The organism is Agrobacterium cavarae (genome assembly GCF_004310285.1).
Lineage (GTDB): Bacteria > Pseudomonadota > Alphaproteobacteria > Rhizobiales > Rhizobiaceae > Agrobacterium > Agrobacterium cavarae.
On the sequence record NZ_SISF01000031.1, the window covers coordinates 125,576 to 182,269 of the forward strand.

A 56,694-nucleotide genomic window follows, 5' to 3' on the forward strand; every position below is an offset into this window, starting at 1 on the left:
CGTTCAAGGCAGCCGAAAGCGGAACGACCGGCTTCGGGGAGCCCGCAGGCTCGGCGCCCCGCCGCACCGGCATGGGCAGCGGCCTGCGCTTCCAGGGTCAGCCGGTCTTTGCCGATCATGCCCAAAGCGGCAGCGGCGATCTCTGCGATGCCTGCGGCAAGGCGCATGCGCCCGACCCCCTGCTCTTCCAGTCCCGCACCTTCAGCCTCACCGAAGCCTGGTCGGCCATTGTGGCGGTCGGTCTTCGCCCCTGCTCCGGGGCCATCATCGTCATGAGCTTTTCCATGCTGAACGGCCTGCTGTTCGGCGGCATGCTCTCGGTGCTCGCCATGTCCATCGGCACCGCCATCACCGTCTCGCTGCTTGCCATCCTCGCCGTCACCGCCAAGGACGCCGCCATCCGCTACGCCGGAACCGGCAGCCGCCGCGCCTCAAGGATCGCCAACGGCATCGAGATTGCCGGGGCGCTGGTGGTGCTGTTGATGGGGCTGGCATTGTTGGGAGCGTCGTTGCAGGCTTGAGACTTTCCGGGGCATTCGTCCGCTGTAATGTCCCGCAAGTATGGAAAAGAGCCGCCCATGTCAGTCACCAGGAAGAATCACTACGTCCCTCAATGGCATCAGGAAAGGTTTTTCGCTCCGGGCAGCGAAACCCTTTTTATGCTTGATACACAACCGCCCAAATACACGAACCGAGAAGGCATAGTGTCAACTGGCCGCAGCCTTTTCAAATCACCTTCTTCACGTGCATTCGTCGAGCACGATCTGTACTCAACATTCTTTGGTACAAAGGTTGATGACGAGATTGAGCGCAAGCTTTTCGGTGATATCGACCGTCGAGGTGCAGACGCTATCAGAGCATTCTGCAGCGATGATAAGCGAGCATGGCATGAGCATTTCCAAACCCTTTTTGAATTTCTCGATATACAGAAATTGCGCACACCAAAGGGCCTCGCGTGGCTAGGCCAACAATACCCAGAGATCGGTCTGCTCGGCCAAAAGTTACCCGACTTGGCCCAGAACCAATTGATGTTGGAAATGCAGAGCATACGTATGCTCAACGTCACAACTTGGACAACCGGAACTCGGGAAATTGTCTCCGCCGAGCGATCCAGCGTTAAGTTTATTGTCAGTGACCATCCGGTTACGGTCTACAACTATGCTATCCCACCCTCGGCCACCCAAAATCGATACCCGGGAGATCCATCGATCGCTCTGAAAGGCTCGCAGACACTTTTCCCACTGGGTCCTGATCATCTCCTCATTCTAACCAACCTCGAATATGCCAAAGATCCTTATGTACGCCCCAATATAAAGAGGACATTTGCACGGAATTACCAATCGACGATGGTATCGACCATCGACTTCATTAAGGCGAGATATCTGTCCGACGCTCAGGTCGCCGAAGCGAACTTGGTAATCAAGTCCCGCGCAAATCGCTATATCGCGGCGTCCCGCCGAGAAGATCTCTACCCCGAAAAAATGGTATCAAAGCCTTGGGCTGAACTGAAGAACACGTTTCTGCCACCATCTGAAGAGCTTTACCGGTTTGGTGGCGAGATGTTTGCGAAATTTGATAATGGCGATGTTCACTATCAAGACGAGTTTGGACGGACTGAAGAACCCCGGAAATGGCTAATGAAGGCCGAGCCAAAGGACCAACCTAAGCCACGTGATTATTGTCCCTGCGGATCCGGATACCCGTTTGGAAAATGCTGTCGAAACAAGCCGATACAACTGCGAACGTCGTGGACCGAAAAGAGTATTCGCGAGCGGAACATGATGTTCTTTAATGCCCTGATCCGTCTCTTTGACTTGGGGCGCCAAGATTGGAACACGGTCCGTCGTGAGATGACCGACGACAAGATTGCTCAGATGTATGATCTGTATCAAGACTTGTGGCCACTTGAAACCGACCTGCTGTCCCTGATGCCAAAACCGGACGGCAAAATGCGATCAGTCTTTACAGGCCTTCTACATCCAAAATTGATCATCGAATTCGCGCTTGGTACACCGCTATTTTTCGGCGAGGTCATTATCCAGAACCCGTTCCTAATTTCGAGAACCATACGGAAGGAAAAGCGACCAACTGAGAATCCGCACCAGTACCGCGGTGAAGCTGTAAAGAGTCTTATGACTTTCCTAAATATAATGCCGCTTGTTGAAGCTGGGCTAGTCACGTTGGTTCCGAATCCATGCGACTTTGACTTTCATCTCCGCGACCAAGTAATGGCAATGGCCAAGGCGCGCGCTCGGGCTATTGCGTTCAAGCCGTCGGACGATCCAAGGTATTATGCCATAATGCAAGAAGACATGCGCCGCATGCTTTTGAACATGCCCATGGATACTCTTATCAAGAAAATGTTGGAGATCGACGGAAATGAGGCAGTCGATAGGGATACCGTCGCTGCAGCAATCCAGCAGATGAAGATCGAGGATCGCTTGGCCATTCTCGATGAAAGCACACTGAGCGACGGTGGCGAGTTCCAAATCATGAAGATGGAACCCAACTTCGAAGTCGCGATGTACTTGGCGCAAGCAACTGGCGCGCAGATCCTGACCGATAGTCCGTACAGATGGAAAGAACTCCAAGCCGCACTTTCTAGGCGGCATCTAGAAAGCCGTCCAACTCTAATTCAACTTCAACGCGAGATCGCGTCTACCACAGTAAATTTTCCGGTGGGGCACGATGCCGTACTCGGAGTGTTAGATCATCGATCGTTTCGCGAAATGGCACCTCTCTTTCGTGCTGCGTTCAGCTACACCGCCTCGACTTCCATCAACAACTTGAAACCGAACTTTGAGGCACAGCTTGCCGCACGGTTTCGGCGGCAACGGAATTCGGCAAACTCTCTAATCACCAGTATAAAGTGCCCAGTTGCCCCAGCGAGACTTACCACCGAATTTCACCTCGGTGGATTTCAGGACAACACGATCAATCGGCTCTTACTAATGTCGGGTTCCGAACATCACATGCATTCCGTTCCCATGGCCACGCTGATCGAGCGCGTAGACGTAAGGCCAAGGGCGGACGGCGCGAAGGCTTGATGTTTGGTTAATAGCTGCGCTTATGGCAGCTCCAATGGTTGCGATTTAGGAAGTTACAGGTTTGCTGCCACCAATACAGTTCACCCGCTTCTTTTTCGGCGATACGTAAGCCTACTGCATACATTAGCACTGCAAAACGCGATAGCGATAGCCTATAGTAATGCCACTGCACGGGTATGAACTCTTTACCGGGCAGCAGCCTAACCTCTTCAAGATGTGGTGTCGCATTGCACCAATTCCTAAAGCCGCCTCGACCTATCACCGACGCAGAGTTCCGCACCTGCGACATAGCTCGCCTTATCGCTCAACAAGAATAGCACTGCCGCCTCCATTTCCGAGGGTTTCGCCATGCGGCCCACGGGAACCGGCGCAACGATGCCCCCGCGCGCTGCGTCTGCAACCGTCGTCCATATCTCTGCCGTAAACGACAACCGCAATATTAGCAGACACGCAACAACCCCGCCAAAGTGACCTTGACAGTCAAGCTGACGCATCTAGACGTCCCGCTAGCATTTCTTTGGAGGGACAGATCATGAAGGCATTGGCGCAGATATCGTCGTTCGTTGGCAAGACATTCGCGGCCTGGGTGGTGCTGTTTGCGGTCCTCGGCTTCTTCTTTCCCGATACGTTCAAGCAGATCGGTCCATGGATCGTGACATTGCTGTCCATCATCATGTTCGGCATGGGTCTTACCCTTTCGCTTGATGACTTCCGCGAGGTGGTGAAGCGGCCCTTCGATGTGACGATCGGCGTTCTTGGCCAATTCCTGATCATGCCGCTTCTGGCTGTTCTCTTGACCAAGTTCATTCCAATGCCGCCGGAAGTGGCGGCAGGCGTGATCCTGGTGGGCTGCTGCCCTGGTGGGACATCCTCCAACGTCATGACCTATCTGTCCAAGGGAGACGTGGCGCTCTCTGTTGCCTGCACGTCGGTCACCACGCTTGTGGCTCCCATCGTCACGCCCTTCCTCGTCTGGCTGTTTGCCAGCCAGTACCTGCCCGTCGACGGCTGGGCGATGTTCATGAGCATCATCAAGGTGGTGCTGATACCGCTGGCACTCGGCGCACTCCTGCAGAAGCTTCTGCCCGCTTTCGTCAAGGCCGCCGTCCCCGCTCTGCCGCTCCTCAGCGTCATCGGCATCGTGCTGATCGTGTCGGCGGTTGTCGGCGCGTCCAAAACATCCATCGTCCAATCCGGCCTGATGATCTTCGCCGTCGTTATCCTGCACAACGGCCTTGGTTACCTGCTGGGCTTCTTTGCGGCGAAGGCCTGTGGTCTAACGCTTGCCAAGCGCAAAGCCATTGCCATCGAGGTCGGCATGCAGAATTCCGGGCTTGGTGCCGCCCTTGCAACGGCCTATTTCTCGCCACTTGCCGCCGTGCCCAGCGCCATTTTCAGCGTGTGGCACAACATATCCGGCGCACTGCTCGCCAACTGGTTTGCCGGCCGGGTGGAGGACGAACAAGCGCGGCGCTGAAACGTCGGCCTCCCCGGCAAACAAGCCTTAAACCGGACGCGCAAGATGCCGGTTTTGGTGGAAAAACGCGCCAAACTGCGCTATGATTGAACCTGACAGCGCGTGCTGCGTGCGCTGCGGGTTCCCCCGAAATCGACGGAGACTAAGATCAACTTCCAACTAAGGGAGGGTGAGCCTGTGTCTTCGACATCAAATCCAGGTCGCATCAATTCCACACTTCGCAAGTTCCTCGACAACGGGGCCTCGGGTGGCCTCGTGCTCATGGCCGTCGCACTTCTTGCCATCATCACGGCCAACTCGCCTCTGGCTGAAGATTATTTCCATATCCTCCACGTCTATATCGGACCGCTGAGCATCCAGCACTGGATCAACGACGCCCTGATGGCGGTGTTCTTCCTGATGGTGGGTTTGGAAATCAAACGCGAAATGCTTGACGGTCAACTCTCCAGCTGGAGCCGCAGGGTTCTGCCGGGTGCTGCCGCAGCGGGCGGTATGATATGTCCGGCACTCTTCTACGTCCTGCTGAACCGCGACAATCCAGCAGCCTTGCAGGGATGGGCCATACCGACAGCGACGGACATCGCTTTTGCCCTTGGCGTGCTCTCCCTGTTCGGATCGCGCGTCCCGACGTCGCTGAAGATCTTTCTTGCAGCGCTGGCCATCATCGATGATCTCGGTGCGGTCATCGTCATCGCTCTGTTCTATACGGCAGACCTGAACCTGGTCGCTCTTATCGGCGCTGGTCTCGTCTGGGGCAGTCTCTTCATCTTCAACAAGATGAAGGTAAAGGTGCTGTGGCCCTATCTCGTCCTTGGCGCTGTTCTCTGGGTGCTCGTCTTTGCGTCCGGCGTTCACGCAACACTGGCTGGCGTGATGCTGGCGCTGATGATCCCGCTCAAGTTGACGCCCGGCACACCGGAAGCGACGCCGGAGGAGTCGCCGCTTCATCGCCTCGAGCATGCGCTGCACAAGCCTGTTGCCTTCATCATCGTGCCAATCTTCGGCTTCGCCAATGCCGGCGTCTCCCTTTCGGGTCTGAGCCTGTCGGTCTTTACCGAGCCACTGACAATGGGTGTTGCCGGTGGCCTTTTCTTCGGCAAGCTCATCGGCGTGTTTGGCGTCGTCGCCGTGCTTGTGAAGCTCGGTGTGGCGCAACTTCCCGCGCAGGCAAGCTGGGGACAGGTGGCAGGCACGGCACTTCTGTGTGGCATCGGGTTTACGATGTCGCTGTTCATCGGCTTGCTGGCATTCAACGATCCGGCAGTGCAGGATCACGTCAAGATCGGGATTTTGATGGGATCGCTCGTGTCCGGTTTGAGCGGAGCCCTGATCCTGACATTGACCAGCCGGCGGCAGACAACGTCGCAGCGTCCAGTCCACACGACAGCCTGACGGCTCAACATCGCCACCATCGTCAGCCGCAGGCTTGGGATGGTGATCGTGGCTGCCCGACCCCTTCTCGGTCGGGCACCATCTTCAGTCCCTCGTCATGCCTGCCGCAACCCGCCATCGACGCAGAGCTCGGCGCCGGCGATATAGCTCGCCTCATCGCTCAGCAGAAACAGCGTCGCCGCGGCCACTTCCGCGGGCCGTCCCATGCGGCCCATCGGGATCGGCGCGACGATCGCCGCGCGCACGTCATCTGCGACTGAGGCCATCATGTCCGTATCCGTCGGTCCGGGTGCCACAACATTGACGCGGATGCCTTTAGGAGCGAGTTCAGCCGTCCAGGTTCGTGCATAGGAGCGGACGGCCGCTTTGGTTGCGCAATAGGTTCCGTAACCTGCGTAGCCCGCGCTACCGGCAATCGACCCGATAAGGACAGCTGAGCTTCCTTCTCTCATGGCAGGGAGAGCGGCCTGAAAGCCGAAGACCATTCCTCGGACGTTGACGTCGAAGTGGCGGTCGAAATGCTCCGGCGTGATCTCGGCAATCTGTGCATATTCGGAAAGACCGGCATTCAAGACCAGCGCGTCGATATGGCCATGGGCCTGGCGGACGGTTTCGACAGCCGCGAGCATGTCTTCGGGAGAGCTTGCATCGGCGGCAATGCCGATCACGCCATTGCCGATGCTCTGGGCCGCCTTTTCAGCCTCCTCCCCCTTGCGGCTGGTGAGAAAGACCTTTGCGCCTTCGGCAGAAAGCCGCTCCGCTATGGCGAGGCCGATGCCCTTCGCGCCGCCTACGACCAGAGCCACCTTGTTGTTCATGCGAGCCATTTTAGTTCCTTTCAGGAAAGCATTTCCAGCAAAAGTGTGCTCGGTTTTGCGTCCGGAAATGCGTCAAACAAACACCAGAGCACTTCAGGGTGAACGGATGTTCACCTGAATTGCTCTGAATGGTCCCGCCATGATATACGGTGGATATCTGATATCAATTACGCACCTTGGATAGCCTAGATATGGACGAGTATACCGACCTGGAAACCCTCTCTCAGCAGGCGCTCTGCGATATGCCGAAAGTCCGCCCGGTGCTGGACAAGATCGCCGACAAATGGACGATCCTGATCCTGACGGTGATCTGCCCCAAGCCATCGCGCTTCAACGAAATCAAGCGGCGTCTGGCTGGCATCACGCACAAGGCGCTGGCCGATGCGTTGAAGAGGCTGGAGCGCAACGGGCTGGTCACGCGCACGGTTCTGCCGACGCAGCCGATCGGCGTGGAATATGCCATCACGCCGCTCGGCCACTCCCTGCGGCAGCCGTTCGAAGCCCTGTGCGCCTGGGCAGCTGAAAATGGCGACAGGATCGACGCGGCAGCGAAAACCTATGACGAGGCAAAAGATGGTCGTTGAGGGCGTGGCTTTGTCCGGAGGCTGCGCTCATTCCTCAAGATCACGCTTATCGGCGGCGAGCTTTCCACACAAAACCATTGAAGCTTGTGGCCTGACCCCATAAAGCCTGCTCCCAAAAGATCTCATGCTGGCAATAGTCGATCCCGGATCGGGAAGCGCGTGACAGCACGCATGGCAGCGAACAAAGGAACGCAGATGTCGATCACGGTACAGAAGACAATCCCCGCGCAGCGCATGCGCCAGTTCGATGAGATGGTCGATCGCTGGCTGGCCGAAGGCCCGATCAAGCTGGCGACGAATGCGACGATCACCGCCATGGACAATGCCGACATCCCGAAGGAAGAACAGGCCGCGATCATCGAGGACCGCGATATCATCATGCGCTACAACATGCGCCTCGGTGTCATCAGCGAACTCTTCGCCCCCGCCATCGAGAAGGCGGTCGGATCATCGAGGTCGGGAAGCGAAGCGCAGGACGAGATCGCCCGGCTGATCGTGACAGCCATCGGCATCCGCCAGAGCGACGACAGCGAACTGGTGACATTTACCTTCGCGACCCAGGAAGAGGCGGATATCTTCGACCTATCCGTCTGAGGCAAGGCTTCGGCAGGCTGAGAGGTCCGCAATCGCGTCCAGCCGGACGCCGCCGATGCGTATATTCAAAAAGACAAAGCGTCCCTTGCGCGTCCCATAAGACGCACGGCGCTTTAAGACTAGCGCCCTCGCCCGAAGGACTGCCGTGATCCCCTGGCGGAATCCGCAAAGCCCGGAGGCTTGTTTTTGATCCAGGCGACGAATGTCTGCACCGCTGGCTCCTCCAGAATGGCCTCGATCGTGGAGAACTTCTTGGCGAGCTGGGCGTCGGTGAAGATCGAATGGATCTGGTCGTGGCAGATCCGGTGCAGGGACACGGTCTGCTTTCCGCCCTTGCTCTTGGGAACGAGATGATGCTGGTCCATCTGATCGTCGGGTATGACGCGCTGGCACAGCGCACAGATCACCGGCTCCGGCTTCGGCTCGTCCCACGACTCCTGCTCATCCCTGTTCTTTCGGGCCATGGGGTAATCTCTCCTGGTATGGACTTGGATGCTCTCTGCTGAGGCAAAGGCAGCTATGACGGCGTGCCTGTGACGAGCACGATAAGGCCGAGCCTACATGGCTCGATCTGGCCATGTTCAGCAGCCACGTCAACGAAATTGAAAACCAGATTACTCCCGCAGCGTATCCGCAACAAGAGCGTTGGCGTGACCGTGGCCTACAGCATCAGCCCGAAAATCGCTTTCGATTTTCGGAAAGCACGATGCGTCGATCAAAAACGATAGAGCGCCGCATTCCTGCTTCAGCCAGGTTTGTCATCACGGCGCCTTCCCAATCGCGACTGGCCCAACCATCAAGATAGCATGGTATTGCCGCCAGCAATCCGCGCCCGCCCTGTTTTAGAATGTCCGCACACACAAATGTGATCGGTGCAATACCGGCAATCGGCCCCGGAATGCCTGCGCAACCCGTTGGTGAAAACAATCGCATGGTTTTTAATCGTGTCAGGGTAATGGGGAATCGCCGTGGAGACAATGCAGAGAGGCTTGATCAAGGATTTACTGGAAGGCGCGGGCTTCTATTCGTGGTCCTTGTCCACGAACCTGCTGACAGGCGATGTCGCCTTCGCACAGATATACGAGATCGATCAGGACGAGCTCGCGAGGGGTCTTCCGGTTGAATCCATCCTCGAAAGGATCGTCGAGGAAGACCGGCCGCGCCTTGCCGAACGTATTCATGACGTGATCCTCGGCGGCACACCGCTCCTGTCGCCCTATCGTATTCATTGCGCGGGTGGAAAGATAAAGTCCCTTCTAAGCATGGGCTCCTGTGCCAGGGACGCCGATGGCCTGCCTTCGGTCTATTCGGGGGTCGTGCTTGTTGAACGGGCAATCGGGGCCGGTTCGGGTGGCGTCGGGCTCGAATCGCACATTGGCGCTGCGATCGATCTGGCGAAGGCGCAGAAACGGGAGTTGACAGAACGCTACCTGTCCTCGGCGCTGAGATCGCTCTCGGCCAGTGGCTCGTAACACACTCCACGACGTCTTATCCAATTGATCGACCTCGATTGGATCGTCCCGAAGGGCGCGATCCCTCTCTGCGAGATGTTGCCCACCAGAACATGGTCTAGGATTCTCATGTTTATGCCACTAAATGAGGCAGCGTTAATATAAGCCGCAGCCTGAGGTGCTCGTGACCAAGATCAAATCGTCCTTCGTCGCGAAAACCTTTCTCGTCTGCTTCGTCAGCGTCCACGTGCCGCTGATTGCGCTAGTCGCCTATCTGTCGATGGGTTTTCAGCTCAGCACGTTGTCGGTCTTTCTTCTCATCCTCGTCGCCACCCTGGTCGGCACGTCCCTCTGCCTTTTTGCGATCTGGCGGCTGATCAGGCCTCTCAACCTGCTGGCGGATGCCATGAAGCGGTATCCAGAGGACAAGGGGATCTTGAAGATGTATCCGGCATCGCCCGACGAGATCGGCACCGTGACCGATATTGCGCGATCGATGCTGTTGCAGGTCGAGACCTTGACCAAGCAACTGAAGCATCAGGCAACCACGGATTTTCTGACAGGGCTGGGAAACCGCCGCGCGCTGATGGAGCAGATGCCGATCATTCGCGCCAAGGCCGCACGACCGGAAGAAGCGGTGTCGCTCATCCTCTTCGATCTCGATCACTTCAAGCGCATCAATGATGAATACGGCCACGATGCCGGCGACAACGTTCTGATGGCCATCGGCGAAGCCGTGAAGGATCACCTGCGCCCTTATGACTACGCCGCGAGAATGGGCGGCGAAGAGTTCTGCATCGTCTTGCCCGGCGCCGACCTCGCAGCGGCGGAAACGGTGGCAGAACGTCTGCGCCACGCTGTCGAAAGTCGCGTGGTCGAGCCATTACCGAAAGGGCGCATCACCGGCAGCTTCGGCGTTGCGCAGGCCCGCCCGACCGAGCGACTGCAAGAGCTTCTCCTGCGCGCAGACGCAGCATTGTACTCGGCAAAGGACCAGGGCAGAAATGTCGTGGTTCGGGCGCAGCCTTAACAGGGTTTCGCGCTGGTCCGGTGACTATCGCCAACCGGAATCGGGCAGTCCGGCAACCGCCTGCACGGTCCCTGCCTCCGCCCGCACGCACACATGCGTTTCCCCTTCCCTTGAAACAACCCGCAACCCGGCACCGAAAACCACCGTCTCCATCTCGGCTGCATCGATGCGCGATGCGACGCCGAGGCACTTGGCGTGCGCTTCTTTTGCCGTCCAGCGGGTGATGAGCGTTGTGTCCGTGGCCCCTTGAAGGGCCAGTCGTTCGGTTGGGGTAAAGCTGTCTTCGGGTGGCGGTTCGGCATCAAGCGGTTCGATATCCACGCCGATGGGGGGCCGGCTGAGGCCGATCAGGCAGTGGGGAAATCGCCCGGCGAGGCTGATGTGCCAGCCCTCTGGGTGAAGAACCTGCGGCGCGCCGAGCGCGCTTCTGCCGATGATGATCTCGTCCGGGTGCAGGCCAGAGAGCCGCGCCAGAAGGATCTTCGCCAGGCGTCGGCGCAGAGCTCGCATGCCGGCATCCGGCTTGGATGCCAGATCCTGCAGATCGGCGGCGGAGAGCGTTGCGCCTCCCGCCAGTCGTTCCGTCTCGGGCCTGTCGAGGCGCAGGTGCCACACCACCGGCGCCTCGCCGGTGGCTGTCGTCAGATCGTCCGCGCCGGAAAGCCAGACGATCTCACTCATGCGCTGCGCACGGGTTGCGCCGGAGAGCCTTCCCAAGAGGTGCCCGCCGGCAGCGTTTCGCCCTTCATCACGACGGAAAGGTCGCCGAGTTGGGCATCTTCGCCGATTTCGGCGTCGTAGAGAACGATGGCGTAGGAGCCGATCACTGCGCGGTCGCCTACCGTCACGCTGCTGACCTTCATCACCCGGTCTTCAAAGAGATGGGTCTGCAGACCGGAGAACTCGTTCAGCGCCACCTCGTCGCCGATGCGCACCAGATCATGCTCCGTGACATCGGTCGTGTCGATGAAGCAATCGCGGCCGATCTTGCAGCCGAGCAGGCGCAGATAGGCCGAAATCCAAGGCGTGCCACGCAAAGGCTGCAGAAGGTTCGGCACCGCCAGGTTCTCGTAAGTTGCCGTCACCAGTTCGGTGCGCCAAACGAAGGTGCTCCACAGCGGCTTGGTCGTCGGCTTGTAGCGGCCCATCACCAGCCACTTCAGCGCCACGACGGAGAGACCAGAGGCCAACGCGAAACCGATATAGAGGAAGGGGAAGACGGCCGCGATCAGCGTCTGGCTGTCATCGTAATCCTGAATATCGCCGACGATGGAGAACAGGATGCTGAAGAAGGCGAGAAACAGAGTGAGCGGCAGGATCACGCGGATCGCCTCGATCGCAAGGCGCATGGCGACCAGCCGCGGCCGCGGGTTGAAGCGCGCGCCCTCGTCGAACAGGCCGACGGCCTGGCGCACGGGCAGCGAAATCGGCGGAGAACCAAACCATGTGCCATCCGGCTTCTCGGCCCCGCCATCCGATGGCGGCTTGGAGAGCACGCCGATCAGCGTACCATCGGCGATCTTGGCCCCGGTCGGCAGCACGGCGGAATTGCCGATGAAGGAACGCCGGCCAATTCTGGTATGCGCAAGCTCGATGATGCCGGGCTCATGGCGCGCCGCACCAAAGACCACGCCATCTGCAATGAAGCTCTCCGGCCCGATATCGACGAGATCGGGCACGATCTTTGCGGCGGTGGAAATCTCGGCACGCTTGCCGATTCGCACACCCAGTGCGCGATACCAGGGCAGCACGTAAAGGGTGGCATAGATCGGGTGAAGCAGTGCCAGCGCCAGATCCGTCACCTGCTGGACGAACCAGAAGCGCAGATAGAACCAACTATGGATCGAGTAGCGTCCCGGACGCACCGGCCCGAGGATCAGTCGCTTGGCAAAGACGGTCAGAACGCACATCAAAACGATATAGGTGAGCGCCAGGAATGGCGAAATCAGCAGGTAGGAATAGCCATCGGTGTTCCAGTCGATTTCGATCATCGCGATCAGACCGGGCGCAATCGGCAGGATGGCGACCACGGGAAGAAGGGCAGCGGCGATGAACAGCCCCACACCAACCAGGAAGCGACGCAGGAAGCCCGCCTCGTCATCGCGCCGGGCAACGCGGCCCGTGGCGGCGCATTTGGCCGGAGAGCCGTTCCAGCTTTCGCCAGCCGGGATCGACTGGTTCATCGGCAGCGAAGACAGATCCTCGAGCGCTGCAGCATCGCCCACCACGCAGTTGCGCCCGATCACCGCCATGGTGCCGACGGACGCGCTGCGGCCGATCTTGACCGAGCCGAGGCGCAAGAGGCCGCGCTCGACGGAGCTGGTGGCGAGCATGGCATAATCGCTGACGATCGCATCGTCGCCGATGCTGACGAGGTCGGCGGTGTCGATGGCAACGGTACCGATAAAGGCACGACGACCGATCTTTGCACCCAGCAGCCGGTAATAGAAGCGGATCATCGGCGTGCCGCTGAGATAGGGGGTGGCGATGATATCGGAGAGGCGGCGCACGAACCACCAGCGCAGATAATAGCTGCCCCACAGCGGATAATCACCCGCCTTGTAGCGGCCGATCACCAGCCATTTGACCAGGATGGCAAAGACCATGCCGAGCGGCGGAATGAGAATGAAGCTTAGGCCGCTCAACAGCAGCGCCGAAACGCGGCCGAAATCTTCGACCAGATAGGTGTAGGCGAGATAGGGGAAGAACCATTGCAGCCCGGCCACCGCATAGATCGGCACCAGCGCGATGGTCTGCAGCGTCCAGCAAAGACGCTTCTGAAAATTGCTAACACGGTGGAAGGGTTCGAGCGCTGCGCTCTCGGCCATCACGTGCTCACCCAGGCGCGCGGCAAGCCGGCGGATGGTCGGCGCGGCGTAGAGATCCTGGATAGACACACCGGAGAGTCCTGGCGCCTTGCGCATGGCCGACGCCAGACGCGCGGCTTTCAGCGAATGGCCGCCGAGATCCTCGAAGAGATCGTCCTCGACCGACACCTTCTGGGGCGCGAAAGCCTCCGACCAGATGGCATGCAGCTGGATTTCGAGCGGCGTCTGCGGCGCGACAGCTTCGCGATCCGAGGACGCCACCACCACCGGGCGCTGAAGCGCCTTGCGGTCCACCTTGCCGGAGGCGGGCAGCGTCGGCAGCGCATCGAGTATCTGGTAGGCGGCAGGCCGCATATAGTTCGGCAACCGGTCGGCCACGCGCTTGCGGGCAGCCTCGATATCGATCACCGCACTGCCGCGAGCGACAAGGAAGGCGGCGAGAAGCTCGGACCCGTCGTCATCGCGGAAGAGATGCACCACGGCCTGCGCCACCGCAGAATCCTCGGCAATTACCGCTTCGATCTCGGCAAGCTCGACGCGGAAACCACGGATCTTCACCTGCGTATCGATGCGCCCCATGAATTCGATATCGCCGACGGCATCGAGCCGCACGAGATCGCCGGAGCGATAGATCCGCGCGGGAAGCCCATCCGGCCCGTCGAAGGGCGTCATGACGAATTTGTCTGCGGTGAGATCGGGGCGGTTCACATAGCCGGAACTGACCCCCGGCCCGCCGATCACAAGCTCGCCTTCGGCGCCGGCATTCACCGGCCAAAGCTTGTCGTCGACGATCCAGGCGGTATAGCCCGGCAATGGCCGGCCGATGGTGACGCGGCGGCCAGGCTGCACCTCCGTCCATGTGGCCGTCACCGTCGTTTCGGTCGGGCCATAGGTGTTGAGGATGCGAAGGCCGGGGCGCGCCCAGCGGTTCACCAGATCCGGCGGGCAGGCCTCGCCGCCAAGATTGACGATGCGCAGCGTCGGAAGCTCGGTTTCCACCAGGGTGAAGAGCGATGGCACCACGTGCCAGACGGTGACGCCTTCCTCGGCCAGGGTGATTGCCACATCCGGGCCCGCTCTGTGCAGCGCTTCGTTGGCAACCAACAGTTCGGCACCGGCGGAAAAGGCGCTCCACATGGTCTCGATCGACATGTCGAAGGCCACACTGAAGCCGCCGAACACCTTGTCGGTGTCCTCGATCGCCAGGATCGCGCCTTCGGCGCGCAGGAAATGGCAGGCGCTGCGATGAGAGATCATCACGCCCTTGGGGCGGCCGGTCGTTCCGGAGGTGTAGATGATATAGGCGAGATCGTCTGGAGACGCGCCGATTTCGGCCCGCGTGATCGGCAACGCATCCTGTGCCGCAAGATCGCCCAGCGTCTCGTTGACCACCAGCGTCTGCACCCGCATGGCACCGGCACGTTCGGCATCGGTCACGATCAGCGTGGCGCCGCTATCTTCGGCAATGAAGTCGATACGGTCCTGCGGATAGGTCCAGTCCACCGGCACATAGCAGGCGCCGGCCCAGAGCGTACCGAGGATCGCCATATACTGATCGAGCCCGCGCGGCAGGCAGATGACGACGCGGTCGCCACGTCTCACGCCCATGGTCTGCAGCGTGCGGGCAAAGCGAATGGCGCGTTCAGCCAGTTGCCCGTAAGTCAGCTCAGTCCGGCGGCTATATTCGGGATCGTTTCCCAGAAGCCGAAGCGCAAGTTTGGACGGATAGCGCCTGGCCGTCTGCTCAAAAATTTCCTGCAACATCTCGTCGCGGGCGTAAGGTTCATCCTCTCGGACGGGAAGCGACGGGGCAATCGGCGCAAAAACGGTCAATTCCAACGGCCTTTCGGCCACATTCCGGTCCATGAATCACCAAAGTATACAGAGCAGCATCTTAAATGCCGCCGCTATACATCATTTGGAATTGCGCCGAAAGAAGGTGCAAGAAAAGGCCGAATGCAGAATTTTTGGGCAGGCGCGATTGCCATCACTTTGGGCAGTCAACCCCGCCGCTGGTGGCGCGCCCGGAGCCAGAAGACCAGGAAGAAGGCGAGCACCGCCGCAACATCGAAGGCCGCCGCCAGCCACACCGAATAGGTGTTGGCAAGCCACAGCGTCACCGTCGGTATGATGTAGAACAGAAACCCGAAGCCGAGAATGATGGCGATGGCGGCAATGGCGGCCGATGTCGTATCCTTGCCGCTCATGCGAGAACCCCGGCGGAGAGGCCGGCACGGATCTCTTCCAGCTTACGCTTTTGCGTTCCGTCTTGATTGAAGTTCTCGGGCGAAAGCCATGCCTCGAAGGCCTCACGGATCACCGGCCACTCGCTGTCGATGATCGAGAACCAGGCGGTATCGCGGTTCTTGCCCTTGGAAATCATGTGCTGGCGGAAGACGCCTTCAAAGGTGAAGCCGTAGCGCCTGGCCGTTATCTTGGACGGCTCGTTCTCATTGTGGCACTTCCACTCGTAACGGCGATAACCGAGATCGTCGAAGACGTGCCGCGCCATCAGATAATGGGCTTCGGTGGCAAGTGGCGAGCGCTTCATCTTCGGCCCATGGGCAACCGAGCCCACCTCGACCACGCCATTCTTCGGATCAGGCCGCATATAGGTCGCCATGCCGACGACATCGCTGCTCGCATTTTCGATGAAGACCAGTGTCACCCATTGCAAGCTTGTCGCCATGCCCTCGATCCAGTCGCTGAAGGCGCTCGCATCGGCAAAAGGCTCGTTGGGGAAATACTTGATCAGCTCATTGGTACCGAGCCCACCAAGCGCATCCCACAGCGCCTGCTGGTGCGCCGCCCGATCAAAGGGAACGGCGGTCACGAACCGGCCTTCGAGCGTCACCGGCTGCGGTGCTGGACATCCTTTGAACTGGCTGAGATCGCGCATCTTCCCTCCTGAGCGTTGCGACGCTCAGGAATAGGTCAGCCATCGATCAAACACAACCGACCTCTGATATGGAATAATTTGATCGATCAGACCTTGGCGGCCGACACGGTCGCTTCGATATGCTCCACCAGCGCATCCGGCAGGCCAAGACGACCGGCAAGAAGATCGAGATAGCCGCGCTCAGCCCGGCTATCCGGCTCGATGGTAAGGCGCGAGGCGGTGTAGATTTCCACCTTCTGCTCTTCGGTCGTTGCCGCAGCCACCAACGCGTCGATATCCAGCGGATCGGCCAGTTCCTTCTCGATGAAGGCTTCCGCCTCATGATCGAGACCGGAGACCTTGACCTTCTCCATGATGTGGGCGCGCTCGCCTGCGTCGATATGGCCGTCAGCCTTGGCAGCGGCAATCATCGCCTGCACCAGCGTCAGCGCAAAGCTGTTGGAAAGCGCAGGAGACTGCGGGTGAAACGGGGAATCGACCGGCGGCGGCAAAAGCTCCTGCGTCGGCTGCGGCTGGGTCACTGCCTGCGGCGACTTGCCGGATTGATAGTTGCGGTAGGCGAGATAGCCAAGACCGGCGATGGCGGCGATACCGCCGACGGCGGCGGCATTGCCCGCAAGCTTGCGGCCCGTCTTGGTGCCGAAAATGGCCGCAGCCAGTGCACCGGCCTTCATCGGATTGTTCTTCGCAATCTCTGCGGCTTGGCCTGCACGGTCCCGCACGCTTCCTGACAGCCCAGGCACCTGCGAACCCAAAAACTGGTCGAGAAGCTTTTTCGCGTCGAACATCAAAATCTCCTGTTTGCGTCAATGTCGAAACAGGAGATAGGGAGTGTACGGCCGATTACAAATGGCAGGGATCTTCACGCCGTCGTGAACGGCATGAACAAGCGATCAGCCGCGAAGCGCTGCGGCTTCGGCTGCAAGCTTGGTGATGCCCGCCCAATCGCCCGCTGCGATCAGTTCCTTGGGCGCAACCCAGGAGCCGCCAACGCAGACGACGTTCGGCAGCGACAGGTAATCCTTGGCATTTTTCAGCGAGACGCTGCCGGTCGGGCAGAACACGGTGCCGGCAAGCGGAGAGGAAAGCGCTTTCAGGTAAGGCGCGCCACCGGCCTGTTCCGCAGGAAAGAATTTCAGAACCTTGTAGCCGGCATCGCGCAGTACCATGACTTCGCTGGCGGTGGCGGCACCTGGAAGCAGCGGCACGTTGGAGCTTTCCGCAGCATCGAGAACGCTCTTGTTGACGCCGGGGCTGACGATGAAGGTGGAGCCGGCCTTGGCGGCGGCATCGAAATCCTTGGCGTTCAAGATGGTGCCGGCGCCCACATGCGCACCTTCCACCTCTGCGGCAACGGCGCGGATGGCATCGAGTGCGACGGGCGTGCGCATGGTGATCTCGATGGCTTTCAGACCGCCTTCCACCAGCGCGCGGGCCAGCGGCACGGCAGAGGCCAGATCGTCCACGATCAGCACGGGCACCACAGGTTGAAGTTTCAGGATGGAAAGAAGCTTTTCGGAATCCTGGGCCATGGCGTTATCTCCGGCTTTTGTATCGATTGAAATTGCGCTTTCAAATACCGCGACCATTCCGCCGTGTCGAGGCCGAGCCAACGATTTCTCATTTATTGCTTTTTCATGACAACTACTTGGTTTACCGTCCCGACAAAACAGCGCAGGGTGTTGAATGGCAAAAGAAATCGAACGCAAGTTTCTGGTCCGCAGCGATGAGTGGCAGCGAGAAACGACGTCTCGGAAATCGTTCCAGCAAGCCTATGTCGCCTCTATGGAGGACCGCTCGGTCCGCGTCAGGATCATGGACGATGCCGACGCCCGGCTCACCATCAAGATCGGCACCAGCGCACTTGTGCGCGACGAATACGAATATCCCATCACGGTCGAAGACGCCCGCGAACTGATGACCACGGCCCTTGGCATCGTCATCGAAAAGACCCGCTATACCGTCGATCACGAAGGCTTTGTCTGGGAGGTTGATGTCTTCGACGGGATCTATCGCGGTCTCGTCGTCGCGGAAGTCGAGATGAAGCAGGAAACCGACCGCCCAGCACTTCCCGCATGGCTTGGCCCGGAAGTCACCGGCGACCGGCGCTATTCCAACCAGCATATGGCCTTGGAAGATTTGAGCGGGGAGCTGTGCCATGTCCTTCAGGATTGATCCCACCCGCTCCTTCGTCGAGGAGATCAAGCATACCGGGCGAGAGCTCATCGACGACGCCATCGCGCTTTTGCAGGATCAGCCGGACGGCACGGACCGTGCGGTGCATGATGCCCGCAAGAAATTCAAGCGCATCCGGGCGCTCTACCGCTTCCTCGAAAAGGAGGCGCCGGATTTCCGCAAGGCGGAAAACGCCCGCTTCCGCGATATCGCCCGCTCCCTGTCAGCCGCACGCGATGCCGCAGCCCTGGTGGAAACCATCACCTATCTGCAAGGCGTCGCCCGCTCCGATGCCGAGCGCGACGCATTGGCAAGCGCTCATGACGTGCTGAGCAAGCGTCGCGATGCCGCAACCCATGAGGATGGCGATCTGCCAAAGCGGATCGAAGACGCCATCCAGTCCTGCGAAGACGGCAAGGACGCACTCTCGGCCCTGTCGCTCTCCCACGGCGAAAAGACCGCGCTGAAGATGATCCGCAAGACCTGGGAAAAGCAGCGTCGCAAGGCGCTCGATGCCTTGGGTCTCTGCCATGGGCAAGCCCATGACGAGTATTTTCACGACCTGCGCAAAAGCGGCCAGGTCTACTGGATGCATCTGGCGCTGCTACAAAAACTCTGGCCTTCGGCCATGCGCGCCAAGAGGGCGGACGCCAAGCAACTGGTCAAACTCCTGGGCCACGAACACGACCTCTCCGTACTCGCCGCCTTCGCCGACCGCGAACCCGATAGCTTCGCAGGCAGCGAAACCCTCGCCTTGCTGCTCGACGCCATCATCGACCGTCAACAGGCGCTGCGTGAAGAGAGCCTCGCGCTCGCCGACAACGTCTTTGCGGAGACGGCCGCCCGCGAGGCAGAAATCATTGCGCTTCTTTGGAGGCATGCGGCGCGGTAGGGCGGCGGATGCGTCCAGGCCGGAGCCCAGCACTCGCAAATGCTTTCGACCTTCGCTACCGAAGATGGCGATCCGGTTGATTTATGCCGCACGCTGAACGGAAACAGTCACTTCCATACCCAGCACGTGCAAGGCCTCTTGAAGCAGACCGATCTTGGTGGCGTGATCGGGATCGAGAATTCTGCGTGCTTCCTTCTCTTCCCTGCCGATGCGGCGCGCCAACTCGCTTTTGGATATACCCGACGACTTGAATGCCTGGATCACGCCCAGCTTGAGCGCAACATCCGCTTCGACAGACACCGGCGTTCCTTGCTTTGCCGCCGGCTCAGGAAGGTTGCCACCGTCCTGAAGGATGCCACGAAGGGCAAGACCCAGCGCTTCCCGCGCATTGGTCAGCGCTTCTTCTCTCGTTTCACCCGCGGTGATGGCTTCCGGCACATCTGCGAAGGTCACAACGAAACCGCCATCCGGATCGTCTTCGATAGTCGCTATGTATTTGAACAACATGCGTTCCTCAACTTCCTTCGTGCGCAGTCCGACTGACGGGGTGCTGCATCAATCGATGCCAAGCTGCTTTCTCAACAGTCGCACATAAGTGGGCGTGAGTTCACCGGACTTGATGGTTGTCATCTTGCCATTGAGCTTTACCCGATAGTGCGAACCCTTTCCCTTGTCCTCGAAAATCGCCAAGTCGAGTTGCCTGTCTTTGGCGATCTTGCGAAGCTCTCGAAGAAACTGCTCGCGCTTCATTTTTGCTCCCTGTGTGGATTTCGATTTTCGGACATTTTTGTCCGAGCTTCAATCGAAATCGTACAGAAGGTACGAATTTTTCGGTAACATCAATGGAGCAAAGAGATTGGATATCTGCCAGAGTCCGACCCATGGCTTTCTTGACAAGCTCTGTGAACTTGCGCGGACCCCAAGCAAATCCAACTCAATCAGGATTGCAACAACGCCCGGATGGCTGTATTTCAGCGCCCATGACCGACACTGCGACATCCTTCCGCCCGGACGCCACCGCCGAGGCGACGTCTTCCAGTTCCACCCTCTCCGGTGCCGCTGGTGATTTCCTCGTGGCAGCGCTGTACCACTTCGCCCGCTTCCCGCGGTTCGAGAGCGTGCGCGATCCACTCTTCAAGCTCTGTCAGGAACAAGGCGTGAAGGGCACGCTGCTTCTGGCAGCCGAGGGCATCAATGGTACGATTGCCGGAACCGATGCAGGCGTGCAGACCGTGCTCTCCTATCTTCGCGCCCAGCCGGAATTTGCGAGCCTGGAGCACAAGGAAAGCCGCGCGTCGAAGATGCCCTTCGTGCGCATGAAGGTGAAGCTGAAGAAGGAAATCGTCACCATGGGCGTGCCGGATATCGATCCCAACCGGATCGTCGGCACCTATGTCGATCCGAAGGATTGGAACGCGCTGATCTCCGATCCGGACACGATCGTCATCGATACGCGCAATGACTATGAGACGGCGATCGGCCTCTTCAAGGGCGCGGTCGATCCGCAGACCAAGACGTTTCGCGAGTTTCCCGATTGGGTGAAGAACAATCCCGGCCTGCACAACAAGCCGAAGATCGCCATGTATTGCACGGGCGGCATTCGCTGCGAAAAGGCCACGGCCTTCATGAAGGAACAGGGCTTCGAGGATGTCTTCCACCTGAAGGGCGGCATTCTGAAATATCTGGAAGAGGTGCCGGAAGAAGAAAGCCTGTGGGAAGGCGCCTGCTTCGTCTTCGACGAGCGCGTCTCCGTGGTCCACGGCCTTGCCGAAGGCGATCACCAGCTTTGCCACGCCTGCCGCAACCCGATCACCGAGGAGGTGCGGCTGTCGCCGCTCTTCGAAGAAGGCGTCTCCTGCCCGAGCTGTTACAACGATCGGACCGAAGAAGACCGCCAACGCTTCCGCGACCGCCAGAAGCAGATCGATATTGCCAAGAAGCGCGGCGAAAAGCATCTGGGGCGCTAAAGCATCGCGCGTCCTGTTGGACGCGCAAAGAACGCTTTACCCTTTTTGAATCGACGCATCGTGCTTTCCGAAAAATCGAGTCCGATTTTCGGGCCGATGCTGTCATCACCCGACGCGTTACGAAGCCTTCAACTGCTCCATCGGCGCATCTTGCTGCGCCAGCAACTCCTGAATGCCTGCGGCAGGGAGCGGCTTGGAGAAGAGATAGCCCTGCAGTTCGTCGCAGCCGCAGATCTGCAGGATGACGGCCTGGTCTTCGGTTTCGATGCCCTCTGCCGTCACCGGAATGCCAAGCGAGCGGGCAAGTGCCACGGTGGCGGTGAGCATTTCCAGTGAACGGCCCCCCTCTTCCAGCGCCACGACCAGCGACTTGTCGATCTTCATCCGGTCGAAACCGAAGCGGCGCAGATAGCCGGTGCTGGCAAAGCCGGAGCCGAAATCATCAAGCGCGATGCTGAGCCCGATCTGCTGCAGCTTTTCGATGACTGCCTGGGCGCGCTCTGGATGATGAATGAAGTACCCTTCGGTCATTTCCAGCATCACCCGCTCCGGGGCAATGCCGGTTTCTTCCAGAACCTGAACCACATGTCCGGCAAAGGCGGGGTTGCGGAACTGCACAGGCGAGATGTTGATGGCGATCTTCAGGTCCGGCCAGCCGGCCGCTTCCTTGAGCGCCGTGCGCATGACCTGCATGCCGAGCTTGTCGATCAGCCCGCCCGATTCCGCGGCCGCAATGAAGATATCCGGCGAAACCGGGCCATAGCCTGGGCGGTTCCAGCGGGCAAGCGCTTCCACTCCGATGATACGGCGGCTGAGCGTGGAGACGACTGGCTGGAAGGCGACGCGGATTTCGTTGTTGTCGATGCCGTATTTGAGATCGGCTTCCAGCTGCTTGCGCTCTTCACGGCGCGCGTCGAGATCGGCCTGATAGGCAAAGTAGCGTCCACCGCCACCTTCCTTCGCCTCATACATGGCCATATCCGCCCGCCGCAGCAGTTCCTCGCCATTGATATCGCCACCCTTGGAGACGGCCGTGCCGATGCTGCAGCCGATTGCGGCAACACGGTCACCCAGCATGAAGGGTTCGGAGACAAGCTCCAGCAGTGCATCGCAGAACATCCGCCCCTCGATACGGGCATTGGGACCCTGCAGCGCAACGGCGAATTCGTCGCCGCCAAGGCGCGCCAGCAGAGCACCCTTCGGTGCGAGAACCTTGAGGGCTGCGGCCACCGCCTTGATCAGCAGATCTCCCACCTCGTGGCCGAAGGAATCGTTCACATCCTTGAAGCCGTCGAGATCAAGATAGATGAGTTCCACATAGGAGCCGTCCGCATTCGCCGCCTCGGTCATGCGCTTCAGGCCACGAAACAGGCCGGGGCGATTATGCAGCCCGCTCAAGCGATCGACCAGCAGCTCTTCGCGCATGACCGCCTCTTCACGTCTGAGCTTGCGGATGACGGCAAGGCCGAAGACGAAGAGCACCAGGAAAAAGACGCCGACAATGGCAAAGGCGGTCAGCACCCGCGGGCGCACCTCGTTGAGGCTGACGTCTCCCGGCATGGTGGAGGTCCAGGTCAGCTTGCCAAGGATATCGCCATGCGGATCGACGATATCGACATAATAGGGTGTGGCTGCAAGGCCGGGTTCCAGCGAAAGCCCGTTGACCAGATAGGTCTGGCCGAGCTTGGCGACCTTGTCATCGGTCAGATGGCGAACGAACACCAGATAGCGCTTGCCAAGCGAGGGGTCGAGCTCGCCGGATTTCTTGCGCACCAGCGCCACGCCAGCGGCGGCAATGCCGTCACGCGTGCGGATGAAGCCGGTCATTTCCGGGGTGGCCTCCGGTCCGGCATTGCGGATGCGGTTGATCATTTCGGATATGGAGCCGCCGAAATAGGAGCCGACGCTCCAGGGTGCCGGCGCGCCATTCTGATAGGCCAGCAGCACGCCCTCCTGATCGTCCAGAACGACAGCGGTATCGAAGAGTTCGCTATTGACGGTCATGTCGCCGTAGTTGCTGATGATCCAGCCGGCACCATCTTCGGCATAAACGAAACGGGCGGCATCGTCCCAGGCGGCGTAGTCATTCAGTGTCGCACCCAGCTGATGCTGGAAGGTGGAAAGCGCGCCGCGCGCAGTCTGGAGAGAACGCTCCTCATCCAGCCGGTTGGCCATCTGGGTGACATTGGTCAGCGCCGAGAGAACGAGCGCGGTGATCAGGGTGACAATGAGCGCAAAGGCAAAAAGAACACCTGCAACCGCAGATCTCCTACCAATCATCCTCATTCTGCTCTGCCCCACACTAGATGCGATTTTTCGCCCTTACAAAGTGCCATCGTGCCGGGGAAACATTCAGAAGAGATTAAAAACGCGCGCAGAAATTTTGTACGAAACGTACAAATATGCCACCTTTGCAAGAAAAAGCCCCTCCCAAGGTTGTGGAAGGGGCGAAAGTTTCACACGCATTTGCGGGGCCGACCGTTCCATTTGCAATCGAACGGTGGCGACAGCGCACAGCCTGTTACCAGGACGGGATAACGGTGCCGTTATACTTCTCGAGGATGAAGTTTTTCACTTCCGGGCTGTGATAGGATTCAACCAGCGTCTTCACCCAGGGCTTGTCCTTGTCTTCCGTGCGAACTGCAATCACGTTGGCATAGGGAGACTTTTCGCTTTCGATGGCGATTGCATCCTTCTTCGGGTTGAGGCCGGCCGCGGTTGCATAATTGGTGTTGATCACCGACGCATCGGTATCATCCAGCGAACGCGGCAGTTGTGCGGCGTCGAGTTCGACGATCTGGATGTTCTTCGGGTTTTCGGTGATGTCGGCTGGCGTAACCTTGAGACCGACGGCCTCATTGACCTTGAGCACGCCCTTGGAAGCCAGCACCAGAAGCGCGCGGCCACCATTGGTCGGGTCGTTCGGAATGCCGACGGTCGCGCCATCCTTCAGCTCGTCCAGGCTCTTCACCTTCTTGGAGTAGACACCCATTGGCGTGGTGATGGTGGTGCCGACGCTGACGATATCGAACTTGCGGTCGGCGATCTGGTTGTCGAGATAGGGCTGGTGCTGGAAGGAGTTGGCCTGCAGCTCGCCATCGGCCAGCGCCTGGTTCGGCACGACGTAATCGGAGAAATCGAGGATTTCGATATCGAGGCCCTTGGTCGCGGCAACCTTCTTCACCTGCTCCATGATCTGCGCATGTTCGGCAGGGGTCACGCCGACCTTGATGGTTTCAGCCAGCGCGCTGCCAGCAAAGAGGGCTGCGAGAGAAGCAGCGATGATGAGCTTTTTCATGGGTGTCTCCTTGACGTTGTTATCTCTGCGCGCGAGGCAAACCTCGCACTTGAATTCAATTCTTGCGGTTGCGCTTGTCGAAGCTGCGGGCAAGCGCGTCACCAGCGCTCTGCACCAGTTGCACCAGCACGATGAGGACGATCACCACCGCCAGCATCACATCCGGCATGAAGCGCTGATAGCCATAGCGAATGCCGAGGTCTCCAAGCCCACCGCCGCCGACGGCACCCACCATCGCCGAATAGCCGATGAGGCTGACGAGCGTGAGTGTGAGCGCGAGCGTAATGCCGGGCTTGGCTTCAGCCAGAAGCACCTTGGTGACGATCTGGAGCGGCGTTGCACCCATGGCGCGCGCGGCCTCGATCAGCCCCTTGTCTACCTCGCGGATCGCCGCTTCCACCAGCCTTGCAATGAAGGGAACGGTCGCGACGGTGAGCGGCACGATGGCCGCATTGGTGCCGATCGAGGTTCCGGCGACAAGCCGGGTGAAGGGAATGATCGCCACCACCAGAATGATGAAGGGCGTGGAGCGCGCGGCGTTGACGATGAAGCCGATGATGCGGTTTGCCATCGGTGCCTCGAACAGCTCGCCCTTGCCGCTGGTGGCAAGGAAGATGCCGATCGGCAGGCCGAGCACGGAACCGACGATGCCGGAGACCGCCACCATATGCAGCGTCTGGATGAGCCCTTTGAGGAGAATGTTGAACAGCATATCAGGCGACATAGCCAAGCACCTCCGTCGTGAGACCCGTTTCGTCATAGACGCGTTTCGCCCGCGCCAGCACATCCGGTGTTGCCGGATAGGAGACGACCAGCGAACCGAAGGGCGCACCGGCAATTTCCTCGATCGTGCCCGCCAGAATATTCACATCCGGGCCGATCTCGGCGACGAGACGTGCGGTCAGCGGCTGGAACGCCGTATCGCCAAAGAAGACGAGACGCACCAGAATACGGTCGCCGGCAGCGGGTTCGCTCTTTAGCCCGGACGTCACCCAATGTGGCAGCTTGACGCCAACGGCAGACGACAACAGGCTGCGCGTCGTTTCGTGTTGCGGATGGGTGAAGATATCGAAGGTGGAGCCCTGCTCGACGATCAGGCCCTTGTCGATGACGGCAACCTGCGAGGCGATGGTCTTCACCACCTCCATCTCATGGGTGATGAGTAGCACAGTCAGACCAAGCTCGGCATTGATGCGCTTCAACAGTTCCAGGATCGATTGCGTCGTTTCCGGATCGAGCGCAGACGTCGCCTCGTCGGAAAGCAGCAGCTTCGGCTCGGTGGCAAGCGCACGGGCAATGCCGACACGCTGCTTCTGGCCGCCGGAGAGTTCGGCTGGATAGCGCTTTGCCTTGTCGCCAAGGCCGACGAGATCGAGCAGCGGCCCGACCTTGCGCTTGATATCGTCCTTGGAGATACCGGAGATTTCGAGCGGCAGCGCCACATTGTCGTAAGCGGTGCGCGACGACAGCAGGTTGAAGTGCTGGAAGATCATGCCGACGGAGCGGCGAAGCGAGCGCAGGCCGCCCTCGTCCAGCGCGCCGACATCGACGCCATCCACCACCACCTTGCCGGATGTCGGCCGCTCCAGCCCGTTGACCAGCCGGATCATGGTGGATTTGCCGGCACCCGAACGGCCGATAATGCCGGAGATGCCGCCGCGCGGGACGACGAAATCCACGCCGGCAAGCGCGGTGAAGGCCGGCTCTTTGCCATTGCCGCCAAAGGTTTTCGTCACTGCCTCGAAGGCCACCATCGGGTCGGCTGTCGAGGTCGGGATCGGACGCTCTGCGTCCTTACTGATATCGGAATTCATGCCATTGCTCTTGAGGAAATTGTCTCTTCATTCCGGCGGACGGCCCGTCAGGCCACAACCGTTCATGCCGCCATCCGGCACATTCGACAATGAAAGACATCTGAGAGCATGGTCGACTTTCTGAAGACGATGGCTTTCACGCCGTTGCTGGAGCGTTTCAGCCATCTGTGTATCGCATACATGCCCGTATGCGATACCGATTTATAGGCAGGATATTTCAATTATCCGCGAATGACGGAAAAATCTGCCCGAAGAGCGACGGTTGTCGTCACTCGACCTTGGTGACGAACTGGTCCAGCGGGCGGCGGATCTTCTTCAGATTGGCAAGCCAGTCGCCCTCTTCCTGACGATAGCCGAGCGGCAGGATCGTCACCGAACGCAGGCCCTTCTCGCGAAGGCCGAGAATGTCGTCCAGCTTGGCAGGCTCGAAACCTTCCATCGGCGTTGCATCCACACCTTCGAAGGCGGCCTGCGCCACGGCCATGCCGAAGGCGATATAGGCCTGGCGGGCGGCATGCTCGAAGTTTACTTCCGGGTCACGATCCGGGTACATGCCAAGCAGGAACTGGCGGTACTTTTCCCAGCCTTCGTTCTTGAAGCCACGCTCTTCGTTCGTCAGGTCGAACATGTGGTTGATGCGCTCTGGAGTGTAATTGTCCCAGGCGGCAAAGACGAGCAGATGCGAACCATCGGTGATCTGCGCCTGGTTCCAGGCGATCTCCTGGATCTTGGCGCGGACCTCAGGATTGGTGACGACGATGATTTCGAAGGGCTGCAGGCCGCTTGACGTCGGAGCCAGACGCGCCGCCTCGATGATGCGGTCCACCTTGTCCTCGGACACGGCCTTGGCAGGGTCCATCTTCTTCGTGGCATAACGCCAGTTCAGTTTATCGATCAGCATAGAAACTCCTTGGCGGGCCAGCCATGCGCGTCAATGCGCGGTCTGAAGCCCTTTGAAACGCAGATACAGATAGGGTCTGTTGCGCCGCACACAAGAAGGCACAGAAATGTAACCATGCGATTTTGCAGGCGTTTGTGGCCGCTCAATGCACGGACGATTTCGACAGCAGATTGAGGATGAGCACGCCGGCGAGGATGAATGCCATGCCGACAAAGCCCCAGAAATCCACGCGCTGGCCGAAGACGAACCAGCCGAGTGTCGCCGTCAAAAGGATGCCGCCACCGGCCCAGATGGCGTAAGCCACACCCACCGGAATGCGATCGAGGATCATCGACAGGAAGAAGAAGGCAGCGCCATAGCCGATGACGACGGCGATGGAGGGGACGAGGACGGTGAACCCTTTCGATGCCTTGAGCGACATGGTCGCGACGACTTCGCTGATCACAGCAAGAGCGAGAATGGCATAAGCGGGCATGGGCAATCTCCAATGGAAGAGACTGCTAAACATCAGAAATCGCAGCGCTCGTCACCATCACAGTTTCGTGATGCGCCAACGTTAAAACGACGAAGGGCCGCTTGCGGAGCGTTTGCCCAGCCAGCGGCCCTTCGCTTAGGTTTTTACTTCTTGGCGAAGGCCAGAAGATCGGCGTTCAGCACATCGGCATTGACCGTCAGCATGCCGTGGGAGAAGCCCGGATAGGTCTTCAACTCACCGTTCTTCAGAAGCTTGATCGACTTCTGGGCCGAGTCTGCAATCGGAACGATCTGGTCGTCTTCGCCGTGCAGAACCAGCGTCGGAACGCCAATCGCCTTCAGGTCATCCGTCTGGTCGGTTTCGGAGAACGCCTTGATGCCATCGTAATGGGCCTTCGCGCCGCCCATCATGCCCTGACGCCACCAATTCTGGATCACGCCTTCATACACCTTGGCACCATCGCGGTTGAAGCCATAGAAGGGGCCAGCCGGAACGTCGCGGAAGAACTGCGCGCGGTTGGCGGCAAGTGCGGAACGGAAACCGTCGAAGACTTCGATCGGCAGACCTTCCGGGTTGGCCTCGGTCTTCAGCATCAGCGGTGGAACGGCGGAGACCAGAACCGCCTTGGCAACGCGCCCTGCCGGTTCGCCATGCTTGGCCACGTAGCGGGCAACTTCGCCGCCGCCGGTGGAGTGGCCGATATGGATGGCATTCTTCAGGTCCAGCGCCTCGACGACGGCAAAGGCGTCGGCGGCGTAGTGGTCCATGTCGTGACCTTCGGAAACCTGCTCCGAGCGGCCATGTCCACGGCGGTCATGGGCAACGACGCGGTAGCCGTTGGCAAGGAAGAACAGCATCTGCGCGTCCCAGTCATCGGAAGACAGCGGCCAGCCGTGGTGGAAGACAACCGGCTGCGCGTCCTTTGGACCCCAGTCCTTGTAGAAGATCTGCACGCCGTCTTTGGTGGTAACGTAACCCATGTTGATATCTCCTTGTACTAAATTGGTTGCTGCATAGGCGGATGAAAAATCGAGTGGCGAGAGTGCGGCGCCTGCAAGGGCGGCACCTCCGATCAAGACACTGCGCCTCGACACGAAAAAGCGGTTGGCGTCATTGGTTGTCCCTGGTTCCGTCATCGCGCTCTCCTGTCGGTGCCTGTCTGGTTGCTGTTGACTTGAACAAGCTAGCGCCTTGCTCTACACAAAACACGTGGCGCAAACGACTTTATAGAAGGCAAAAGTGACAATGGTGCAAATGCTGGAAAAAGGTGTCGAGACGGACGTCCCGAAGACCGTCGATACGAATATCAGCACTATCGAAATTGCGCTACTCATCTATCCAGACTGTCAGCTGGCCGCGATCTACGGGCTGACCGATCTCTTCAGCCTCGCGTCCAGCTGGGCGATGGCGCTGGAAGGTCGCGCCGGTGAAACCGGCATCCGCATCAGTCATTGGAAGATGGAAGGCGACACGGTCTCTTGCATCTGGGATTCGCATCCGGGCGAGCCCCATGCCCTGCGCTACGTCATCGCGCCGCCCAGCATCGTGATGCCGGAGAAAATGCAGAGCATGACGCCCGCATCGCAGTGGCTGTCAGCGCAACATGCCGAGGGCGTCACCGTCTGCTCGGTCTGTGCCGGCGCTTTCGTGCTGGCCGAAACCGGCCTTATCAACGGGCGCCGCGCCACCACCCACTGGGCCTTTGCCGACCGGCTGTCGGAGCGCTTTCCCGGCATCGATGTGGCACCCGACAATATGATCATCGACGACGGCGACGTGATCACCGCGGGCGGCATTCTCGCCTGGGCCGATCTCGGCCTGCTGCTCGTGGAAAAACTTCTCGGCCAGACGGTGATGCTGGAGACTGCGCGCTTCCTCATCGTCGATCCGCCACGCGCCAGCCAGGCCCGTTACAAGGCCTTCCTGCCACGCTTCGACCATGGCGACCGCGAGGTGCTGCAAATCCAGCACCAGTTCCACGCCACCCCGGAATTGCAAAAGAGCGTCGGAGAACTGGCAGACGGCGTGAACCTCTCGGAACGCACCCTGCAACGCCGCTTCTTCCGCGCCACGAAACTGAAGCTCACCGAATATCACCAGAATGTCCGCATCATGAAGGCGCGGCAACTGCTCGAAACCACCAACGGCTCCATCGAATCTATCGCCTGGTCCGTCGGCTACACCGACCCCGCCGCGTTTCGAAAGATTTTCGGACGGCTGACGGGGACGACTCCGAATGTCTATCGGGGGGATGTGCGGGTGTGAGGGACCGTCGTATTTTCGCCTATGGGTGAGCGGTAATAGCGAAGAGGTCCCCACTCTCTCCGTCATCCTCGGGCTTGACCCGAGGATCCATATTTTCCAACAGCGTCAACGGCTTATGGATCCTCGGGTCAAGCCCGAGGATGACGGAGGAGAAGTATGTGCTTAACGAGCGACCTCCCTCTGGGAGATAGCCACAGGCAAGACATACTCTCCAAAAGACTTCACCCCGAACGCACGTCCGGGGTGAACAATCGCAACAGCCGGCTCTCACCGGCACAAAACCTCAGACGTAGCGGTTGACGACGTTTTCGAGATACTCCTGGCGACCGGATTTCGGCTCGGGGTTGATGTTTTCCCGCTCCACCTTGGCCGCAATCTCTTCCAGCTTCATTTCGCCGCGCAGCATCTTCTGGGCTTCCGGCTGGTCCCACTTGGCGTAGCGCTCAGCGAGCGGCTTGGAGAGCGCGCCGTCTTCCACCATTTTCGCCGCAGCCTTCAGGCCGCGGGCGCAGCAATCCATGCCGCCGATATGGCCGATCAGCAGGTCTTCCGGGTCGAGCGACTGGCGACGCAGCTTGGAGTCGAAGTTGGTGCCACCGGTGGTGAAGCCGCCGGCCTGCAGGACCTGGTAGTAGGCCAGCGCCATTTCCGGGACGTTGTTGGGGAACTGGTCGGTATCCCAGCCGGACTGGTAGTCGTTGCGGTTCATATCGATGGAGCCGAAGATGCCGAGCGTGTTGGCAAGCGCCAGCTCATGCTCGAAGGTATGGCCGGCAAGGATCGCGTGGCCCTGTTCGATATTCATCTTCACTTCGTTTTCGAGGCCATACTTCTTCAGGAAGCCATAGACGGTCGCGACGTCGTAATCATACTGGTGCTTGGTCGGCTCCTGCGGCTTTGGCTCGACCAGGATCGTGCCCTTGAAACCGATCTTGTACTTGTATTCCACGACCATATGCAGCATGCGCGCCATCTGGTCGAATTCACGCGACAGATCGGTGTTGAGAAGCGTCTCGTAACCTTCGCGACCGCCCCACAGGACGTAGTTCTCGCCGCCGAGTTTCATCGTGGCGTCCATGCAGGTCTTGATGGTGGCTGCCGAATAGGCAAACACATCCGGGTCCGGATTGGTGGAGGCGCCGGACATGAAGCGGCGGTTGGAGAAGAGGTTCGCCGTGCCCCAGAGAAGCTTGACGCCGGTCTCTTCCTGCTTCTTCTGCAGGTAGTCGACGATCTCGTTGAGGTTCTTGGTGCTCTCGGCAAAGGTCTTGCCTTCGGGCCGCGCATCCGCATCGTGGAAGCAGTAGTATGGCGCGCCGAGCAGGCTGAACATTTCGAACGCCACATCGGCCTTCAGCTTGGCCTTCTGCATGTCGTCGCCAAACCATGGGCGGTCGAAGGTGCGCCCGCCGAAGGGATCGCTGCCCTCCCAGGCAAAGGAATGCCAGTAGGCGACCGCAAAGCGCAGATGGTCTTCCATGCGCTTGCCGGCGACGATCTCATCAGGGTTGTAGTGGCGGAAGGCCAGCGGATTGGTGCTGTCCGGGCCTTCATATTTGACCTTGGCGATATCGCCGAAAAATCCAGTGCTCATCGTTGCTTCTCCCTTGATGGTGTGTGGTTAGCGGCGTTGGAGGGTGTGGTTCACCCCCCTTCCTACGCCTAGTGCGACAGCGGCTTGATCGCCGGATAAAGCGCGCGGTACCGCGCATAAGCCTCTTCATAAGCGCCTGACAGCGCTGCCACCGGCTCGATTGTTTCTTCCGTTTCCGGCTGGCTGCAGACGGCAACCGGATCGGCCCCGGTTGCGGCAACCAGGCCCAGACGGGCAGCGCCAAAGGCCGCGCCGAAATCGCCTTCGGCCGGGATTTCGACAGGCACGCCGAGCGAGGTGGCAATCGAGGCCAGCCAATAGCGCGAACGCGATCCACCGCCGATGGCGGTGACGCGCGAGATCGAGGTGCCAGCCGATTTCAGCGCTTCGAGATTGTCGCGGATCGCAAAGGTCACGCCTTCCAGCACGGCCTGCGTCAGCGCCTTGCGGTCGCTTTCATGCGAAAGGCCGATGAAGGAGCCGCGAATGGCCGCGTCATTGTGCGGCGTGCGTTCGCCGGAAAGATAAGGCGCGAAGGTGACGCCGGTTGGTGCTTGCAGGTCGTCGCCCAACTCGCTGGAAAGTTCGGACGCCGATTTGCCGGCAATGCCGGAATACCAGTTGAGCGCATCGGTGGCCGACAGGATCACGCCCATCTGGTGCCAGGTGTTGGGCAGCGCGTGGCAGAAGGCGTGAACCGCGCTCTCCGGCTTCGGCAGATAGGAGGCATTGGCAGCAAAGAGCACGCCCGAGGTGCCGAGAGACACAAAGGCGTGGCCTTCGGCAACCGTTCCCATGCCGCAGGCGGATGCGGCATTGTCGCCAGCGCCACCGGCGACGACCACCTTGCCGGAAATGCCCCAGGCAGACGCAAGCTCGGAGCGAAGCACGCCCGCCTCATCGGTGCCCTCCACCAGAGACGGCATATGCTTCTCGTCCAGATCGGTGGCCGCAAGCAGCTCGGACGACCACTTGCGCGCGCCCGTATCGAGCCAGGAGGTGCCGGCAGAGTCCGACATTTCCGAGATGTACTCGCCCGTCAGCCACAGGCGCAGATAATCCTTCGGCAGCAGCACCTTGGCGACCTTGGCAAAAATCTCCGGCTCGTTGTTCTTCACCCAGGCGAGCTTCGGCGCGGTGAAGCCTGGAAAGACGATATTGCCGGTGATCTGGCGAAAGCGCGGGTCCGCATCGAGCTTGGCAGCTTCGGCGTAAGAGCGCGTATCGTTCCACAGGATCGAGGGGCGAAGAACGTCACCACTCGCATCGATCAACGTCGCGCCATGCATCTGGCCGGAAAGGCCGATGCCCTTGACCGCCGAAAGCTCGGCGGGAAACTTCGCCTTCAGCCCGGCAATCGCCGTTTCGGTCGCCTTGATCCAGTGGGCCGGATCCTGCTCCGACCAGCCGTGATGCGGACGCGAAATGTCCAGCGCGCCATTGGCCGAACCGATGACCGCCTGATCGCCATCGATCAGCAGCGCCTTGACGCCGGATGTTCCAAGATCAAGACCAAGATACATGTCGTCCTCCAAGATGGGATGTGATGGGGCTGGCGCAGTTGAAGCCGGGCCGCGCCCGAAGCGGGTTCAAACGAAGAGTGCTCAAGGGAGATTGTCCCTCAGGAATATGTCGATACGGATACGCTCCTGCGCTTCGATGACGGTAAGCCCATCGGCGCGGGCTTTCAGCACGCGGATGGCGCTGCGCACCTCGTGGCCGGCATCCTGGTTCAGCACGGCATCCAGCACGCCGTCGCGAAGTGCCGCCGCCGTCGTGTCGTTCAGCTCATGGGCAATGACGCAGGGCCGGAAGCCATCATGGGCCTTCAGCGCCCGGATCAGACCGCGATTGCCGGCACCGAGACTATAGAGCCCGGCAAGCCTTGGATTGTCGCGCAGCGTGTCTGCGACCAGCGCTTCCACCCTCTCGGCATCGTCGCGCCCCTCCAGGACCGGACGGATGGAAAGATGCGGAAACTCCGCCTCGATCACACCTTCGAAGCCGGCCAGACGCTCGCGGTGATCCTTCACAAGCATCGAGCCCGCCAGAACCGCAATCTCGGCCGTCTCCCTTGGCAGGAAGCGCCCCATCAGGCTTGCCGCCGTGCGCCCTGCCGCGGCATTGTCGACACCGGCGAAATGGTCGCGCTTGGAGCCTGTCAGATCCGACACCAGCGTCACGACGGCAATGCCGCTGTCAGCCAGACGATCCGTCGCCTCGACCACATCCTCGGAATCGATCGCGACAAAGGCAACGCCCGACGGCTTTTCCAGCCGCGCCACATCCAGCGCCTGGGTGAGTGCCGCCGCATCGAAGGGCGGCACCTCGATGATGCGGATCGAGGTGCGCTCCACATAGGAGCGCGAGGCTGCACACCGCACCTCGTTGCGAAGCCCGGCCATGAAGGAATTGTCGTTGTTGGGAAGAATGAAGACCAGCGCATAGCTGCGACCCTTGGCGAGGTTGGCGGCTGCGATATCGCGCACATAGCCAAGCTCGGAAATCGCCGCCTCCACCTTGGCGCGGGTCAGCTGATGCACGCCCGGACGCAGGTTGATCACCCGGTCGACGGTGGCGAGACTGACCCCTGCCTTTGACGCAATATCGTGAACTGTCGGCTTCATGCTTCCTCCCGCGCACCGTCATAGAGGAGTTTCTGAGGTACGTAAATCAGAAAATGATGTACGTACCTCATGAATGGGTTGAGGATTGGTCGCTTGAGCGGTCGGCGTTCTTTGTTCTACTGCGTTTCGGTTGGTCGCAGTCAGCCAGCCATACACTCTGCGTCATCCTCGGGCTTGACCCGAGGATCCACAAGTCATTGAAACTGTTGGCAACCATGGATCCTCGGGTCAAGCCCGAGGATGACGGCAGAGTGTGGAGCGCTTGTCGTGACAGACCCGCGACAACATCTCAGGCGCGTCGCTGTCCCTAAAGAAAACGTCCCCAACCCAAACAAAAAAGGGGCCACCGTTTCCGGTGACCCCACATGCGCTGCGGTGGATAGGTAAAACTCAGTGCGCGGCATCGGGCGGCGGGGCCGCCTTCGGCTTTTTGATCAGCACCGTCAGGAAGATCAGCCCGGTGAACAGGAAGGTCAAAAGCAGGAACACATCGGCAAAGGCCAGGATCCACGCCTCCTGCGACACCACGCCGACGAGCTTCTTGATCGCCACCGACGCGCCATCGAGGCCGTAGGAGTCGTAATTGCCGCCGACATTGTTCAGCCAGTCGAGGGCTGCCGGATTGCCGTAATTCACATGCTCGGCAATGCGGACATAATGGTCGTCGGTACGTTGGCTGAGCACGGTGTTGATGATGGCAAGACCGACCGCACCGCCCAAGTTACGCGTGAGGTTGAAGAGACCGGATGCGTTCTTGATGCGGGCGGGCGGAAGCGTGCCGAGCGCGATGTTGTTGATCGGCACCATACACATCATGAGGCCGAAACCGCGCAGGATCTGCGGGATCAGAAGCTCGTTGAAATCCCAGTCCGCCGTCACATGCGTCATGATCCAGGTGCCCGCCGCAAAGCTGATGAAGCCGATCGCCATCATCACCCGCGGATCGAGCTTGGCAGAAAGCCGCCCTGCAATCGGCGCGGTGAAGAACATCGTCAGACCCGAAACGAACATCGTCTCGCCGATCATCAGCGCATCATAGCCGCGCACGCGCCCCAGATAGAGCGGGTAGAGATAGGTCAAGCCGTAAAGGCCGATACCCATGACGAAGGAAAACAGCGAGCCGATGGAGAAATTTCGGTCGGCAAAGGCGCGCAGATCCACCACCGGGAAATCCACCTTGAAGGCCCGCCAGAAGAACACCACCGCACCGATCGTCATGGCAATCGCCGCAATGACGATATTCTCATCGTTGAACCAGTCGTTATTGTTACCCTCTTCCAGCACATATTCCAGCGAACCGAGGAAGACGCCCATGGAGATCAGACCCCACCAGTCGAACTTCTTCCACAGCGAGGCCTCCGGCTTGTCGAAGTCGATGAACGTCCAGGTCACGATGGTGACGATGATGCCGGGGATGATGTTGACGAGGAACAGCCAGTGCCAGGAAAAGGCATTGGAGAGATAACCGCCAACCGTCGGCCCGATGGTGGGCGCAAGCGTTGCGACAAGGCCGATGATCGGCGACACGATCGGGCGCTTGGAAGGCGGGAAGATGGTAAAGGCCGCGGCAAAGACCGACGGGATCATGCCGCCGCCGATAAAGCCCTGAATGGCGCGATAGACGATCATCTGATCGATATTCGTCGCGGTCGCGCAAAGCGCACTGGAGAGCGTAAAGCCCGCCGCACAGGTGGCAAACAGCACGCGGGTGGAGAGGATGCGCGCCAGCGTCCCCGACAGCGGAATCATGATGACTTCCGCAATCAGGTAGGATGTCTGCACCCAGGCGATCTCATCCGAACCGGCACCGAGGCCAGCCTGGATTTCGGCAAGCGAGGCCGAAACGATCTGAATGTCGAGGATCGACATGAACATGCCGAAGACCATGGCGAAGAACGCGATCAGGCGTCTGCGGTCCATCGGCGGATCGACGGCGGCCGTGGTGCCGCCGCTCATGCTGGCTGTAGCCGCCATAATGCTTGTCCCTACCTTGATCCGGGCTGCCGGTTACTTGGACTGGTTCTGGGCTGCTTGGGTGTCGGCCGGCTTTGGTGCCGTGCGCGTGTCGACATCGACGACAACGCTCAGGCCCGCGCGCAGATGATGCTTGTCGATATCTTCCTTGGAAAGAACGACACGCACCGGCACGCGCTGGATCACCTTGGTAAAGTTGCCCGTGGCGTTTTCCGGCGGCAGCATGGAGAAGACCGAGCCGGAGGCCGGCGAGATCGACTGCACCGTGCCTTCGATGGCGTCATCATCAAACGCATCCACATGCACCTTCACCTTGGAGCCGGGCACGACGCGTGCCAGCTGCGTTTCCTTGAAGTTGGCATCGACATAAAGCTCATTCATCGGCACGAGCGATGCCAGGCGCTTACCCGCCGAGACGAGATCGCCCGTCTGGACCGAAAGATTGCCGATCACGCCATCATAGGGCGCGCGAAGAACGGTGAAGGAGAGATCGCGGGCTGCCTTGTCACGCGCCAGTTCCAGCTGCTTGATCGAGCCTTCGGCCTCTTTGCGCTGCGCCTTCAGGAGCTCGATATTGGCCTCGGCCGCAACCACATTCGCCTGACCGGCAGCAAGATTGGCCTTGGCCTGCTCAAGCGAAATGCGGGCATTGTCGGCGGATGCGGCGGTGCCGACATCCTTGGACTGCAGCTCGGTGGCACGCTTGTTGTTGATCTCGGCACCCTGCAGGGCTGCGTCGAGCGCGCCCTTCTGGGCAGACGCCTGGGCAAGAGCCGCCTCGCCGCCTGCGATCTGCGCGTCGATACGGTTCAGCGACAGCTGCTGCGTGGCAAGCTGCGCCTCGGCCTGTTCCAGTGCCAGGCGATAGTCGCCGTCATCCAGCGTCACCAGCGGATCGCCGGCCTTCACCTGCTGGTTGGCGACGACATCCACCTTCGCCACATAGCCGGACACCTTGGGAGAAATGACCGCGATATCGCCATGCACATAGGCGTCGTCCGTCGAAACCATGAAGCGGCCGGTCGTCCAGTAGTCGTAGCCATACCAGGCGGCACCGGCCAGAAGCGCAACACCGAAGATCGGCAGAAGGAAGGACTTGCCCTTCTTCCTCTGCACCGGCGGCTGCACGGGCGCTGCGGCCTTGGGGGCCTCTGCCGGACGGTTTTCTTCAGTGCGGGCTTCAGCCTGAGCTGCGGTCTGGACTTCTGCTTCTTCCGACGTATTGATCGCCCGGACAGCGCCACTCTTTTGAGACGACATGGTAGACACCTGGTTATACGAAATTAATTGAACTGAACCGTTCGGTTCGATTGACATAATCGCTTTTACACCACATATCAAGTGGCATCGAACCACCCGGTTCGATATGTTGAACCGGGGGTTAACCGCAATCGGACGAAAGACGATGACAGAGAAGGTAATCGAGGATGCAAGTTCGACCACCGCTTCAGGTGGGCGCTTTGCTGCGGGTGAAGACCCGTCCAAGCGTGAACAGATCCTCGATGGCGCGTGGCGCATGTTCAAGCAAAAGGGCTTCGACGCTGCCAGCATGAACGATATTACCCGGGAAGCTGGCGTGTCCAAGGGTACGATCTACGTTTACTTCGCCAATAAGGAAGAGTTGTTCGCCGCTTTGATCGACCGCCATCGCAGCGAATTTGCTGACTCCATGCGCGACATTCTGGCCGGGACCGAAGAGGTGCGCGATGGCCTGAGGCAGTTTGGCACGGCCTTTGCGAACCGTCTGGTATGCACTGACATGATCCCTGCCATGCGCTCACTGCTTGGCGTCATCGACCGTATGCCCAAGCTTTCGCGACGGTTCTTCAGTTCCGCGCCCAACAATATCAGGATCGTTCTGGAAGAGTTCATCCGCCATCATATTGAAAACGGCAGCCTCCAGGTTGACGATGTGGAACTGGCCGCGCGCCAATTCATCGAACTTTCCACCGGCACGTTCTTCAAATATCGCCTGTTTGGCGAATTGGAAGGCCCCGTTCCCGACGAAGAGTTGGAGCGCGTGATCTCCAGCGCCATCCGCGTCTTCATGGCCGCTTACGGAACAAAAGCCGCCTGAAGCCATTCATCCTTCCGAGTTAGTCTGAAGCGCCGCCGGGAACCTCTCCTGACGGCGCTTTTGACATGCTTGCATCGCAACTTATTCGTTATAGATTGCCCATTATCTGCGTTATCACCGTCGAATAATAACCTTCAGTTGAAAGGAAGTCCGGCCCGATGGAGTCCATCGTCCCTCTCTTGTCAGATCCCACCGCATGGGTGGCGCTCGTCACCCTCATCGTCATGGAGGTGGTGCTGGGTATCGACAACCTGATCTTCATCTCGATCCTGACCAACAAGCTGCCGGAAAACCAGCGGGAAAAGGCACGGCGCATCGGCATCGGGCTGGCGCTCGTCATGCGTCTTGGACTGCTCGGCACCGTCGCCTGGATCGTGCAGCTCACAGAGCCGGTCTTCGAAGTCTTCGGCCAGCCCTTCTCCTGGAAGGACATCATTCTCATCGTCGGCGGTCTCTTCCTCGTCTGGAAGGCCACCAAGGAAATCCACCACAACGTGGACCCGATCGATCACAAGGAAGACATGGTCGGCGGCAAGGTTGCCATCACCAGCTTCTCGTCGGCTATCGTCCAGATCCTGCTTCTCGACCTGGTCTTCTCGGTGGACAGCATCATCACCGCAGTCGGCATGACCCCGCACGTGCCGATCATGGTCGTCGCCGTCGTCTTTGCCGTCACCGTCATGCTGCTCGCCGCAACCCCGCTTGCCAACTTCATCGAGCGCAACCCGACGGTCGTCATGCTGGCACTCGCCTTCCTGCTGATGATCGGCACGACGCTGATTGCCGAAGGCATGGGCTTCCATGTGCCGAAGGGCTACGTCTATGCCGCCATGGCGTTTTCGGCGCTGGTGGAAGTGCTCAACATCGTCTCACGCAATTCCAAGCGCAAGAAGAGCAGCACCCTGCATTGATGCTGTAAAGACATCCCTGGAGCCCGCACCCGCTGCGGGCTCCAGTATAAATTCAAGGCTGAACACGGCACTTGCGCCTCAAGGCTGAGAGACAAGCAACCTCAAAGACTTGTCCAAGGGCACGCCCGGATACAGCATGCGCGGCACGCCCGCAAAACCTGAAAAACCGGCAGGAACAAGTGGCACAGCGCCCGCGTTCTTGATGCACCCTTCCCGGGTCATCCCCGCATTGTCCAATGGCAATGCCCTCCTGAAAGTACCCCCGCATGACCACTGAGCAGATCCTCGCCTTCGCCGTGATTGCTGGGATGATGATCGCTTTCATGTGGGACAGGTTCCGCTACGACGTGGTGGCGTGCAGCGCGCTTCTGGTGGCTGTTGCCGTCGGTGTCGTTCCCTTCGACAAGGCCTTTTCCGGCTTCTCCGACGATATCGTCATCATCGTTGGCAGCGCGTTGATCGTCAGTTCCGCCGTGGCGCGCTCTGGCATCGTCGATTTCATCATCAAGCGCTATTTGCCGGAAATGCGCTCGAAGGGCCTGCAACTGGCTTTCCTGATGGTGACCGTCGCCGTCATGTCGGCCTTCATCAAGAATATCGGTGCGCTCGCCATCATGATGCCGGTCGCCTTCCAGTTTGCCCGCAAGTCCGGAAGTCCGGTCTCTTTCTACCTGATGCCGATGGCCTTTTCCGCCCTCCTCGGCGGCTTGATGACGCAGATCGGCACCTCGCCCAACATCGTCGTATCGCGCCTTCGCGAGGAGATGACCGGGCAGAGCTTCAGCATGTTCGATTTCACACCCGTCGGCCTTGCGCTGACGGTCGTCGGCATTCTTTTCCTCACCGTCGGCTATCGGCTTCTGCCGGTGCGGGCAAAGCAGCAGGCCTCTGTGGAAGATATTCTCGACCAGGCAAGCTACACCGCCGAAGCCACACTTTCGCCCGACAGCGTGCTCGTCGACAAGCCGCTGCGCGAACTCCTGCGCCTTGGCGATGGGGATGTGATTGCCAGAACCATTCTGCGTGGCCCCCGTCGCATCTCGCCCTTTCCCGATGTGACGTTGAAGGCTGGCGACACCGTCATGCTGGAAGGCAGCCCGGAAGGTCTCGACCGGATGGTGTCGCAGGCAAACCTCATACTCTCGGGCAAGCCGCTCACCGACAAGGGCGAAAAGGTCGTCGATCTGATCTCTATGGAAGCCGTCATCAGCAACGATTCCCACCTGAACGGCATGTCGGCACGCGAACTGGCGCTCTCCTATACGCGCGGCGTCAATCTGATTGCCGTGTCACGGCGCGGTCAGCGGGTCAGCGAACGCCTGAGCGATCTGACGCTGAAGGCGGGAGACGTGTTGTTGTTGCAGGGCAGCCGCAAGAATGTGCCGCTGATGCTGCAGGAGTTTTCGCTGCTGCCGCTTGCCCAGCGGGAAATCCTGCTTGGCGTCAAGCGCCGCGCCTTCATGCCGCTGATCGTGCTTGCCGCCGCCATGATTGCCGCCGGCAGCGGCCTGGTACCGGTTTCGGTCGCCTTCTTCGCCGCTGCCTTCCTGATGATCGTGGTCGGCGCCATTCCGCTGACGGAAGTCTACAAGTCGGTGGACGGCCCGATCCTGGTCATGCTCGCCGCCCTCATTCCCGTCAGCGACAGCCTGAGAACCACAGGCGCCAGCGAATTGATTGCCCACTGGCTTGGCAGCGTCGCCCATGGTCTTCCGCCCTTTGCCGCGCTTGGCATGATCCTGCTCACCGCAATGGCGGTGACGCCCTTCCTGAACAATGCCGCCACCGTTCTGGTCATGGCGCCGATTGCAGCAGGTTTTGCCACCACGCTCGGCTTTCGGCCCGAAGCCTTTCTGATGGCCGTCGCGATCGGTGCCGGTTGCGACTTCCTTACCCCCATCGGCCACCAGTGCAACACGCTGGTCATGGGACCGGGCGGCTATCGCTTCAGTGATTATCCGCGCCTTGGCCTTCCGCTTTCCTTCATCATCGTCATCGTCAGCATTCCCATGCTGCTGTACGTCTGGCCGGTGTCCTAAGGGTGCCTGCTCCGGCACCACCGGCAAGACAGCGCAACAGTCTTTTCTTGACGCCTGCGGCGGAATGTGGCCTAAGCCATGCCCAATGGGATGGTGTGAAATGGCGCTTGATCCAACGCCTGTTTTTGCCAATCCTGCCGCATCCAACGTCAATTTCGCTGACAACAGGCTGATTTCAGCCTTGCGTCGCTGCAACGTCACGACGAGTGAATTTCAATGACCACTTCCGGCGTCCGCGTCCGTATTGCCCCTTCCCCCACCGGCGAGCCGCATGTCGGCACGGCCTATATCGCGCTCTTCAACTATCTCTTCGCCAAGAAACACGGCGGCGAGTTCATTCTGCGCATCGAAGATACCGATGCCACGCGCTCGACGCGCGAATATGAAGAGAAGGTTCTGGAAGCGCTGAAATGGACCGGCCTGACCTGGTCGGAAGGCCCGGATGTCGGCGGCCCTTATGGCCCCTACCGCCAGTCCGAACGCAAGGACATGTACTGGCCTTACGCGCAAGACCTGCTCGACAAGGGCCACGCCTTCCGCTGCTTCTGCACCCCGCAGCGCCTGGAAGAAATGCGCGAAGCACAGCGCGCGGCCGGCAAGCCGCCGGGCTATGACGGTCTTTGCCTTCACCTGAAGGCGGAAGAAGTCACCGCCAAGATGGAAGCGGGCGAGCCTTCCGTCGTGCGCATGAAGATCCCGACCGAAGGTTCCTGCGATTTCCATGACGGCGTCTATGGCGATGTCTCGATCCCGTGGGAATCGGTCGACATGCAGGTGCTGATCAAGGCCGACGGCATGCCGACCTATCACATGGCAAACGTCATCGACGACCATCTGATGAAGATCACCCATGTGGCGCGCGGCGAAGAGTGGCTGGCATCGGTGCCCAAGCACATTCTGCTCTATCGCTATTTCGGCTGGCAGGAGCCGGTGTTCATGCATCTGTCCCTGATGCGCAACGCCGACAAGTCGAAGCTTTCCAAGCGCAAGAACCCGACCTCGATCTCCTACTATTCCGCGCTCGGCTATCTGCCGGAAGCGCTGATGAACTTTCTCGGCCTGTTCTTCATCCAGATTGCTGAAGGCGAAGAGCTGCTGTCGATGGACGAGCTTGCGGCGAAATTCGATCCGGACGCGCTCTCCAAGGCCGGCGCGATCTTCGACATCCAGAAGCTCGACTGGCTGAACGGTCGCTGGCTGCGCGAAAAGCTCACGCCGGAAGAGTTCATTGCCCGCACGCTGGAATGGGCGATGTTGAACCAGCGCCTGACCGAAGGCCTGAAGCTCTCCCAGAGCCGTGTGTCCAAGCTCGGCGAATTGCCGAACCTGGCGGGCTTCCTTCTCTCCGGCGATGTAGGTCTCACACCGGCCTCCTTTGCCGGGCTGAAGAGCAAGCCGGAAGAGGTCCTCGAGATCCTGACGACCGTTGCCACCGATCTGGAAAAAATGCCGGACTGGAACGTCGAAGCCATCGAGGCGGAACTGCGCGATGTGGCCGAACGCACGGGCAAGAAGCTGCGCGTCGTCACCCCGCCGCTTTTCGTCGCCATGTCCGGCTCCTCGCGCTCGCTGCCGCTCTTCGATTCCATGGCGCTGCTCGGCCGCTCCGTCGTGCGCCAGCGCCTGAAGGCTGCGATCGCCGTCGTCACGACGATGGTTGGCGCTGCGGGCTAAGGTCGATAAGGTCGCGCCGGGTCTGAGGGGCTCAGGGTAGGCGGCAACGCCACCCCACCCTCCGTCATCCTCGGGCTTGACCCGAGGATCCACGCCAAAGCCTCGAAGGCCACGGGTGGACAAGCGCTACGCCATAGATCCTTGGGTCAAGCCCGAGGATGACGCCGAGAGGGGTTAAGCCTTTCAGCGCTACCGATACGGAAGAACGCGGCCTTAGCCGCCACAGACACAAGAACAACTCGCCCGAAAAAGGCTTCAAGACCATGACCGACACCAAGACGACCGAAACGACTGCCCTGTCCTCCGACGCCACCGAAGTGCGCCGCCAGAAGCTGGCGCTTTTGCGCGACAAGATCGGCGACGTCTATCCGGCGCATTTCCACCGCACGCTGACCAATGCCGAGCTTGCGGAAAAATATGCCGATATCGAGCCGGATGTCGAAACGGGCGATACGGTCACGGTTGCCGGTCGCGTCTACTCCTCGCGCAATTCCGGCATGTTCATGGATATCCATGATGCGTCCGGCAAGGTGCAGATCTTCTCGCACAAGGACACGACGCCGGAAGCCGCCCGCGAGATGCTGCCGATGATCGACATCGGCGACATCATCGGCGTTACCGGCAAGGTGCGCCGCACCAAGCGCGGCGAACTGACGATCAATGCCGAAGAGATCACCATGCTCACCAAGTCGCTTCTGCCGATGCCGGAGAAGTGGAACGGTATTTCCGACGTCGAAATCCGCTATCGCAAACGCCATCTGGACATCCTCTCCAACGAGGAATCCAAGCTGCGCTTCCAGCAGCGCTCCAAGATCATTTCCGGCATCCGCCGCTTCATGGAGGCCGAAGGCTTCCTCGAAGTCGAGACCCCGATGCTGCAGACGGTCTATGGCGGCGCCACCGCCGATCCGTTCAAGACCTTCCACAACACGCTGAAGATGGACATGTATCTGCGCATCGCGCCGGAACTGTTCCTGAAGCGCACGCTGGTGTCCGGCCTTTCCGACAAGGTCTTCGAGGTCAACCGCAACTTCCGCAATGAGGGCGTGTCGACACGGCACAATCCCGAATTCACCATGCTGGAATGCTACTGGGCCTATGCCGACTATGAGGACATTATGAGCCTCGTGGAGCGCATGTTCGAGACGCTGGCCATTGCCATCCACGGCACCACCGAGCTTGATTTCCAGGGCCAGAAAATTTCCTTCAAGGGTCCGTTCAAGCGCGTGCCGATGCCAGATGCCGTCAAGGAAGCAACCGGCATCGACTTCCTGGCAATCGAGACCGACGAGGAAGCCCGCGCTGCCGCCAAGGCCGCCGGCTTCGAAGTCGAAAAGGACTGGACCTGGGGCGAATGCCTTGCCTTCATCTTCGAAGAAAAGGTCGAAGGCACGCTGATCCAGCCAAGCCACGTGACGCATTTCCCCAAGGACATCTCGCCCTTCGCCAAGGAGGTGCCGGGCGAACCGCGTCTGGTTGAGCGCTTCGAGAGCTACTGCAACGCCTGGGAAGTGGGCAACGCCTTCTCCGAGTTGAACGACCCCGAAGAACAGCGCCGCCGCATGGTGGAACAGCTGGAACAGGCCCATGCCCGCGGCGAAAAGGACAAGCAGCTGGACGACGAATTCCTCGACGCCATCGACCAGGGCATGCCCCCCGCCGGCGGCCTCGGCATCGGCGTCGACCGCCTGGTCATGCTGCTCACCAACGCCCCGTCGATCCGCGACGTCATCCTCTTCCCAGCCCGCCGCCAGAAGGCAGACTGAGGTTTAAGAACTGCGAAGGACCGTCGCGACGAGCGGCGGTCCGAGATAAGCGGCTTATTGGTTCGGCCTTATCATCCTGCCTCACCTGTCCTTGATCCGAGGATCAGCACAGGACTGTGGAAGGGTTCGTGCCTTCGATGGCAATTTTCGATCTCGCTGCTCGCGTTCCTGCAGAACTGGCAACATACTCACATGCACGAGGGGGTCATTAAGCCCCTCATCTCGCGCCAGGCAATCCAATCAATGCTCGGGCTTCGGAGCCTCTGCGGTCTTATCGCCACCAGCAGCAGCATCATGTCCCGCCGCCTCGGCCGCAGGCGCATCGTGTCCACCAGCCGCCGCGCCGGACGCTGCACTGCCCTGTGCGGCAGGCTCTTCCGCTACGGCGGGGGCGCTGTGACCCTCCGCCTCATTCCCACCGTCTGAAGCCGGGGCGCTGCCATGGTCGCCAGCCGCTGCCGGCTCGCCATGGCCTTCCGCCGCTGGCTGCTCGGCCGCGACCGCCGTCGTCTCACCCTTACCGAACAGCAGCGACTTGATGTAGCCGAAGCTGAACATGCTTTCGCTCTTGTCCGGTGTCGAAGTCAAAAGTGGCTCAGCAGAACCGTGACCACTGCCATCGGCATTGGCAGGCGCATCGTGGCCGCCTTCGGCAGGCTTCTCGCCACCACCATGTCCATCGCCTTCGGCGCCGTGGCCATCCGATCCCTTGCTTTCGCCGTGCCCGCCCGAGGCCTCAGCACCGTGACCGGCAGGCGCGCCGTGGCCACCCGCCGGAGCGCCATGTCCGTCGCCGGCAGTGGCCGCGACCGGATCGACGCAATCGGCAAATTCGGTGAGCGACGCGGTCATCGCCTTGGCGTCTTCGACGGGCAGATCGATGCGCAATCCGTAAAACTGGCCGTCATCGGCGGCCGCGCCATCATAGTAATAGGCGGAATAACTCTGAGAAGCAGCGCCTTCCGGCAGCTTGCTGGGATCGGCGATGTAGATTGCCTGCGCCGCGATCGATCGGCCGCGCATGTCGGCGCGCATCTGCGGTCCCTTGGCATCCAGCACCGAGACTTGGACGAGATCGGGATGGTCCTTGTCGTAGATGGCCTTGGCCACGCGCAGCGCCGTCTTCATGCGCTCGGGGCCATCGCCACCTTCCGTGCGGACGAATTTGCGGATCCAGACCGAGCCGTTCTTCTTGATCTTGACTGTCTGCGCCGTCTTGCATTCCAGGCCGTTCTGCACGACCTCCGAATTACCGAACAGCTGATCCCTGCCGACGACAATGGCAGCAACGCCGGAGGCACCACCCAGAAGGAGGATGCCACCGCCAATCAATACCACTTTGCGGGAAAACCGTATTCTTTTGAACACTGCTTTCACGTCAAACGTCCCGACATAGACAACCTCGTCTAACGCCTTCGTCTCCCGTCGCGCCTCGTTGCGCCACCGGAGTGGAAAAAGGCCGGATGGTGATAGACCACATCCGTGCAGCCATTGATCTTGATGGCTTCTCATTGAAGAAGACTTAATTAGGCAGGAAAAAGGTTCGTTTCCGGACGTTTTTTGAGCTGGATCGCCGAGGCTCATCAGCCCGCTCTTGCCCAGGCTGCCAAGGCGAAACACGCCGTAAGATCACTGACACTTTTTGCGAACAAGACACGCAACGGGCGAGCCCGCACGTATCGGCTGACGGCGTGGTCTCTCCTATCCAGAGAGAGACCACGCCGCATAGGCTCGCCGCCGGCAGCAGCCCGCGCCCAATCAGGCCACAGCACACCGTTGCAAGAAAGAATTTGGAACAATATCCAGTTGCAGCCGTTCTTAATGCGAATGATTTGCAATAGCATTGACAATCTTTCCGCTGTCTCCCACATTGCTATTGCGAATTAATCGCAAAAGAGGTTTTATCGTTCTCATGAAGTTGACCCGCTCGACGTTTCTCGCTCTCTGCGCCGCAGCCTTCCTGCCCTTTTCCGCTTTTGCTGCGGAAAAGCCAAAGGTGATCACCACCTTCACCATCATTGCCGATATGGCCCGCAACGTTGCGGGCGACGCCGCTGATGTCGAGAGCATCACCAAGCCCGGGGCCGAGATCCATAACTACCAGCCGACCCCGCGCGATATTCTCAAAGCCCGCGATGCCAACCTCGTCTTGTGGAACGGGCTGAACCTTGAACTGTGGTTTCAGAAGTTTCTCGCCAATCTCTCCGGCGTTCCGAATGTCGTCGTCAGTGATGGTGTGACGCCGATTTCGATCAGCGGCGGCGCCTATAGCGGCAAGCCCAACCCGCATGCCTGGATGTCCCCGGACAACGCGCTGATCTATGTCGAGAACATTCGCAAGGCGCTGACGCAAATCGATCCCGACCACGCCGATGTTTATGCCGCCAATGCCAAGGCCTATTCGGACAAGATCCGACAGGAAATCCAGCCGATGCGCGATGCCATCGCAGCACTGCCGGAAAACAAGCGCTGGCTGGTGACGAGCGAAGGGGCCTTCTCCTATCTGGCGCGTGATTTCGGCCTGAAGGAACTGTTCCTCTGGCCGGTCAATGCCGATAGCCAGGGCACACCGCAGCAGGTGCGCGGCGTCATCGACGCGATGCGCGCCAACAATGTCCACGTCATCTTCAGCGAAAGCACCGTGTCGCCCGATCCGGCAAAGCAGGTGGCGAAGGAAACGGGCGCGGCCTATGGCGGCATTCTCTATGTGGATTCTCTGAGTGAGGCGAACGGCCCCGTGCCGACCTATCTCGATCTTCTGCGCACCACAACAGCCACGATCGTGAAGGGTCTCAGCCAATGATGATGGGGAAAACGAGAAGCGCTGCGAAGCCAAAGCCTGGTCAGGATGGGCTCACCGTCGATGATGTGACGGTCACCTATCGCAACGGCCACACGGCATTGCGCCGCGCAAGCTTCTCGATACCCCGGGGCACCATCACTGCCCTTGTCGGCGTCAATGGGGCGGGCAAATCCACCATCTTCAAGGCCATCATGGGCTTCGTGCCGCTGTCGGCCGGCACCGTCTCCATCTTCGGCGAGCCGGCCTCCACCGCGCTGAAAAAGAACCTCGTCGCCTATGTGCCGCAGGCCGAAGAGGTGGATTGGAGCTTTCCCGTTCTCGTCGAGGATGTGGTGATGATGGGCCGTTACGGCCACATGAACTTCTTTCGCATTCCCACCAAACGTGACCACCTGATGGTGGAAGAGGCGCTCGCGCGCGTCAACATGCTGGATTACCGCAAGCGCCAGATCGGCGAGCTTTCCGGCGGGCAGAAGAAACGCGTCTTTCTCGCCCGCGCACTGGCGCAGGAAGGCAAGGTCATTCTGCTCGACGAGCCGTTTACCGGCGTCGACGTGACGACCGAAGAGCAGATCATTGCGCTGTTAAAATCCCTGCGCGACGAAGGCCGCATCATGCTGGTCTCCACCCACAATCTCGGCAGCGTGCCGGATTTCTGCGATCGCGCCGTCTTTGTCAAGGGCACGGTGCTTGCCTCGGGCAAGACGAAAGACACCTTCACCGAAGCCAATCTTCAGGCCGCCTTTGGCGGAAGCCTCCGCCACTTCATCCTGGGCGGCGCCGATCTACATGACGATGCCGACCCGCGGCGTCTGAAAGTAATCACCGATGACGAGCGCCCCTTCGTCATCTACGGCCAGAACGGCCATGAGACGCGGGACGATCCGGCGACGGTGGGAGACGCGGAGCGATGATCTCCACCCTGCTCGAGCCCTTCACCTACTCCTACATGCTGAATGCCATCTGGGTCAGCGCACTGGTCGGCGGCGTCTGCGGCTTTCTCTCCGCCTATCTGATGCTGAAGGGCTGGTCGCTGATCGGCGATGCCCTCTCCCACGCCATCGTGCCGGGCGTCGCGGGCGCTTATATGCTGGGTCTTCCCTTCGCACTCGGCGCGTTCTTCTCCGGCGGGCTTGCGGCGGCATCGATGCTGTTTCTCAACCAGAAGACAAGGCTGAAGGAAGACGCCATCATCGGCCTGATCTTCACCTCCTTCTTCGGCCTCGGCCTTTTCATGGTGTCGCTCTCGCCCACCTCCATCAACATTCAGACCATCGTTCTCGGCAACATCCTCGCCATCACCCCCGAAGACACGATCCAGCTGGCGCTGATCGGCGGCATCAGTCTGCTGGTCCTGTCGCTGAAATGGCGTGACTTCATGGTCGTCTTCTTCGATGAGAACCACGCCCGCACCATCGGCCTCAAACCGGATGTGCTGAAGATCATCTTCTTCACCCTGCTCGCCGCCTCCACTGTCGCAGCTCTGCAGACCGTCGGCGCCTTTCTCGTCGTCGCCATGGTGGTGACGCCCGGCGCCACCGCCTATCTCCTGACCGACCGTTTCGAGCGGCTGATCGGCATGAGCTTCGGCATCGGCGCCGCAACGAGCTTCCTCGGCGCGTACCTGAGCTATTTCCTCGATGGCGCGACCGGCGGTATCATCGTCGTGCTACAGACGCTGATCTTCCTGACCGCTTTCCTGTTTGCGCCCAAACACGGCTATCTTGCCTCGCGCGCCAAGGCCCGCGCCGCCCTTGAGGAGCCCGCATGAGCGAATATCTCGAACTGGCGCTTCTGCCCTTCCAGCTTCCCTTCATGCAATATGCCTTCATCATCACGCTGATGATCGCCGTGCCGATGGCCATGCTCTCCTGTCTGCTGGTGTTGAAAGGCTGGTCGCTGATGGGCGATGCGGTCTCCCATGCCGTGCTGCCCGGAGTCGTCATCGCCTATATCGTCAACATCCCCTTCTCCATCGGCGCCTTCATCGCCGGCATGATCTGCGCGCTCGGCACCGGCTTTCTGAAGGAAAACAGCCGCATCAAGGAAGACACGGTGCTTGGCATTGTCTTTTCCGGCATGTTCGGCCTAGGGCTGGTGCTCTATGTCAAGGTGCAGAGCGACGTGCATCTCGACCATATTCTCTTCGGCGACATGCTCGGCGTTTCGGTGGCCGATGTCATCCAGACCGGCCTGATCGCGCTTGCCGCCACGCTCTTCCTCGCCATACTGCGCAAGGATCTGCTGGTGCATACCTTCGATCCGCAACACGCCAAGGCCATCGGCCTGCCGGTCCGCATCCTGCATTACGGCCTGCTTGCCGTCCTGTCGCTCACCGTCGTCGGCGCACTCCAGGCAATCGGCATCATTCTCTCGGTCGCCATGCTGGTGGCGCCCGGCGCCATTGCGTTTCTCGTCACTCGGCGTTTCTCCGAGATGCTGATTGCCGCCGTCTGCGTAGCGCTCTTTTCTACCACCCTTGGCATCTGGCTGAGCTTCCTGATCGACAGCGCACCGGCCCCCACGATCGTCCTGATCATGAGCGGGATTTTCATCCTGGCCTTCCTCCGCACGACGATAAAAGCCAGGAAAACCTCCGCCACCGCGACCGCGTGACCCATCGCAAGAGCCGGGTGTCGAAAAAGATTTTCGGTACCCTGGAACCTCTTCCCTCACTTTTGCGTCATTAGTGCATGCCCGCGCGCGTGAAGATTATTGTGCGGCAAGGGCTTGGCTGAACAAAGACTGAGAGACAAACGAGTGGGTCCCGGACCTTAGGCGTTTGCCCGTTTCAAATCTGACGCAAGAGGACCGACCATGCTGAAGTGGGCTCTAATATTTTTCGTGATCTCGATCATCGCCGGCGTTTTCGGCTTCACAGGCATTTCGGCGGCGGCCTCCGGCATCGCCCGGATCCTGTTCTTCATCGCCGTGGTCGTCTTCCTCATCTTCCTGGTGCTGGCAGTGATGGCCGGTCAGGCGATCCTCTAAGGATTACACAGGCTTGGAATACAGAAACGGTCGGGCCTCCCCGGCCGTTTTTGTTTGGTCACGTGGATGACCTGCGTGACCTTGGCGGCGTACCACGTCGACGAGAGAAGCTTAAGTCCCTCCCCGTCACCCGCGGGATGACGAGACGCAAATGCGCGGACTGAAAAGCGGCCCTGTCAGGCCGTCCAGCCACCGTCGATCACATGGATCTGACCCGTGGTGAACCCCGCCTCGTCCGACGCCAGATAGGTCACCAGCGCTGCAATCTCTTCCGGCTTGGCGATGCGCCCCATCGGCTGGCGCGCGATGAAGTCGCTCAGCGCCTTTTCGTAATCGCCGGTCGCGCGCAGGCGCTCATGCAGAGACGGGCTATCCACGGTGCCTGGGCAGATGGCGTTGCAGCGAATGCCCTTGGTGACGAAATCCGATGCGATGGACTTCGTCAGGCCAATGACCGCCGCCTTCGAGGCCGTATAGGCAAACCGGTTCGGCACGCCTTTGACGCTGGAGGCCACTGACGACATGTTGACGATGGCGCCCTTGCCCTTTTCCAGCATGCCGGGCAAAAAGGCGCGGCAGGTGCGGTACATGGCCTTGGCATTGAGATCGAAGGAGAAATCCCAGTCCTTTTCCTCGCAGTCGAGAATGGTGCCGGCATGCACGAAGCCTGCGCAGTTGAAGAGCACATCCGCAGAGCCGATCTCGGCGGCAAAGGCCTGAACGGCAGCGCCATCGAGAACGTTAAGAACGCGGGTCTCGGCATTTTCAAGGGTTGCGAGAGCAGCTTCATTGATGTCGGTGGCGATAACGCGCGCGCCAAGCGCGATGAAGCGTTCCGCCGTTGCCCGGCCGATACCCTGCGCCGCTGCGGTAATGACAACGGTCTGTCCTGAAAAATCCTGGCCCATGATGGCTCTCCTCCGGCGCCTTCGGGCGCAATGTCTCAAATATGCATCGACAATTCATATGTAAACGGTGTATTCACAGACCGTCAAGCCAGCTTGCAATCAATAGAGGCCCGATGACGGAAGACGATAGCGACAGATACCGCGCACCGGCGCTGGACAAGGGGCTGGATATTCTCGAGCTTCTGGCGCGCACCGATGGGGGGCTGACCCAGGTGGAAATCGCCAAGGCGCTCGGCAAGAGCCCCAACGAGTTCTATCGCATGCTGGATCGCCTGGTCCGCCGCGGCTATGTGCAGCGCCAGGATGGCGACCGCTTTACCCTTACTTTGAAAATGTTCGGGCTTGCCCACTTCCACCAGCCCGTGAGACGTCTCGTTTCCTTTGCAGCCTCGATGATGCGGGATTTCTCGGCGAAAGCGCAGCAGGCCTGTCATCTGGCGGTTTATGATCGTGGTTCGGTCGTCGTCATCGCGCAGCAGGACTCTTCCACCTATTGGGCGCTCTCCATTCGCGTCGGTGCGCAGATGAGCCTGTTCAACACCGGCTCCGGCCATGTCCTCCTGGCCTTCCAGAACGAGACGCAGCGGGAGTTGATGATTGCCGAACAGCTGCGTGGCGAGGAAAAGGAACTGCCTGCAAACCTGCGCGAACGGCTGCAACAGGTGAAGGCCCAGGGCTATGAGAGCATGAACAGCCTGCAGACCGCCGGCGTGCGCAACATTTCCGCCCCGATCCTGACGCTCGACGGCACGGCGCTTGCCGTCGTCACCTGTCCCTTCATCGGCTCGCTCAACGAAGCGGCGCCAAAAGAGGATGACTGTCTGGAGCTGATCCGCGAGACGGCTAAGGCGATCTCAGAAGTCGTGGCCGGCCAGTAAGGCGCCTCAACTATCCGTTACGTGAAGGCTGGACTCACATCGTCTTGACGCACGGCAACCACTCGCGCGCGACAGGACATCTTCGCCTGACAGAGCACCTGATCGGCACGCGAGATGAGATCGAGATATCCTCGCCCCGTCACTCGACGACTCCAATGCTGACCGTCACCATCCGTTGAGGCAGCGCTGGTTCGCCCAGCTGTCACAGCAGCCCCGCGCCAAACACGCAAAGAAAAAGCGCGACTGCCAGGGGGAACAGCCGCGCTTCAAGACTGGAGATCTTATGAGAATAAAACGACCGGACGCGAAATCGGTTCCCGGTCGTTTTTCGTCAGGCAGCAGCAAGTTCCTTGCGAACGATTTCGCGCAGCGACACCAGATCCTTGGCAAACAGGCGGATGCCTTCGGACAGCTTCTCCGTCGCCATGGCGTCTTCGTTGAGCTGCCAGCGGAAGGACTTTTCGTCCAGCGACTGAAGCGGCTCTGCCTTGGCGTGATCGGGAGACAGCTTGCGCTCCAGCGTGCCGGTATCCTTGTCCAGCTCTTCCAGAAGTGCGGGGCTGATCGTCAGGCGGTCGCAACCGGCCAGCGCTTCGATTTCGCCAACATTGCGGAAGGACGCGCCCATGACGACGGTCGAGATGCCATTGGCCTTGTAGTAATTGTAGATCTGGCGCACCGAAAGCACACCCGGATCGGTCTCGGCGGTGTAGGTCTCACCGGTCGACTTCTTGTACCAGTCGAGAATGCGACCGACGAAGGGCGAAATGAGGAAAGCCTTCGCTTCGGCGCAGGCAATTGCCTGGGCCTGCGAGAAGAGAAGCGTCAGATTGCAATCGATGCCTTCTGCCTGCAGCACTTCCGCCGCCTTGATGCCTTCCCAGGTGGAGGCCAACTTGATGAGAATGCGCTCGCGCTCGATGCCGCGCTCCTTGTAGGCGGCAATGATGCTGTGCGCCTTGTCGATCGAAGCCTTCGTATCGAAGGAGAGGTCGGCATCCACCTCGGTCGACACGCGGCCGGGGACGAGATCGACAAGGGCTGCACCGACGGAGATCGCTAGACGATCGGCCACCGCGGCAATCACGCCTTCGGAGGCACCGCCCTGCTTGCGACCCCAGGCAACCGCTTCCTTCACCGTATCGGCAAAGGCCGGCGTGCCAAGCGCCTTCAGGACGATGGACGGGTTGGTGGTGCAATCCACCGGCTTCAGACGGGCCACCGCCTCGATGTCACCGGTATCGGCAACCACGGTGGTGATGGCGCGAAGTTGATCAAGCTTGGAAGTCATGCCGTGTAATCCTTGTGAATGTCTCGGAAACCATCGCTATCGAATTTCGTTCCGCACGGGTGAGCGTACAGACGGCGACAAGGGAACTGTGTTCGCGGGGAGTATCGCGCAGCTTACGGGAGGAAGTCAAGACATTTGCCCATCGCAATTGACATAAGTTTCATGTCTGCAATACTGCCGGATCAAGCCAATGCGCTCCCTGACGTCGGGCTGATGAAACGAATTTGGATGCAAACATGATAGCCAAACGACTTTACATGATCTTTGCAGCCATGGCCTCAGCCGCTTTTGTCTTCCAGGCAGCGCTGGCAGAGACGCAAAAGGCCGTCAGCCGGTCCGAGTTTCAGCGCGCAGTAGAGGCATGTTTTACCCCGCCGTCGGGGGCAACCGGTGCGGTGGTCATTGCCGCGACATTTGAAGCTGACGGCTCGCTCGATAGAACGCCCGTCATCATTGAAAAAGGCAGTGGAGCGATCGATCAGGCATTCGCCAATGCGGCGATGAGAGCGGTTCTGCGCTGCCAACCACAACTGGCCGCCATGGGTATCCAAGGTGAAGTCAGGTTCAATTTTGCGCCACCTCCGGCGCAAGAAACGGATGGCGTTTCACCGAACGCACCGTCGGAAAACCGTTTGCAGGAGATGCAGGACGCCGCACAACGCCTGCAGGCTTTCGCCGACCGCAATCGCCACTCCCGGGAGGCCATGAAGCCCACAAATCCAGAGGTTTCAAAAACCCTCGATATTCTCTGTCGCCCAAGTGAAGCGGAAAAGCTGGATGAACTCTCCCCACATGAGTACAAGACGGTGGTGAGTTACACACGCGCGCTCATCGTCGTCATGAATATCTACGAAGATCCTGCCACGGCGAGATCGCAGAAGGCAATCACTGACAATATGAGGGGGCTTGGCGCCTGTCTGGACGCCACACTCTGGTCCAGTCGTGCAGCGGTCACAATCACCAAGAAAATGTTTTCAGAAATGCCCGAGCTCTCGAGCAATCCAAAGGCGGCGGCAGGTCGTGATCAGGTCTATTCGAACATTGGCCTGGTCATCGAGGGCAGCCTGGAGGCACTGGCCTTGGACGGCATGGGAGCGAGTTGGTGCGACGCCCGTTTGGCGCCGCTGACCGCGCTTTTCGAAACTGCGTATCCCGTCATGCCGGACAAGCAGAAGGTAACTCTCCGCTCGGCAATGCGTCGGGCGGAAAAATGCAGCGACCAAACACGCCTGTCCCTAAAGTCTCTCCTTCAACCCCGGCAGCCTTGAGCGACAGGCTCATCTTTCAAGCATACTCAGACCAGGATACGGCAAAAGACAGTGGCAAAACTGCGTAGAGAAACCCATACGGCCTTTTCCGAAGCGCCCTCTCTGAGGCTTCGCGCCGCGTGGCTCTATTATAATCAGGGCATGACGCAGAAGGATGTCGCCGAGAAACTCGGCATCAGCCGCTCCACCGTCATCCGCCTGCTTGATGAGGCGATGAAGCGCTCCGACGTGCAGATCTGGATCAATGAAGGCATCGAGGATTTCGTCGCGCTTTCGATCGATCTGGAAAAAGCCTATGGCCTGGACGAGGCGGTGATCATTCCCACGGGTTCGGATAAGGTAGGAGATATCGCCAAGGGAGTGGGTCTTGCGCTCGGCCAGTTCCTCTCCGAAGTCGTGCCGGACAATGCCACGATCGGTGTTGGCTGGGGCCGCACCATGACCGCTTCCCTCTCCAGCTTCCGCCCGCCGCGACGCGAAAACTGCAAGGTCGTCTCGCTGCTCGGCGGGATTGTTGCCGTGCACCAGACCAACCCGCTCGACTACACCTGGCGGCTGGCAAGCGCGCTCGGAGCGGAATGCTACATGTTTCTCGCCCCGCTCCTGGTCGATTCCATCGAAACCAAGCGGGCGCTGATCGAAAAATGCGGGCTGAGCACGCTTTATGCGCTTGCCGAAAATCTCGATCTCGCCATCGTCAGCTGCGGCGATATCGGCCCGCATTCCACATCGCTGTCGGAAGGTTTCATCTCGAAACAGACGCTGGATGAACTGGTCGCGGCGGGCTGCGTCTGCGACACCATGTTCAACTTCATCGATGCCGAAGGCCGCTCTGTCGATCACCCGATCAACAATCACGCCATGTCGATCGATCTCGATACGCTGAAAAAGGCCAAACACATCGTTCTCGCCTCCGGCGGCGCCCACCGCGCCACCGCCATCCGCGCCACCATCAAGCGCATCGGCTGCAACACGCTGATCACCGACGAGGCGGCAGCGCGGGCACTGATGGAGCTGGCCGAGGCGGGAAAAGCCACTGAAGCGAAGTAGTTACACCCGCCCCGTTTCCCAGCCCAGCATCGCTCGCTTGCGGGTAATACCCCAATGATAGCCGGTCAGCGCGCCGCTCTTGCCGAGCGCCCTGTGGCAGGGAACGACGAAGGAGATGGGGTTGGCACCGATCGCCGCCCCCACGGCGCGAGACGCCGTCGGCTGGCCGATATCCTGCGCCACATGCGAATAGGTGACGGCCTTGCCCATCGGGATCTTCAATAGGCTTTGCCAGACGCGCACCTGGAAATCCGTGCCCAGCAGCACGACGCGCAGCGGCTGGTCCCTGTTCCAGCGAGCGGGATCGAAGATCCGCTCGGCATAGGGTGCTGTCGCGGCGCTGTCTTCCACATAGATGGCGTTCGGCCAGCGCCGCGCCATGTCCTCGAAACATTCCGTCTCCTCACCCGCATCGGCGAAGGCGCAGCCAGCCAGACCACGATCGGTGATCATCACCAGCGCCAGACCAAAGGGCGACGGGTGGTAGCCATAGCGGATCTGCAGTCCGCTGCCCTTCACCTTCCACTCGCCGGGCGACATGGCCTCATGGGTGACGAAGAGATCGTGAAGGCGGCTTGGGCCGGACATGCCGACTTCGATGGCCGTCTCCAGAAGCGGCAGATTTTCCTCGCGCAGAAGGCGCTTGGCATGATCGAGCGTCACGGCCTGCAAAAAGGCCTTTGGCGACAATCCAGCCCAGCGCGTAAAGGTCTTCTGCAATTGCGTGGGGGACTGGTTGAGCCTCGCGGCAATCTCCTCCAGCGACGGCTGGTCGCGGTAATCCACCGTCAATATCTCGATCACCTGGCGCACCGTCTCGTAGTCGGCGCCAACCGGCGTGATATCTTCCTTCAGCATGATATTGGCATTCATGGCATGTCTCCTTGGCGATCAGAAGACCACGACCTGACGTCTGCCTCCACCCGTTTCTTGCCA

At 60.0% G+C, this 56,694-nt stretch carries 53 protein-coding genes; 25 read left to right on the forward strand and 28 right to left on the reverse strand.

What is annotated here, in order from left to right; genetic code table 11:
- Both EYC79_RS14010 and EYC79_RS14015 read left to right on the forward strand, forming a co-directional pair.
- Window positions 1–521, forward strand: a 521-nt coding sequence (locus tag EYC79_RS14010; RefSeq protein ID WP_418122794.1) for a nickel/cobalt transporter, incomplete at its 5' end; no start/stop codon positions are given.
- A gap of 57 nt (window positions 522–578) precedes the next feature.
- Window positions 579–3,047, forward strand: coding sequence for a DUF4238 domain-containing protein (locus EYC79_RS14015; protein ID WP_130978389.1), 2,469 nt, complete (start codon window positions 579–581; stop codon window positions 3,045–3,047).
- Between the two features lie 239 nt (window positions 3,048–3,286).
- Here the strand turns inward: EYC79_RS14015 and EYC79_RS24065 are convergent, their stop codons facing one another.
- Complete coding sequence (locus EYC79_RS24065) at window positions 3,287–3,541, reverse strand: SDR family oxidoreductase (protein WP_130978390.1); 255 nt, start codon at window positions 3,539–3,541, stop codon at window positions 3,287–3,289.
- 38 nt (window positions 3,542–3,579) lie between these two features.
- On the opposite strand from EYC79_RS24065, the gene EYC79_RS14025 reads away from it, so the two are divergent.
- Both EYC79_RS14025 and nhaA read left to right on the forward strand, forming a co-directional pair.
- Entirely contained in the window at window positions 3,580–4,524 is a 945-nt protein-coding gene (locus tag EYC79_RS14025) for a bile acid:sodium symporter family protein (RefSeq protein ID WP_130978391.1), read from the forward strand.
- Between the two features lie 177 nt (window positions 4,525–4,701).
- Window positions 4,702–5,916, forward strand: coding sequence for a Na+/H+ antiporter NhaA (gene nhaA, locus EYC79_RS14030; protein WP_205654395.1), 1,215 nt, complete (start codon window positions 4,702–4,704; stop codon window positions 5,914–5,916).
- Between the two features lie 95 nt (window positions 5,917–6,011).
- Here the strand turns inward: nhaA and EYC79_RS14035 are convergent, their stop codons facing one another.
- Window positions 6,012–6,743 (reverse strand): SDR family NAD(P)-dependent oxidoreductase, encoded by a 732-nt coding sequence (locus EYC79_RS14035; RefSeq protein WP_130978392.1) that lies wholly within the window; start codon window positions 6,741–6,743, stop codon window positions 6,012–6,014.
- Between the two features lie 182 nt (window positions 6,744–6,925).
- On the opposite strand from EYC79_RS14035, the gene EYC79_RS14040 reads away from it, so the two are divergent.
- Both EYC79_RS14040 and EYC79_RS14045 read left to right on the forward strand, forming a co-directional pair.
- Window positions 6,926–7,318 (forward strand): winged helix-turn-helix transcriptional regulator, encoded by a 393-nt coding sequence (locus tag EYC79_RS14040; protein ID WP_130978393.1) that lies wholly within the window; start codon window positions 6,926–6,928, stop codon window positions 7,316–7,318.
- A gap of 171 nt (window positions 7,319–7,489) precedes the next feature.
- Complete coding sequence (locus EYC79_RS14045) at window positions 7,490–7,912, forward strand: hypothetical protein (RefSeq protein WP_112956484.1); 423 nt, start codon at window positions 7,490–7,492, stop codon at window positions 7,910–7,912.
- Between the two features lie 119 nt (window positions 7,913–8,031).
- Here the strand turns inward: EYC79_RS14045 and EYC79_RS14050 are convergent, their stop codons facing one another.
- On the reverse strand, window positions 8,032–8,376 hold the full coding sequence (locus EYC79_RS14050; protein ID WP_130978394.1) for an HNH endonuclease: 345 nt from the start codon (window positions 8,374–8,376) through the stop codon (window positions 8,032–8,034).
- A 525-nt stretch (window positions 8,377–8,901) separates the two neighbouring features.
- Here EYC79_RS14050 and EYC79_RS14055 point away from each other — a divergent pair.
- Together EYC79_RS14055 and EYC79_RS14060 are read left to right on the forward strand one after the other, a co-directional pair.
- Window positions 8,902–9,384, forward strand: a complete 483-nt coding sequence (locus tag EYC79_RS14055; protein WP_207773667.1) for a PAS domain-containing protein — start codon at window positions 8,902–8,904, stop codon at window positions 9,382–9,384.
- Window positions 9,385–9,547: 163 nt separating this feature from the next.
- Complete coding sequence (locus EYC79_RS14060) at window positions 9,548–10,393, forward strand: diguanylate cyclase (protein ID WP_130978395.1); 846 nt, start codon at window positions 9,548–9,550, stop codon at window positions 10,391–10,393.
- A gap of 24 nt (window positions 10,394–10,417) precedes the next feature.
- On the opposite strand, the gene EYC79_RS14065 is transcribed toward EYC79_RS14060, so the two are convergent.
- The 6 genes from EYC79_RS14065 to EYC79_RS14090 form a co-directional block, all read right to left on the reverse strand.
- Window positions 10,418–11,074 carry a 4'-phosphopantetheinyl transferase family protein gene (locus EYC79_RS14065; protein WP_130978396.1) on the reverse strand — a complete coding sequence of 219 codons (657 nt, stop codon included), beginning with the start codon at window positions 11,072–11,074 and terminating at the stop codon, window positions 10,418–10,420.
- Complete coding sequence (locus EYC79_RS14070; RefSeq protein ID WP_245495288.1) at window positions 11,071–15,060, reverse strand: Pls/PosA family non-ribosomal peptide synthetase; 3,990 nt, start codon at window positions 15,058–15,060, stop codon at window positions 11,071–11,073. Before EYC79_RS14070 ends, EYC79_RS14065 begins: the two co-directional genes overlap by 4 nt.
- Window positions 15,061–15,221: 161 nt before the next feature.
- Window positions 15,222–15,428 carry a hypothetical protein gene (locus EYC79_RS14075; RefSeq protein WP_062439355.1) on the reverse strand — a complete coding sequence of 69 codons (207 nt, stop codon included), beginning with the start codon at window positions 15,426–15,428 and terminating at the stop codon, window positions 15,222–15,224.
- On the reverse strand, window positions 15,425–16,120 hold the full coding sequence (locus tag EYC79_RS14080) for a GNAT family N-acetyltransferase (protein ID WP_130978398.1): 696 nt from the start codon (window positions 16,118–16,120) through the stop codon (window positions 15,425–15,427). Before EYC79_RS14080 ends, EYC79_RS14075 begins: the two co-directional genes overlap by 4 nt.
- Before the next feature lie 86 nt (window positions 16,121–16,206).
- Window positions 16,207–16,908: a tellurite resistance TerB family protein gene (locus EYC79_RS14085; RefSeq protein WP_062427782.1), complete on the reverse strand. Its 702-nt coding sequence runs from the start codon at window positions 16,906–16,908 to the stop codon at window positions 16,207–16,209.
- A 105-nt stretch (window positions 16,909–17,013) separates the two neighbouring features.
- Window positions 17,014–17,652 (reverse strand): 2-dehydro-3-deoxy-phosphogluconate aldolase, encoded by a 639-nt coding sequence (locus tag EYC79_RS14090; RefSeq protein ID WP_062427961.1) that lies wholly within the window; start codon window positions 17,650–17,652, stop codon window positions 17,014–17,016.
- Between the two features lie 154 nt (window positions 17,653–17,806).
- Here EYC79_RS14090 and EYC79_RS14095 point away from each other — a divergent pair, with 154 nt between their 5' ends.
- Window positions 17,807–18,295, forward strand: coding sequence for a CYTH domain-containing protein (locus tag EYC79_RS14095; RefSeq protein ID WP_113180926.1), 489 nt, complete (start codon window positions 17,807–17,809; stop codon window positions 18,293–18,295).
- Complete coding sequence (locus EYC79_RS14100; protein WP_130978399.1) at window positions 18,279–19,187, forward strand: CHAD domain-containing protein; 909 nt, start codon at window positions 18,279–18,281, stop codon at window positions 19,185–19,187. Before EYC79_RS14095 ends, EYC79_RS14100 begins: the two co-directional genes overlap by 17 nt.
- Before the next feature lie 81 nt (window positions 19,188–19,268).
- Here EYC79_RS14100 and EYC79_RS14105 read toward each other — a convergent pair whose 3' ends face one another.
- The gene (locus EYC79_RS14105) at window positions 19,269–19,694 is read right to left on the reverse strand and encodes a type II toxin-antitoxin system HicB family antitoxin (RefSeq protein WP_112520897.1); all 426 of its coding nucleotides are present in this window, start codon (window positions 19,692–19,694) and stop codon (window positions 19,269–19,271) included.
- Between the two features lie 48 nt (window positions 19,695–19,742).
- Window positions 19,743–19,937, reverse strand: coding sequence for a hypothetical protein (locus EYC79_RS14110; RefSeq protein ID WP_130978400.1), 195 nt, complete (start codon window positions 19,935–19,937; stop codon window positions 19,743–19,745).
- 230 nt (window positions 19,938–20,167) lie between these two features.
- Between EYC79_RS14110 and trhO the strand changes: the two genes are divergently transcribed.
- The gene (trhO, locus tag EYC79_RS14115; protein ID WP_165457039.1) at window positions 20,168–21,154 is read left to right on the forward strand and encodes an oxygen-dependent tRNA uridine(34) hydroxylase TrhO; all 987 of its coding nucleotides are present in this window, start codon (window positions 20,168–20,170) and stop codon (window positions 21,152–21,154) included.
- A gap of 117 nt (window positions 21,155–21,271) precedes the next feature.
- On the opposite strand, the gene EYC79_RS14120 is transcribed toward trhO, so the two are convergent.
- From EYC79_RS14120 to EYC79_RS14150, 8 genes are all read right to left on the reverse strand, one after another.
- A complete protein-coding gene (locus tag EYC79_RS14120; protein ID WP_245495289.1) occupies window positions 21,272–23,434 on the reverse strand; it encodes a bifunctional diguanylate cyclase/phosphodiesterase in 2,163 nt (720 codons plus the stop codon).
- Window positions 23,435–23,675: 241 nt separating this feature from the next.
- Window positions 23,676–24,452, reverse strand: a complete 777-nt coding sequence (locus EYC79_RS14125) for a MetQ/NlpA family ABC transporter substrate-binding protein (protein WP_112520894.1) — start codon at window positions 24,450–24,452, stop codon at window positions 23,676–23,678.
- Window positions 24,453–24,507: 55 nt separating this feature from the next.
- The gene (locus EYC79_RS14130) at window positions 24,508–25,176 is read right to left on the reverse strand and encodes a methionine ABC transporter permease (protein ID WP_062427776.1); all 669 of its coding nucleotides are present in this window, start codon (window positions 25,174–25,176) and stop codon (window positions 24,508–24,510) included.
- Complete coding sequence (locus EYC79_RS14135) at window positions 25,166–26,206, reverse strand: methionine ABC transporter ATP-binding protein (protein WP_130978599.1); 1,041 nt, start codon at window positions 26,204–26,206, stop codon at window positions 25,166–25,168. The genes EYC79_RS14130 and EYC79_RS14135 overlap by 11 nt, the downstream gene beginning before the upstream one ends.
- 87 nt (window positions 26,207–26,293) lie before the next feature.
- On the reverse strand, window positions 26,294–26,431 hold the full coding sequence (locus EYC79_RS23620) for a hypothetical protein (protein WP_156380110.1): 138 nt from the start codon (window positions 26,429–26,431) through the stop codon (window positions 26,294–26,296).
- A gap of 103 nt (window positions 26,432–26,534) precedes the next feature.
- On the reverse strand, window positions 26,535–27,167 hold the full coding sequence (locus EYC79_RS14140) for an NAD(P)H-dependent oxidoreductase (RefSeq protein ID WP_062598954.1): 633 nt from the start codon (window positions 27,165–27,167) through the stop codon (window positions 26,535–26,537).
- 142 nt (window positions 27,168–27,309) lie between these two features.
- A complete protein-coding gene (locus EYC79_RS14145; RefSeq protein ID WP_062427774.1) occupies window positions 27,310–27,642 on the reverse strand; it encodes a DMT family transporter in 333 nt (110 codons plus the stop codon).
- Window positions 27,643–27,785: 143 nt separating this feature from the next.
- On the reverse strand, window positions 27,786–28,622 hold the full coding sequence (locus tag EYC79_RS14150) for an alpha/beta fold hydrolase (RefSeq protein WP_207773724.1): 837 nt from the start codon (window positions 28,620–28,622) through the stop codon (window positions 27,786–27,788).
- Window positions 28,623–28,887: 265 nt separating this feature from the next.
- On the opposite strand from EYC79_RS14150, the gene EYC79_RS14155 reads away from it, so the two are divergent.
- Window positions 28,888–29,907 (forward strand): GlxA family transcriptional regulator, encoded by a 1,020-nt coding sequence (locus tag EYC79_RS14155; protein ID WP_335625474.1) that lies wholly within the window; start codon window positions 28,888–28,890, stop codon window positions 29,905–29,907.
- A 283-nt stretch (window positions 29,908–30,190) separates the two neighbouring features.
- On the opposite strand, the gene xylA is transcribed toward EYC79_RS14155, so the two are convergent.
- The 5 genes from xylA to EYC79_RS14185 all read right to left on the reverse strand — a co-directional run bounded on the left by xylA (window position 30,191) and on the right by EYC79_RS14185 (window position 37,362).
- Entirely contained in the window at window positions 30,191–31,501 is a 1,311-nt protein-coding gene (xylA, locus tag EYC79_RS14160; RefSeq protein WP_062426195.1) for a xylose isomerase, read from the reverse strand.
- A 68-nt stretch (window positions 31,502–31,569) separates the two neighbouring features.
- Window positions 31,570–33,024: a xylulokinase gene (gene xylB / locus EYC79_RS14165; RefSeq protein WP_130978402.1), complete on the reverse strand. Its 1,455-nt coding sequence runs from the start codon at window positions 33,022–33,024 to the stop codon at window positions 31,570–31,572.
- A gap of 81 nt (window positions 33,025–33,105) precedes the next feature.
- Window positions 33,106–34,128: a LacI family DNA-binding transcriptional regulator gene (locus EYC79_RS14170; RefSeq protein WP_130978403.1), complete on the reverse strand. Its 1,023-nt coding sequence runs from the start codon at window positions 34,126–34,128 to the stop codon at window positions 33,106–33,108.
- 390 nt (window positions 34,129–34,518) lie between these two features.
- Window positions 34,519–36,102, reverse strand: coding sequence for a DHA2 family efflux MFS transporter permease subunit (locus EYC79_RS14180; protein ID WP_130978404.1), 1,584 nt, complete (start codon window positions 36,100–36,102; stop codon window positions 34,519–34,521).
- A 33-nt stretch (window positions 36,103–36,135) separates the two neighbouring features.
- A complete protein-coding gene (locus EYC79_RS14185) occupies window positions 36,136–37,362 on the reverse strand; it encodes an HlyD family secretion protein (RefSeq protein ID WP_130978405.1) in 1,227 nt (408 codons plus the stop codon).
- A 145-nt stretch (window positions 37,363–37,507) separates the two neighbouring features.
- Here EYC79_RS14185 and EYC79_RS14190 point away from each other — a divergent pair, with 145 nt between their 5' ends.
- The 5 genes from EYC79_RS14190 to lysS all read left to right on the forward strand — a co-directional run bounded on the left by EYC79_RS14190 (window position 37,508) and on the right by lysS (window position 44,569).
- Window positions 37,508–38,179: a TetR/AcrR family transcriptional regulator gene (locus EYC79_RS14190; RefSeq protein WP_062424974.1), complete on the forward strand. Its 672-nt coding sequence runs from the start codon at window positions 37,508–37,510 to the stop codon at window positions 38,177–38,179.
- Window positions 38,180–38,337: 158 nt separating this feature from the next.
- Window positions 38,338–39,090, forward strand: coding sequence for a TerC family protein (locus EYC79_RS14195; protein ID WP_062424975.1), 753 nt, complete (start codon window positions 38,338–38,340; stop codon window positions 39,088–39,090).
- 266 nt (window positions 39,091–39,356) lie between these two features.
- Window positions 39,357–41,129 carry an SLC13 family permease gene (locus EYC79_RS14200; RefSeq protein WP_130978406.1) on the forward strand — a complete coding sequence of 591 codons (1,773 nt, stop codon included), beginning with the start codon at window positions 39,357–39,359 and terminating at the stop codon, window positions 41,127–41,129.
- Between the two features lie 216 nt (window positions 41,130–41,345).
- A complete protein-coding gene (gltX, locus tag EYC79_RS14205; protein WP_130978407.1) occupies window positions 41,346–42,803 on the forward strand; it encodes a glutamate--tRNA ligase in 1,458 nt (485 codons plus the stop codon).
- Between the two features lie 263 nt (window positions 42,804–43,066).
- Entirely contained in the window at window positions 43,067–44,569 is a 1,503-nt protein-coding gene (gene lysS, locus EYC79_RS14210; RefSeq protein WP_130978408.1) for a lysine--tRNA ligase, read from the forward strand.
- A gap of 240 nt (window positions 44,570–44,809) precedes the next feature.
- Here the strand turns inward: lysS and EYC79_RS14215 are convergent, their stop codons facing one another.
- Window positions 44,810–45,946, reverse strand: a complete 1,137-nt coding sequence (locus EYC79_RS14215; RefSeq protein WP_335625472.1) for a hypothetical protein — start codon at window positions 45,944–45,946, stop codon at window positions 44,810–44,812.
- Window positions 45,947–46,481: 535 nt separating this feature from the next.
- On the opposite strand from EYC79_RS14215, the gene EYC79_RS14220 reads away from it, so the two are divergent.
- The 5 genes from EYC79_RS14220 (at window position 46,482) to EYC79_RS14240 (ending at window position 50,363) form a co-directional block, all read left to right on the forward strand.
- Complete coding sequence (locus tag EYC79_RS14220; RefSeq protein ID WP_130978409.1) at window positions 46,482–47,372, forward strand: metal ABC transporter substrate-binding protein; 891 nt, start codon at window positions 46,482–46,484, stop codon at window positions 47,370–47,372.
- A gap of 2 nt (window positions 47,373–47,374) precedes the next feature.
- A complete protein-coding gene (locus EYC79_RS14225; RefSeq protein WP_113266722.1) occupies window positions 47,375–48,286 on the forward strand; it encodes a manganese/iron ABC transporter ATP-binding protein in 912 nt (303 codons plus the stop codon).
- Window positions 48,283–49,143 (forward strand): metal ABC transporter permease, encoded by an 861-nt coding sequence (locus EYC79_RS14230; RefSeq protein ID WP_062439292.1) that lies wholly within the window; start codon window positions 48,283–48,285, stop codon window positions 49,141–49,143. The genes EYC79_RS14225 and EYC79_RS14230 overlap by 4 nt, the downstream gene beginning before the upstream one ends.
- Complete coding sequence (locus tag EYC79_RS14235; RefSeq protein ID WP_130978410.1) at window positions 49,140–49,988, forward strand: metal ABC transporter permease; 849 nt, start codon at window positions 49,140–49,142, stop codon at window positions 49,986–49,988. The genes EYC79_RS14230 and EYC79_RS14235 overlap by 4 nt, the downstream gene beginning before the upstream one ends.
- A 201-nt stretch (window positions 49,989–50,189) precedes the next feature.
- Window positions 50,190–50,363, forward strand: a complete 174-nt coding sequence (locus tag EYC79_RS14240; protein WP_082447294.1) for a DUF1328 domain-containing protein — start codon at window positions 50,190–50,192, stop codon at window positions 50,361–50,363.
- A 176-nt stretch (window positions 50,364–50,539) separates the two neighbouring features.
- On the opposite strand, the gene EYC79_RS14245 is transcribed toward EYC79_RS14240, so the two are convergent.
- Window positions 50,540–51,271 (reverse strand): SDR family oxidoreductase, encoded by a 732-nt coding sequence (locus EYC79_RS14245; protein ID WP_062598966.1) that lies wholly within the window; start codon window positions 51,269–51,271, stop codon window positions 50,540–50,542.
- A 113-nt stretch (window positions 51,272–51,384) separates the two neighbouring features.
- Between EYC79_RS14245 and EYC79_RS14250 the strand changes: the two genes are divergently transcribed.
- Window positions 51,385–52,149 carry an IclR family transcriptional regulator gene (locus tag EYC79_RS14250; RefSeq protein ID WP_130978411.1) on the forward strand — a complete coding sequence of 255 codons (765 nt, stop codon included), beginning with the start codon at window positions 51,385–51,387 and terminating at the stop codon, window positions 52,147–52,149.
- A gap of 331 nt (window positions 52,150–52,480) precedes the next feature.
- Here the strand turns inward: EYC79_RS14250 and tal are convergent, their stop codons facing one another.
- Window positions 52,481–53,440, reverse strand: a complete 960-nt coding sequence (gene tal / locus EYC79_RS14255) for a transaldolase (protein ID WP_062424984.1) — start codon at window positions 53,438–53,440, stop codon at window positions 52,481–52,483.
- Window positions 53,441–53,835: 395 nt separating this feature from the next.
- On the opposite strand from tal, the gene EYC79_RS14260 reads away from it, so the two are divergent.
- A complete protein-coding gene (locus EYC79_RS14260; RefSeq protein WP_130978412.1) occupies window positions 53,836–54,708 on the forward strand; it encodes a hypothetical protein in 873 nt (290 codons plus the stop codon).
- Between the two features lie 51 nt (window positions 54,709–54,759).
- The gene (locus EYC79_RS14265) at window positions 54,760–55,758 is read left to right on the forward strand and encodes a sugar-binding transcriptional regulator (protein ID WP_130978413.1); all 999 of its coding nucleotides are present in this window, start codon (window positions 54,760–54,762) and stop codon (window positions 55,756–55,758) included.
- On the opposite strand, the gene EYC79_RS14270 is transcribed toward EYC79_RS14265, so the two are convergent.
- Window positions 55,759–56,631 carry a methylated-DNA--[protein]-cysteine S-methyltransferase gene (locus tag EYC79_RS14270; protein WP_130978414.1) on the reverse strand — a complete coding sequence of 291 codons (873 nt, stop codon included), beginning with the start codon at window positions 56,629–56,631 and terminating at the stop codon, window positions 55,759–55,761.
- Window positions 56,632–56,694 lie beyond the last annotated feature (63 nt).

What these genes read in the sequence shown, in the direction of transcription:
- trhO (WP_165457039.1), top strand. Translation starts at nt 20,168, where the DNA reads ATGACCGACACTGCGACATCCTTCCGCCCGGACGCCACCGCCGAGGCG.
- EYC79_RS14235 (WP_130978410.1), top strand. Translation starts at nt 49,140, where the DNA reads ATGAGCGAATATCTCGAACTGGCGCTTCTGCCCTTCCAGCTTCCCTTC.
- EYC79_RS14240 (WP_082447294.1), top strand. Translation starts at nt 50,190, where the DNA reads ATGCTGAAGTGGGCTCTAATATTTTTCGTGATCTCGATCATCGCCGGC.
- EYC79_RS14200 (WP_130978406.1), top strand. Translation starts at nt 39,357, where the DNA reads ATGACCACTGAGCAGATCCTCGCCTTCGCCGTGATTGCTGGGATGATG.
- EYC79_RS14050 (WP_130978394.1), bottom strand. Translation starts at nt 8,376, where the DNA reads ATGGCCCGAAAGAACAGGGATGAGCAGGAGTCGTGGGACGAGCCGAAG.
- EYC79_RS14045 (WP_112956484.1), top strand. Translation starts at nt 7,490, where the DNA reads ATGGCAGCGAACAAAGGAACGCAGATGTCGATCACGGTACAGAAGACA.
- EYC79_RS14150 (WP_207773724.1), bottom strand. Translation starts at nt 28,622, where the DNA reads ATGGGTTACGTTACCACCAAAGACGGCGTGCAGATCTTCTACAAGGAC.
- EYC79_RS14035 (WP_130978392.1), bottom strand. Translation starts at nt 6,743, where the DNA reads ATGGCTCGCATGAACAACAAGGTGGCTCTGGTCGTAGGCGGCGCGAAG.
- EYC79_RS14220 (WP_130978409.1), top strand. Translation starts at nt 46,482, where the DNA reads ATGAAGTTGACCCGCTCGACGTTTCTCGCTCTCTGCGCCGCAGCCTTC.
- EYC79_RS14270 (WP_130978414.1), bottom strand. Translation starts at nt 56,631, where the DNA reads ATGAATGCCAATATCATGCTGAAGGAAGATATCACGCCGGTTGGCGCC.
- lysS (WP_130978408.1), top strand. Translation starts at nt 43,067, where the DNA reads ATGACCGACACCAAGACGACCGAAACGACTGCCCTGTCCTCCGACGCC.
- EYC79_RS14190 (WP_062424974.1), top strand. Translation starts at nt 37,508, where the DNA reads ATGACAGAGAAGGTAATCGAGGATGCAAGTTCGACCACCGCTTCAGGT.
- EYC79_RS14180 (WP_130978404.1), bottom strand. Translation starts at nt 36,102, where the DNA reads ATGGCGGCTACAGCCAGCATGAGCGGCGGCACCACGGCCGCCGTCGAT.
- EYC79_RS14195 (WP_062424975.1), top strand. Translation starts at nt 38,338, where the DNA reads ATGGAGTCCATCGTCCCTCTCTTGTCAGATCCCACCGCATGGGTGGCG.
- EYC79_RS14185 (WP_130978405.1), bottom strand. Translation starts at nt 37,362, where the DNA reads ATGTCGTCTCAAAAGAGTGGCGCTGTCCGGGCGATCAATACGTCGGAA.
- EYC79_RS14155 (WP_335625474.1), top strand. Translation starts at nt 28,888, where the DNA reads ATGGTGCAAATGCTGGAAAAAGGTGTCGAGACGGACGTCCCGAAGACC.
- EYC79_RS14085 (WP_062427782.1), bottom strand. Translation starts at nt 16,908, where the DNA reads ATGTTCGACGCGAAAAAGCTTCTCGACCAGTTTTTGGGTTCGCAGGTG.
- EYC79_RS14110 (WP_130978400.1), bottom strand. Translation starts at nt 19,937, where the DNA reads ATGAAGCGCGAGCAGTTTCTTCGAGAGCTTCGCAAGATCGCCAAAGAC.
- EYC79_RS14130 (WP_062427776.1), bottom strand. Translation starts at nt 25,176, where the DNA reads ATGTCGCCTGATATGCTGTTCAACATTCTCCTCAAAGGGCTCATCCAG.
- EYC79_RS14225 (WP_113266722.1), top strand. Translation starts at nt 47,375, where the DNA reads ATGGGGAAAACGAGAAGCGCTGCGAAGCCAAAGCCTGGTCAGGATGGG.
- EYC79_RS14125 (WP_112520894.1), bottom strand. Translation starts at nt 24,452, where the DNA reads ATGAAAAAGCTCATCATCGCTGCTTCTCTCGCAGCCCTCTTTGCTGGC.
- EYC79_RS14120 (WP_245495289.1), bottom strand. Translation starts at nt 23,434, where the DNA reads ATGATTGGTAGGAGATCTGCGGTTGCAGGTGTTCTTTTTGCCTTTGCG.
- EYC79_RS14015 (WP_130978389.1), top strand. Translation starts at nt 579, where the DNA reads ATGTCAGTCACCAGGAAGAATCACTACGTCCCTCAATGGCATCAGGAA.
- EYC79_RS14140 (WP_062598954.1), bottom strand. Translation starts at nt 27,167, where the DNA reads ATGCTGATCGATAAACTGAACTGGCGTTATGCCACGAAGAAGATGGAC.
- EYC79_RS24065 (WP_130978390.1), bottom strand. Translation starts at nt 3,541, where the DNA reads ATGCGTCAGCTTGACTGTCAAGGTCACTTTGGCGGGGTTGTTGCGTGT.
- EYC79_RS14065 (WP_130978396.1), bottom strand. Translation starts at nt 11,074, where the DNA reads ATGAGTGAGATCGTCTGGCTTTCCGGCGCGGACGATCTGACGACAGCC.
- EYC79_RS14025 (WP_130978391.1), top strand. Translation starts at nt 3,580, where the DNA reads ATGAAGGCATTGGCGCAGATATCGTCGTTCGTTGGCAAGACATTCGCG.
- tal (WP_062424984.1), bottom strand. Translation starts at nt 53,440, where the DNA reads ATGACTTCCAAGCTTGATCAACTTCGCGCCATCACCACCGTGGTTGCC.
- EYC79_RS14090 (WP_062427961.1), bottom strand. Translation starts at nt 17,652, where the DNA reads ATGGCCCAGGATTCCGAAAAGCTTCTTTCCATCCTGAAACTTCAACCT.
- EYC79_RS23620 (WP_156380110.1), bottom strand. Translation starts at nt 26,431, where the DNA reads ATGGCTGAAACGCTCCAGCAACGGCGTGAAAGCCATCGTCTTCAGAAA.
- EYC79_RS14250 (WP_130978411.1), top strand. Translation starts at nt 51,385, where the DNA reads ATGACGGAAGACGATAGCGACAGATACCGCGCACCGGCGCTGGACAAG.
- gltX (WP_130978407.1), top strand. Translation starts at nt 41,346, where the DNA reads ATGACCACTTCCGGCGTCCGCGTCCGTATTGCCCCTTCCCCCACCGGC.
- EYC79_RS14230 (WP_062439292.1), top strand. Translation starts at nt 48,283, where the DNA reads ATGATCTCCACCCTGCTCGAGCCCTTCACCTACTCCTACATGCTGAAT.
- EYC79_RS14105 (WP_112520897.1), bottom strand. Translation starts at nt 19,694, where the DNA reads ATGTTGTTCAAATACATAGCGACTATCGAAGACGATCCGGATGGCGGT.
- xylB (WP_130978402.1), bottom strand. Translation starts at nt 33,024, where the DNA reads ATGTATCTTGGTCTTGATCTTGGAACATCCGGCGTCAAGGCGCTGCTG.
- EYC79_RS14080 (WP_130978398.1), bottom strand. Translation starts at nt 16,120, where the DNA reads ATGCGCGATCTCAGCCAGTTCAAAGGATGTCCAGCACCGCAGCCGGTG.
- EYC79_RS14135 (WP_130978599.1), bottom strand. Translation starts at nt 26,206, where the DNA reads ATGGTGGCCTTCGAGGCAGTGACGAAAACCTTTGGCGGCAATGGCAAA.
- xylA (WP_062426195.1), bottom strand. Translation starts at nt 31,501, where the DNA reads ATGAGCACTGGATTTTTCGGCGATATCGCCAAGGTCAAATATGAAGGC.
- EYC79_RS14170 (WP_130978403.1), bottom strand. Translation starts at nt 34,128, where the DNA reads ATGAAGCCGACAGTTCACGATATTGCGTCAAAGGCAGGGGTCAGTCTC.
- EYC79_RS14100 (WP_130978399.1), top strand. Translation starts at nt 18,279, where the DNA reads ATGTCCTTCAGGATTGATCCCACCCGCTCCTTCGTCGAGGAGATCAAG.
- EYC79_RS14245 (WP_062598966.1), bottom strand. Translation starts at nt 51,271, where the DNA reads ATGGGCCAGGATTTTTCAGGACAGACCGTTGTCATTACCGCAGCGGCG.
- EYC79_RS14075 (WP_062439355.1), bottom strand. Translation starts at nt 15,428, where the DNA reads ATGAGCGGCAAGGATACGACATCGGCCGCCATTGCCGCCATCGCCATC.
- EYC79_RS14145 (WP_062427774.1), bottom strand. Translation starts at nt 27,642, where the DNA reads ATGCCCGCTTATGCCATTCTCGCTCTTGCTGTGATCAGCGAAGTCGTC.
- EYC79_RS14095 (WP_113180926.1), top strand. Translation starts at nt 17,807, where the DNA reads ATGGCAAAAGAAATCGAACGCAAGTTTCTGGTCCGCAGCGATGAGTGG.
- EYC79_RS14040 (WP_130978393.1), top strand. Translation starts at nt 6,926, where the DNA reads ATGGACGAGTATACCGACCTGGAAACCCTCTCTCAGCAGGCGCTCTGC.